Origin of the sequence: Pseudomonas sp. OG7 (assembly GCF_014192825.1) — a bacterium.
Classification (GTDB): domain Bacteria; phylum Pseudomonadota; class Gammaproteobacteria; order Pseudomonadales; family Pseudomonadaceae; genus Aquipseudomonas; species Aquipseudomonas monteilii.
Genome location: NZ_JACHYK010000009.1, coordinates 114,483 through 171,901 on the forward strand (window position 1 = coordinate 114,483; position 57,419 = coordinate 171,901).

At 59.9% G+C, this 57,419-nt stretch carries 48 protein-coding genes and 2 tRNA genes (2 of these 50 cut by a window edge); 20 read left to right on the forward strand and 30 right to left on the reverse strand.

Annotated elements, in window-relative coordinates:
* Both FHW75_RS21520 and fdhD read right to left on the reverse strand, forming a co-directional pair.
* Positions 1-391, reverse strand: partial view of an FdhF/YdeP family oxidoreductase gene (locus FHW75_RS21520; RefSeq protein ID WP_183674523.1) — the start only. It extends 1,955 nt beyond the left edge of the window; only the first 391 of its 2,346 coding nucleotides appear in the window; its start codon is at positions 389-391; its stop codon lies off the left edge, out of view.
* Between the two features lie 5 nt (positions 392-396).
* On the reverse strand, positions 397-1,227 hold the full coding sequence (gene fdhD / locus FHW75_RS21525; RefSeq protein ID WP_016714470.1) for a formate dehydrogenase accessory sulfurtransferase FdhD: 831 nt from the start codon (positions 1,225-1,227) through the stop codon (positions 397-399).
* 177 nt (positions 1,228-1,404) lie between these two features.
* Between fdhD and lysM the strand changes: the two genes are divergently transcribed.
* Positions 1,405-1,845 (forward strand): peptidoglycan-binding protein LysM, encoded by a 441-nt coding sequence (gene lysM, locus FHW75_RS21530; protein ID WP_019096889.1) that lies wholly within the window; start codon positions 1,405-1,407, stop codon positions 1,843-1,845.
* Between the two features lie 50 nt (positions 1,846-1,895).
* On the opposite strand, the gene yrfG is transcribed toward lysM, so the two are convergent.
* Entirely contained in the window at positions 1,896-2,558 is a 663-nt protein-coding gene (yrfG, locus tag FHW75_RS21535) for a GMP/IMP nucleotidase (protein ID WP_019096888.1), read from the reverse strand.
* 64 nt (positions 2,559-2,622) lie between these two features.
* On the opposite strand from yrfG, the gene nudE reads away from it, so the two are divergent.
* A complete protein-coding gene (nudE, locus tag FHW75_RS21540; protein WP_016714473.1) occupies positions 2,623-3,189 on the forward strand; it encodes an ADP compounds hydrolase NudE in 567 nt (188 codons plus the stop codon).
* Positions 3,186-4,004, forward strand: a complete 819-nt coding sequence (cysQ, locus tag FHW75_RS21545; protein WP_019096887.1) for a 3'(2'),5'-bisphosphate nucleotidase CysQ — start codon at positions 3,186-3,188, stop codon at positions 4,002-4,004. Before nudE ends, cysQ begins: the two co-directional genes overlap by 4 nt.
* A 112-nt stretch (positions 4,005-4,116) precedes the next feature.
* On the opposite strand, the gene FHW75_RS21550 is transcribed toward cysQ, so the two are convergent.
* From FHW75_RS21550 to rfbC, 4 genes are read right to left on the reverse strand one after another with little or no spacing between them, the layout of a single operon-like run.
* On the reverse strand, positions 4,117-4,572 hold the full coding sequence (locus FHW75_RS21550) for a YiiD C-terminal domain-containing protein (protein ID WP_019096886.1): 456 nt from the start codon (positions 4,570-4,572) through the stop codon (positions 4,117-4,119).
* Positions 4,572-5,978 (reverse strand): sigma-54 dependent transcriptional regulator, encoded by a 1,407-nt coding sequence (locus FHW75_RS21555; RefSeq protein WP_016714476.1) that lies wholly within the window; start codon positions 5,976-5,978, stop codon positions 4,572-4,574. The genes FHW75_RS21550 and FHW75_RS21555 overlap by 1 nt, the downstream gene beginning before the upstream one ends.
* Positions 5,975-7,789, reverse strand: a complete 1,815-nt coding sequence (locus tag FHW75_RS21560) for an ATP-binding protein (protein WP_019096885.1) — start codon at positions 7,787-7,789, stop codon at positions 5,975-5,977. The genes FHW75_RS21555 and FHW75_RS21560 overlap by 4 nt, the downstream gene beginning before the upstream one ends.
* A gap of 42 nt (positions 7,790-7,831) precedes the next feature.
* Positions 7,832-8,377, reverse strand: a complete 546-nt coding sequence (gene rfbC / locus FHW75_RS21565) for a dTDP-4-dehydrorhamnose 3,5-epimerase (protein ID WP_019096884.1) — start codon at positions 8,375-8,377, stop codon at positions 7,832-7,834.
* Between the two features lie 278 nt (positions 8,378-8,655).
* Between rfbC and aguA the strand changes: the two genes are divergently transcribed.
* Both aguA and FHW75_RS21575 read left to right on the forward strand, forming a co-directional pair.
* Entirely contained in the window at positions 8,656-9,762 is a 1,107-nt protein-coding gene (gene aguA, locus FHW75_RS21570; protein ID WP_019096883.1) for an agmatine deiminase, read from the forward strand.
* 205 nt (positions 9,763-9,967) lie between these two features.
* A complete protein-coding gene (locus tag FHW75_RS21575) occupies positions 9,968-10,165 on the forward strand; it encodes a hypothetical protein (protein ID WP_019096882.1) in 198 nt (65 codons plus the stop codon).
* A 68-nt stretch (positions 10,166-10,233) separates the two neighbouring features.
* Here FHW75_RS21575 and FHW75_RS21580 read toward each other — a convergent pair whose 3' ends face one another.
* Positions 10,234-12,309 (reverse strand): TonB-dependent siderophore receptor, encoded by a 2,076-nt coding sequence (locus FHW75_RS21580; protein ID WP_027610169.1) that lies wholly within the window; start codon positions 12,307-12,309, stop codon positions 10,234-10,236.
* Between the two features lie 476 nt (positions 12,310-12,785).
* On the opposite strand from FHW75_RS21580, the gene FHW75_RS21585 reads away from it, so the two are divergent.
* Positions 12,786-14,105 (forward strand): OprD family porin, encoded by a 1,320-nt coding sequence (locus tag FHW75_RS21585; RefSeq protein WP_016714482.1) that lies wholly within the window; start codon positions 12,786-12,788, stop codon positions 14,103-14,105.
* Positions 14,106-14,134: 29 nt separating this feature from the next.
* Here FHW75_RS21585 and FHW75_RS21590 read toward each other — a convergent pair whose 3' ends face one another.
* The 3 genes from FHW75_RS21590 to FHW75_RS21600 form a co-directional block, all read right to left on the reverse strand.
* On the reverse strand, positions 14,135-15,802 hold the full coding sequence (locus FHW75_RS21590; RefSeq protein WP_016714483.1) for an FMN-binding glutamate synthase family protein: 1,668 nt from the start codon (positions 15,800-15,802) through the stop codon (positions 14,135-14,137).
* A gap of 137 nt (positions 15,803-15,939) precedes the next feature.
* On the reverse strand, positions 15,940-17,307 hold the full coding sequence (locus tag FHW75_RS21595) for an ATP-binding protein (RefSeq protein WP_183674526.1): 1,368 nt from the start codon (positions 17,305-17,307) through the stop codon (positions 15,940-15,942).
* Between the two features lies 1 nt (position 17,308).
* A complete protein-coding gene (locus FHW75_RS21600; protein ID WP_019096879.1) occupies positions 17,309-18,031 on the reverse strand; it encodes a response regulator in 723 nt (240 codons plus the stop codon).
* A 140-nt stretch (positions 18,032-18,171) separates the two neighbouring features.
* Here FHW75_RS21600 and FHW75_RS21605 point away from each other — a divergent pair, with 140 nt between their 5' ends.
* From FHW75_RS21605 to FHW75_RS21615, 3 genes are all read left to right on the forward strand, one after another.
* On the forward strand, positions 18,172-20,469 hold the full coding sequence (locus FHW75_RS21605) for a TonB-dependent siderophore receptor (RefSeq protein ID WP_183674529.1): 2,298 nt from the start codon (positions 18,172-18,174) through the stop codon (positions 20,467-20,469).
* 381 nt (positions 20,470-20,850) lie between these two features.
* Positions 20,851-22,461, forward strand: a complete 1,611-nt coding sequence (locus tag FHW75_RS21610; protein ID WP_183674532.1) for a sensor domain-containing diguanylate cyclase — start codon at positions 20,851-20,853, stop codon at positions 22,459-22,461.
* A 393-nt stretch (positions 22,462-22,854) separates the two neighbouring features.
* A complete protein-coding gene (locus FHW75_RS21615; protein ID WP_183674535.1) occupies positions 22,855-26,085 on the forward strand; it encodes an RNA-directed DNA polymerase in 3,231 nt (1,076 codons plus the stop codon).
* A 186-nt stretch (positions 26,086-26,271) separates the two neighbouring features.
* On the opposite strand, the gene FHW75_RS21620 is transcribed toward FHW75_RS21615, so the two are convergent.
* The 4 genes from FHW75_RS21620 to FHW75_RS21635 form a co-directional block, all read right to left on the reverse strand.
* Entirely contained in the window at positions 26,272-27,897 is a 1,626-nt protein-coding gene (locus FHW75_RS21620; protein ID WP_183674539.1) for a TIGR04141 family sporadically distributed protein, read from the reverse strand.
* A gap of 1,418 nt (positions 27,898-29,315) precedes the next feature.
* Positions 29,316-30,635 (reverse strand): integrase arm-type DNA-binding domain-containing protein, encoded by a 1,320-nt coding sequence (locus FHW75_RS21625; protein ID WP_183674541.1) that lies wholly within the window; start codon positions 30,633-30,635, stop codon positions 29,316-29,318.
* Between the two features lie 163 nt (positions 30,636-30,798).
* Positions 30,799-30,874: transfer RNA gene (locus tag FHW75_RS21630), tRNA-Thr, on the reverse strand.
* Positions 30,875-30,972: 98 nt separating this feature from the next.
* Positions 30,973-31,221 carry a hypothetical protein gene (locus FHW75_RS21635; protein WP_027610143.1) on the reverse strand — a complete coding sequence of 83 codons (249 nt, stop codon included), beginning with the start codon at positions 31,219-31,221 and terminating at the stop codon, positions 30,973-30,975.
* Positions 31,222-31,745: 524 nt separating this feature from the next.
* On the opposite strand from FHW75_RS21635, the gene FHW75_RS21640 reads away from it, so the two are divergent.
* A complete protein-coding gene (locus FHW75_RS21640; RefSeq protein ID WP_016714489.1) occupies positions 31,746-32,036 on the forward strand; it encodes a DUF3077 domain-containing protein in 291 nt (96 codons plus the stop codon).
* Between the two features lie 292 nt (positions 32,037-32,328).
* Here FHW75_RS21640 and FHW75_RS21645 read toward each other — a convergent pair whose 3' ends face one another.
* The 5 genes from FHW75_RS21645 to FHW75_RS21665 all read right to left on the reverse strand — a co-directional run bounded on the left by FHW75_RS21645 (position 32,329) and on the right by FHW75_RS21665 (position 36,572).
* Positions 32,329-33,534 carry a methyltransferase gene (locus FHW75_RS21645; protein ID WP_026020323.1) on the reverse strand — a complete coding sequence of 402 codons (1,206 nt, stop codon included), beginning with the start codon at positions 33,532-33,534 and terminating at the stop codon, positions 32,329-32,331.
* A 64-nt stretch (positions 33,535-33,598) separates the two neighbouring features.
* Positions 33,599-34,288, reverse strand: coding sequence for an ABC transporter permease (locus tag FHW75_RS21650; protein ID WP_016497592.1), 690 nt, complete (start codon positions 34,286-34,288; stop codon positions 33,599-33,601).
* Positions 34,288-34,980: an ABC transporter permease gene (locus FHW75_RS21655; protein ID WP_016714491.1), complete on the reverse strand. Its 693-nt coding sequence runs from the start codon at positions 34,978-34,980 to the stop codon at positions 34,288-34,290. Before FHW75_RS21655 ends, FHW75_RS21650 begins: the two co-directional genes overlap by 1 nt.
* Positions 34,981-35,034: 54 nt before the next feature.
* Positions 35,035-35,787: an ABC transporter substrate-binding protein gene (locus tag FHW75_RS21660; RefSeq protein WP_011953233.1), complete on the reverse strand. Its 753-nt coding sequence runs from the start codon at positions 35,785-35,787 to the stop codon at positions 35,035-35,037.
* 11 nt (positions 35,788-35,798) lie between these two features.
* The gene (locus tag FHW75_RS21665) at positions 35,799-36,572 is read right to left on the reverse strand and encodes an ABC transporter ATP-binding protein (RefSeq protein ID WP_003255746.1); all 774 of its coding nucleotides are present in this window, start codon (positions 36,570-36,572) and stop codon (positions 35,799-35,801) included.
* 630 nt (positions 36,573-37,202) lie between these two features.
* Here FHW75_RS21665 and gabP point away from each other — a divergent pair.
* The gene (gene gabP / locus FHW75_RS21670; protein WP_019096869.1) at positions 37,203-38,588 is read left to right on the forward strand and encodes a GABA permease; all 1,386 of its coding nucleotides are present in this window, start codon (positions 37,203-37,205) and stop codon (positions 38,586-38,588) included.
* A 97-nt stretch (positions 38,589-38,685) separates the two neighbouring features.
* On the opposite strand, the gene FHW75_RS21675 is transcribed toward gabP, so the two are convergent.
* The 6 genes from FHW75_RS21675 to FHW75_RS21700 all read right to left on the reverse strand — a co-directional run bounded on the left by FHW75_RS21675 (position 38,686) and on the right by FHW75_RS21700 (position 44,096).
* Positions 38,686-39,129, reverse strand: coding sequence for a hypothetical protein (locus FHW75_RS21675; protein ID WP_019096868.1), 444 nt, complete (start codon positions 39,127-39,129; stop codon positions 38,686-38,688).
* 58 nt (positions 39,130-39,187) lie between these two features.
* Positions 39,188-40,168 carry a polyphosphate kinase 2 gene (ppk2, locus tag FHW75_RS21680; protein ID WP_019096867.1) on the reverse strand — a complete coding sequence of 327 codons (981 nt, stop codon included), beginning with the start codon at positions 40,166-40,168 and terminating at the stop codon, positions 39,188-39,190.
* 170 nt (positions 40,169-40,338) lie between these two features.
* Positions 40,339-40,414: transfer RNA gene (locus tag FHW75_RS21685), tRNA-Phe, on the reverse strand.
* Positions 40,415-40,504: 90 nt separating this feature from the next.
* Positions 40,505-40,777: an oxidative damage protection protein gene (locus tag FHW75_RS21690; RefSeq protein ID WP_003255742.1), complete on the reverse strand. Its 273-nt coding sequence runs from the start codon at positions 40,775-40,777 to the stop codon at positions 40,505-40,507.
* On the reverse strand, positions 40,774-41,841 hold the full coding sequence (mutY, locus tag FHW75_RS21695; RefSeq protein ID WP_019096866.1) for an A/G-specific adenine glycosylase: 1,068 nt from the start codon (positions 41,839-41,841) through the stop codon (positions 40,774-40,776). The genes FHW75_RS21690 and mutY overlap by 4 nt, the downstream gene beginning before the upstream one ends.
* Positions 41,838-44,096 (reverse strand): AsmA family protein, encoded by a 2,259-nt coding sequence (locus FHW75_RS21700; RefSeq protein ID WP_019096865.1) that lies wholly within the window; start codon positions 44,094-44,096, stop codon positions 41,838-41,840. The genes mutY and FHW75_RS21700 overlap by 4 nt, the downstream gene beginning before the upstream one ends.
* Positions 44,097-44,347: 251 nt before the next feature.
* On the opposite strand from FHW75_RS21700, the gene FHW75_RS21705 reads away from it, so the two are divergent.
* From FHW75_RS21705 to hisF, 6 genes are all read left to right on the forward strand, one after another.
* Positions 44,348-46,009 carry an OFA family MFS transporter gene (locus FHW75_RS21705; RefSeq protein ID WP_183674545.1) on the forward strand — a complete coding sequence of 554 codons (1,662 nt, stop codon included), beginning with the start codon at positions 44,348-44,350 and terminating at the stop codon, positions 46,007-46,009.
* 170 nt (positions 46,010-46,179) lie between these two features.
* Positions 46,180-46,773: an imidazoleglycerol-phosphate dehydratase HisB gene (gene hisB / locus FHW75_RS21710; protein ID WP_009682881.1), complete on the forward strand. Its 594-nt coding sequence runs from the start codon at positions 46,180-46,182 to the stop codon at positions 46,771-46,773.
* Positions 46,774-47,412, forward strand: a complete 639-nt coding sequence (hisH, locus tag FHW75_RS21715) for an imidazole glycerol phosphate synthase subunit HisH (RefSeq protein WP_016714499.1) — start codon at positions 46,774-46,776, stop codon at positions 47,410-47,412.
* Entirely contained in the window at positions 47,413-47,673 is a 261-nt protein-coding gene (locus tag FHW75_RS21720) for a DUF2164 domain-containing protein (RefSeq protein ID WP_019096863.1), read from the forward strand.
* Between the two features lie 27 nt (positions 47,674-47,700).
* A complete protein-coding gene (hisA, locus tag FHW75_RS21725) occupies positions 47,701-48,438 on the forward strand; it encodes a 1-(5-phosphoribosyl)-5-[(5-phosphoribosylamino)methylideneamino]imidazole-4-carboxamide isomerase (RefSeq protein ID WP_016714501.1) in 738 nt (245 codons plus the stop codon).
* Between the two features lie 10 nt (positions 48,439-48,448).
* Positions 48,449-49,219, forward strand: coding sequence for an imidazole glycerol phosphate synthase subunit HisF (gene hisF, locus FHW75_RS21730; protein ID WP_003255729.1), 771 nt, complete (start codon positions 48,449-48,451; stop codon positions 49,217-49,219).
* A 36-nt stretch (positions 49,220-49,255) separates the two neighbouring features.
* On the opposite strand, the gene choV is transcribed toward hisF, so the two are convergent.
* The 3 genes from choV to FHW75_RS21745 form a co-directional block, all read right to left on the reverse strand.
* The gene (gene choV, locus FHW75_RS21735; RefSeq protein WP_019096862.1) at positions 49,256-50,434 is read right to left on the reverse strand and encodes a choline ABC transporter ATP-binding protein; all 1,179 of its coding nucleotides are present in this window, start codon (positions 50,432-50,434) and stop codon (positions 49,256-49,258) included.
* Positions 50,431-51,279 (reverse strand): choline ABC transporter permease subunit, encoded by an 849-nt coding sequence (choW, locus tag FHW75_RS21740; RefSeq protein WP_174244689.1) that lies wholly within the window; start codon positions 51,277-51,279, stop codon positions 50,431-50,433. The genes choV and choW overlap by 4 nt, the downstream gene beginning before the upstream one ends.
* Before the next feature lie 81 nt (positions 51,280-51,360).
* Complete coding sequence (locus FHW75_RS21745; RefSeq protein WP_016714504.1) at positions 51,361-52,308, reverse strand: choline ABC transporter substrate-binding protein; 948 nt, start codon at positions 52,306-52,308, stop codon at positions 51,361-51,363.
* A gap of 453 nt (positions 52,309-52,761) precedes the next feature.
* Between FHW75_RS21745 and FHW75_RS21750 the strand changes: the two genes are divergently transcribed.
* Both FHW75_RS21750 and FHW75_RS21755 read left to right on the forward strand, forming a co-directional pair.
* Positions 52,762-54,138 (forward strand): L-serine ammonia-lyase, encoded by a 1,377-nt coding sequence (locus FHW75_RS21750; protein WP_016714505.1) that lies wholly within the window; start codon positions 52,762-52,764, stop codon positions 54,136-54,138.
* A gap of 493 nt (positions 54,139-54,631) precedes the next feature.
* Entirely contained in the window at positions 54,632-55,738 is a 1,107-nt protein-coding gene (locus FHW75_RS21755; protein ID WP_019096860.1) for a GlxA family transcriptional regulator, read from the forward strand.
* Positions 55,739-55,858: 120 nt separating this feature from the next.
* Here the strand turns inward: FHW75_RS21755 and FHW75_RS21760 are convergent, their stop codons facing one another.
* Positions 55,859-56,116: a hypothetical protein gene (locus tag FHW75_RS21760; RefSeq protein ID WP_012270100.1), complete on the reverse strand. Its 258-nt coding sequence runs from the start codon at positions 56,114-56,116 to the stop codon at positions 55,859-55,861.
* Between the two features lie 356 nt (positions 56,117-56,472).
* Here FHW75_RS21760 and FHW75_RS21765 point away from each other — a divergent pair, with 356 nt between their 5' ends.
* On the forward strand, positions 56,473-57,419 hold the 5' portion of the coding sequence (locus FHW75_RS21765; RefSeq protein WP_183674548.1) for a hypothetical protein. Its footprint extends 40 nt past the window's final position; 947 of the gene's 987 nt are visible here — the first part of the coding sequence; its start codon is at positions 56,473-56,475; the stop codon falls past the right edge of the window.

Here is a 57,419-nt window from a genome sequence, read left to right on the forward strand (position 1 = left end):
GGGCGTCGTAGACCATTGGCTCGGTCAAACGGCCTTGGTATTCCAGCCAGTAGTCGCTCTGTTGTAGCAGCGACGTGACGCTATAGCGGGCAAAGAAGGCCGCATCCACGCGGCGCTTGGTCGCCTCCCAGTTCACTGCCTTGGCGCCGTTTTCGCAGAACTTGACCATGCCGCTTTCCGGCGAGTCGCCCCAGGCGCAGCCGGGGCAGTCGAAGCCGCCATTTTGGTTGGTTTTGAGCAGGGCGCGAATGTTCTTTAGCGCGTTGTCGCTGCCGACCCAGGCCTTGGCCACGCTACGCAGTGCACCCCAGCCACCGGCGGGGCCGTGGTAGGGCTTGTAGCGAGGGTTGGAGGCTGGGGCGTTGTCCGGAAGGGGCTGGTACGAGGTCACGGCTGTTACGACTCCGCCGCTGGGCTGTAGACCCGCGGTGCGCTGTGCTTGGGCAAATGGATGAGGTTGAGGTTGTGCTTGCGCGCCCATTGCAGGGCAAGGCCGGTGGGCGCCGACAGGCTGACCAGGGTCTGGATGCCGGCACGCAGCACCTTCTGGATCAGCTCCAGGCTGCAGCGGCTGGTGACGATGGCCAGGCCGCCCTGGCTGTCGATGCCTTGGCGCAGCAGTGCGCCGATCAGCTTGTCGAGGGCGTTGTGCCGGCCGATGTCTTCGCGGCCGAGCAGCAATTCGCCATGGCGGTCCATGAACAGCGCTGCATGTACGGCGCCGCAATGCTGGCCCAACGGCTGGAAGGCATCGATACGCTCACGCAGGCCGGCCAGCCACTGGGCCGGGGGCAAGGGCGCACCGGGCAGTACGGCCAGGTCCGGCAGGGCCTGCTCCAGCGCTTCGACCCCACACAGGCCGCAACCACTGGTGCCGGCCAGTTGGCGGCGCTGGTTTTTCAGGTTCCAGAAGGCCCGGCTGGAGATTTCCAGGTCGGCATACATCGCCGAACCGCTGCCAGAGAGCTTCAGGTCGTAGATTTCTGCCGTGCCTTCGACAATGCCGCTGCCAACGCTGAAACCGACGGCAAAGTCTTCCAGGTCGGTGGGGCTGACCAGCATCACTGCCTGGTTGAGGCCGTTGTAGACGATGGCCAAGGCTACTTCTTCGGCCAGCGGCGTGCTGTCACGTTTGGCGTCACTGAGCTGAACGTAATCGTAGGTGTTGCTGGCGGCGGGCATGGACAAGGGCGATGAGGCCGCGCAGACCGGAGGTTTGCTGTTCATCGGGGGTGTTGAATACCGGCGGCTTTCTGATAGCACAAGCCTAGGCTTGCGGGCCGGCGGCGTCTAATCGCTAGGGTCTATGCCGTGATAGACCGCGTCGATTGGTCGCACAGGGGCGGGAGTGGAAAAGCTGGCCTAGACTCGTGTGTCCGAGGTTTCGTCAACAAGGAGAACGCAATGAGCCTGTTCAGTTTCGTGAAGGAAGCCGGCGAGAAGTTGATCGACCTGCTGACCCCCGGTAATGCCAATGCCGAGGATCAGCTCAAAGAGCACGTGGCCAAGGTTGGCCTGGGCAACCCGAACATCAGTGCCACTGTAGAGGGTGACAAGATTATCCTCAAGGGTGAGGTGGCCAGCCAGGAGGAGAAGGAGAAGATCATTCTGGCGGCGGGCAATATCAATGGAGTAGCCAGTGTGGAGGACCAGATTACCGTGACCGGGCCGGTGGTGGCGGCGGCCAGGTTCGTTACGGTGAAGAAGGGCGACACGCTGTCGGCCATCTCGGTGGTGGTTTACGGCAATGCCAACCAGTACAACAAGATTTTCGAGGCCAATAAGCCGATGCTCAAGCACCCGGACAAAATCTATCCGGGGCAGGTGCTGCGTATTCCTGAGTGATTTCTACTGCCTGTGAGGGCCTGTTCGCGGGCTTGCCCCCCAAGAGGCCCTCACAGGCCGACCAACAATTCCCGGTAATCCTCGACCGCTGCAAATTCCTCGGTATCCCGCGGCCCAGCCTGGCTATCCGGCTGGCGTACCGCCAACAAATGCCCCACACCAAACCGCCGCGCACTGCGCAAAATCGCCAGCGTGTCATCGATGAAAAGGCTGCGCGCCGGCTCAAAACCGATATCCGCCTGCAACGCATCCCAGAACTGCGGGCTCTCTTTCGGGTAGCCATAATCGTGCGAGCTGATCAGCCGCTCGAAATACGGCGCCAGCTCTACCCGCTCCAGTTTCAGCGACAAAGAATCACGATGCGCATTGGTAATCATCACCACCCGCTTGCCGGCTTGGCGAATCGCCGCCAGGAAAGTGTCGGCATCCGGCCGCAGGGCAATCAGGTCGGCGATTTCCTGCTTCAGCTCGCGAATCGGCAGGCGCAACTCGCGGCTCCAGAAGTCCAGGCAATACCAGTTCAGCGTGCCGGCATTGCGTTCGAACAGCGGCTGCAGCTCCATTTCCGCCATGGCCCGGCTTACTCCGTGCAGCTCGGCATAGCGTTGGGGCAGGTGCTCCAGCCAGAAGCGGTTGTCGTAGTGCAGGTCGAGCAGGGTGCCGTCCATGTCCAGCAGGACGGTATCGATGGCAGACCAGGGAAGAACAGGCATGGGAAACTCTCGTTCAGTCGGCAAGCCACGGTATAGTAACCCGTTCACGCCAAGGAGCCGCCCCATGCGCCAGAAACCCACCGTCCTCAGCCGCGAAATCGTCGCCAGCAGCCGCCTGTTCCGCGTCGAAGCCGTGCAATTGCGCTTCAGCAATGGCAATGAGCGTACCTACGAGCGTTTGGTAGGCCGGGGCAACGGCTACGGGGCGGTGATGATTGTGGCCATGCTCGACGCCGAACACGCCGTGCTGGTGGAGGAGTACTGTGGCGGCACCGATGAATACGAGCTGTCGTTGCCCAAAGGCCTGATCGAACCGGGCGAAGACGTGCTGGCGGCCGCCGACCGGGAGCTCAAGGAAGAAGCCGGTTTTGGCGCACGTCAGCTGGAGCATCTGACCGAGCTGTCGCTGTCGCCGGGCTACATGAGCCAGAAGATCCAGGTGGTGTTGGCCAGCGACCTGTACGAAGAACGCCTGGAAGGCGACGAGCCAGAGCCGATGCGGGTCGACAAGGTCAACCTGCGCGAGCTGTCGGCATTCGCCATGCACCCGCAGTTCACCGAAGGACGCGCCTTGGCGGCGCTGTACCTGGCGCGTGACCTGCTGATTCAGCGGGGGCTGCTGGAGCTATGAACGACCTGCAACTGATGCATGAAGTGGTCAAGCTGGCGCTGATGGCGGGCGAGGCGATCCTGCCGTTCTGGCGTGCCGATGTTGCGGTTACCAACAAGGCTGATGACTCGCCGGTAACCGCCGCCGATCTGGCAGCGCACCGGGTAATTGCCGATGGCCTGTTGGCGCTGGCCCCGCACATTCCGGTGTTGTCCGAAGAAGACTGCAACATTCCGCTGGCCGAGCGCCAGGGCTGGAGCCGCTGGTGGCTGGTCGACCCGCTGGACGGCACCAAGGAATTCATCGCGGGCAGTGAGGAGTTCACGGTCAACATCGCCTTGGTTGAAAACAGCGAGGTGGTGTTTGGCGTGGTGTCGATGCCGACCAATGGGCGCTGCTACTTTGGTGGGCGCGGTTTGGGGGCTTGGCGTGCGGAGGCCGGTGAGGTTGCCCAGCCTATTCAGGTGCGCAACGCACCGGCACAGGGCGAGCGCTTTACCGTGGTGGCCAGCCGTCGGCATTCCAGCCCGGAGCAGGAGGCGCTGTTGGCCGGGCTGGGTGCCGCTGTGGGTGAACTCGAGTTGGCCAATATTGGCAGCTCGTTGAAATTCTGCCTGTTGGCTGAGGGCAGCGCCGATTGTTATCCGCGCCTGGCGCCGACGTCGCAGTGGGATACTGCTGCGGCGCAGGGGGTGGTGGAAGGGGCTGGCGGCGAAGTGATCGGGTTGGATGGCTTGCCGTTCCGCTACCCGGCGCGGGATTCGCTGCTGAATCCGTATTTCCTGGCATTGCCGGCCAATGCTACGTGGCGCCAGGCCTTCCTGAAGCTGATCTGACGCGTATCACCCTACCCTGTAGGAGCGGGTTCACCCGCGAAGAATCCAGCGCAGTGCACGGCACCGGCTTCGCCGGTGTTCGCGGGTAAACCCGCTCCCAAAGGGATCCGCGTTAGCGGTGCAACACGTACTGGCCGCTGAATTTCACGGCAGGCTCGTCACTGCCGACATTGCTCACCGTGGTCTCCAGCGTCAACCGCGCCCGCCCGCGACGCTGGTACATGTTCACGAACCGCTCCCAGGTTTTCTCATCCGGCGCCGTGCAGCGCGCCACCGCTGCGCCGGTAACCGGCAGCGGGTAACTGATCTGCCCCTCCTGGATGACGATATGCCCGTCATCGATCCCCAGCTCACGTAGGCGCAGGTGCAGCCAGCCCCAACCCGCCAGCACCGCGGCGCAGTACAAGCTGCCGCCGAACATGGTGCTCTTGTGGTTGACGTTGGCCGCCAGTGGCAATTGCAGGCGCAGGGTGTGCTGCTGCCAGTCGAGTACTTCCAGCCCCATTTCGCGGGTCAGGGGGATGTCGCCGTGCAGGACGGACTGCAGGTATTGGCTATCGGTGTTCATCAACGGTTATCCTCATGGTCGTCATGCCCGCCGCTGCCGCCGTCAAAGCTCAAACCGTGCTTGCGCAGCTTGTCGTGCAGGGTCTTGCGGGGGATGCCCAGCGCCTCGGCCAGGCTGCGCATGGAGCTGTGTGGCTGGGCCAGTTCGGCAGCGATCAGCGAGCGTTCGAACTGCTCGACCTGTTCGCTCAGGTTGCCAATCAGCGCTGGTGCTGCGGGTACTGCTGCCGGTGGCGCCTGACCGTCCAGGGCCAGTTCCAGGCCAAGGGCGAAGCGTTCGGCCGCGTTCTGCAGCTCGCGTACATTGCCTGGCCAGTCGTGGCGCAGCAGCACGGCGCGCTGGGCTGGTTGCAGGGTGTGCGGTGGCAGGCCATGACGCTGGCTGGCAGCGTCGGCGAAGTGCTGGAACAGCACCAGAATGTCGTCGCCGCGTTCGCGCAGCGGTGGAATACGCAGCGGTGCCACGTTCAGGCGGTAGTACAGGTCAGCGCGGAAGCGGCCTTGGTCGGCAGACTGGCGCAGGTCTTCCTTGGTCGCGGCGATGATGCGGATGTCCAGCGGGATCAACTGGTTGCCGCCCAGGCGTTCGACTACCCGCTCTTGCAGCATGCGCAGCAGCTTTACCTGCACATCCAGGCTCATGCTCTCGATTTCGTCGAGGAACAGCGTGCCGCCGTTGGCAAACTCGAACTTGCCGATGCGGCGTTTCTGCGCGCCGGTGAATGCGCCCGGCTCATGGCCGAACAGTTCGCTCTCGACCACCGACTCGGCCAGCGCGCCGGCATTGATTGCCACGAACGGCCCCTCGCGGCGGCTGGACAGATCGTGCAGGGCGCGGGCCACTACTTCCTTGCCTGCGCCGGTTTCACCCAAAATCAGCACATCGGCGCGGGTACCGGCCAAGGCGCCGATTTGTTCGCGCAGGCGCAGCATGGATGGCGAATGGCCTACCAGCCGGGTGGCCAGTTGCTGGCGGTCGCTCAGCGCCAGGCGCAGGCTGCGGTTGTCCAGCACCAGGCGGCGCAGCGCCAGGGCGCGGCGTACGCTGTCGAGCAGGGCGTCTGTGGCAAAGGGTTTTTCCAGAAAGTCATAAGCCCCGGCGCGCATCGCCTGCACCGCCAGCGGTACATCGCCGTGGCCGGTAATCAGCAGCACCGGTAGCTCACTGTCGCGGCCATGCAATTGCTCCAGCAGTTGCAAGCCATCGATGCCGGGCATGCGAATGTCGCTGACCACCACGCCGGGCCAATCGGCCTCGATACGGTCGGCCAGGCCTTGGGCATCGGCCAGGGCGACCACCTTGAGGCCGGCCAGGTCCAGGGTCTGGCTCAGTGCCTGGCGCAGGTGCGGGTCATCGTCGACCAGGATGACCTGGGCTCGGTTGTCGATCAGTGTCTCGGTGGTCATGCCGAGGTGTCCTCCGAATTGGGCAAAGTAGCGCCAGGCGCGGCCACGCGCAGCTGCAAGGTCAGCAGCGCGCCCCCTTCCGGGTGGTTGGCCAGCAGCAGTTCACCGCCCAGGGCACGCATCAGGCTTTCACAGATGGCCAGGCCCAGGCCCAGGCCCTGGGTGCGGGTCTTGGTGGTGAAGAATGGCTCCTTGGCGTGCTCCAGGGCCTGGCGGCTGAAGCCAGGGCCGTTGTCGCGGATGTACAGGTAGACGCAGTCATCGCGTTGCTCGGCACTTAGCCACAAGCGGCGCGGGTTGGCTTTTTCGGTCAGGGCGTCGAGGGCGTTGGCCAGCAGGTTGCCCAATACCTGACGCAGGCGGGTTTCGCCGGCTTGTACCCACAAGGTGGCCTCGGGCAGGTCGCGGATCAGTTCCACGGCCATGGCCCGGCGGCGCTTGGCCAGCAGCGCCAGGGCATCGTCCAGAGCAGGCTGCAGGGCTACGCTCTCCGGGGCGTGCCGGTCGCGGCGGGCGAAGGCACGCAGGTGGGCGATGATCGAGGCCATACGCCCAGTCAGTTCGCCAATCAGCTTGAGGTTGTCGCGGGCGTCTTCGGTGCGTTGGTGGTCGAGCAGGATCTCGGCGTTTTCCGCGTAGCTGCGAATGGCCGCCAATGGCTGGTTCAGCTCATGGCTGATGCTGGCCGACATGGTGCCGAGAACCGACAGCTTGCCGGCCTGCACCAGTTCGTCCTGGGCACGCACCGCTTCCTGCTGGGCGTTCTCGCGCTCCAGCACGGCGCTTTTGAGGCGGGAGTTGAGGCCTTCGAGGTCGGCCGTACGTTCGGCCACACGCTTTTCCAGCTGCTGGCGGCCACGGGCCTCGAAGTCGATACGGTCGATGTAGTGGCGGCGCCGCTGCATCACCAGCCCGGCCAACAGCATCACCACCAGCAGGGTGCCTGCGCCGATGGCCATTACCGTCTGTACCGAACGGTCGACCAGTAGGCGAGGGGCGAGAATGCTCACTTGCCAGCCGGTTTCCTTGATATCGCGGGTCTGGGTGATCCAGGCGTCCGGGTTGAGCACCAGCGGTTGCGGTGCCTGGGTCGGGTAGGGCTGGATGGCGATGATGGCCTGGCGTTCGGCTTCGGTCAGCACACGGGTAGCGCGGAAGCGCCAGTCAGGCCGCGAGGTGAGGATGACCACGCCATTGTGGTCGGTCAGCAACAGCTGCTCGGGGGTGCGGCCCCAGAGGGTCTCGGTGTGGTCGAGGTCAACCTTCACCACCAGTACGCCAACGACACGCTCACGGTCCCGCACGGCGGCGGCAAAGAAGTAGCCGCGTTTGGCCGAGGTGGTGCCCTGGCCGAAAAAACGACCCAAGTGGCCGGCCATGGCTTCGTTGAAGTAGGGGCGGAAGGCGAAATTGCGGCCGACGAAGCTGTCGTGCTTGTCCCAGTTGGAGGCGGCCAGGGTGTTGCCGCTGATGTCCATCAGGTACATCACCTCGGCGCCGGTCTGCTGCACGATGTCCTTGAGCAGGCGGTTGGCGTTGGTTACTGCTTCCAGGCGGAACGGGTCGGCCAGTACACCCCGCAGCGCCGGCAGGTCGCCAAGGATTTGTGGCAGGGTCTCATAACGGTGCAGGGTACCGAGCAGGTTGGCGACGTACAGGTCGAGGGTCTGGCGGTTCTGCGAGGCCAGTTCATCCTGGTAGTAACGCTCGGCCAGGTGATGCAGGGGCCACAGGAGCGGGGTCAGACACAGGGCCAACAAGGCCAGGCTGCGCCAGCGGGGACGGCGTGGGGGCGTGGGTTTTGCAATCATCACGTAAATGCGCCAGAAAAGTCTGGCGCAATTATGCGCTAGTTAAGGCAGCAGTTCCGCCTCTGCCAGTGGCAGGCCGACCTTGTCCTTGTCTGATAACACCGGCGGTTGCTGCAGCCCCCAGTTGATTGCCAATTGTGGGTCGTCCCAGCGGATGCAGCGGTCGGCGTCCGGGTTGTAGTAGTCGGTGGTCTTGTAGAGAAACTCGGCCGACTCGCTCATTACTGCAAAGCCATGGGCGAAGCCGGGTGGAATCCACAGTTGACGGTGATTGTCGGCCGACAGATGCACGGCGACCCATTGGCCGAACGTTGGCGAGCTTTTGCGCACGTCCACGGCGATATCACGGATTTCCCCCTGCACTACGCGCACCAGTTTGCCTTGGGTGTTTTTTACCTGGTAATGCAGCCCGCGCAGTACGCCCTTGATGGAGCGTGAGTGGTTGTCCTGGACGAATTCGGCATTCACTCCGGTTTGCCGTGCGAACTCACGCGCGTTGAATGCTTCGAAGAAAAAACCACGGCTGTCACCGAAAACCTTCGGCTCGATGATCAGTACTTCAGGGATTGCAGTAGGAATGATGTTCATAGCGGCTCGCTGGCCCGTTGCCCAAGTATTGACCCTAGTCGGCCCCGCCGGATTTTTCCGCCGGGAGCTGTAACAGGATGCATAAGGTGTGGCTATGGTAGACGTCAGGCTGTTATCGGCACCAGACAAGGGCAAATTAGGTTCGATTGTTATCGATACAAATTTGTCATTTCAGCGGAAATGTCCCGACTGCCGGGCTTTAAATGTCGATATATATCGGTTATAAATTCACAAACGCCCCAGCACAGTCCGGCTCAGGGCCATTACAGAGGTCACCCATGAAAACCCTCAACACCACGCCCCGTGCCGATGGTTTCCACATGCCCGCCGAATGGGCCCCGCAAACCCAGGTGTGGATGGTCTGGCCGGAGCGCCCGGACAACTGGCGCTTGGGCGGTAAGCCTGCCCAGGCAGCCCACGTCACCTTGGCCAAGGCCATTGCCCGCTTCGAGCCTGTGACCGTGGCAGCCTCTGCCGGCCAGTACGAAAATGCCCGCCGCCAGCTCGACCAGCCGAACATTCGTGTGGTTGAAATCAGCAACGATGACGCCTGGGTGCGTGATACCGGCCCGACCTTCGTCATCAACGACCAGGGTGAGGTGCGTGGTGTGGACTGGGGCTTCAATGCCTGGGGCGGCTTCGATGGCGGCCTGTATGCACCCTGGAACCGTGACGAGGAACTGGCCGCCAAAGTGCTGGAGATGGAGCGCTGCCAGCGCTACCACACCGAAGGCTTCGTGCTTGAGGGCGGCTCGATTCACGTGGACGGCGAAGGCACCGTGATCACCACCGAGGAATGCCTGCTCAACCGTAACCGCAACCCGCACCTGAACCGCGAGCAGATCGAAGCGGTGCTGCGCGACCAGCTGGCGGTCGACACTGTGGTGTGGCTGCCGGATGGCCTGTACAACGATGAAACCGACGGCCACGTCGACAACTTCTGCTGTTACGTGCGCCCAGGTGAAGTGTTACTGGCCTGGACCGATGATTCCAACGACCCCAACTATGCGCGCTGCCACGCGGCCATGGAGGTGTTGAAGAACACCCGTGACGCCAAGGGCCGTGAGTTCATCGTGCATAAAATGCCGATTCCAGGCCCGCTGTTCGCCACGGCTGAAGAATGTGCCGGTGTCGATCACGTGGCTGGCAGCCAGGAGCGTGACCCGTCGGTGCGCCTGGCCGGTTCGTATGTGAACTTCCTGATCGTCAACGGGGGCATCATCGCGCCAAGCTTCGATGACCCGGCAGATGCCGAAGCCAGGGCGATCCTGGCGAAGATCTTCCCCGACCACGAGGTGGTGATGATCCCGGGTCGTGAGCTGTTGTTGGGCGGTGGCAACATTCACTGCCTGACCCAGCAGCAGCCGGCGCCGGTCAAGCGCTGAGCGCGGCGCGAATGAAGAGGCCCGTCATGTACGGGCCTTTTTTTCGGGCGACGTTCGGAGGTCCGTGCTGGCATAGGTTTTGTATTGTTTTCAAATGGATAGCCAAATGGATAGCCAAACGGATAGCCCGGCCAGGCCGCGCTCTCGGAGCTGTAACAATACTTACGTAAATTTGCCGTTCACGGGCCAGGGAGTACGTGTAGAAATGAACGCAGCAAGTGAGTCGGCATTGCGCCCATCGGCAGTGAATCACCAATCGCTCAAGCGGGTTGCGAAGTGGTTGAAGCACCATGGAAGCAACAAGGTCAGGACGACCGACCCACAACGGCTGCTTGCAGGGCGCTACCCCCAGGGGCTGATCAGCGATGCAGAAATGCAGGCGTTGATGGGGGTGTGGCACTGATCGATCGCTTAAACCTGTGCCGGCCTCTTCGCGGGCGCGCCCGCGAAGAGGCCGGCACAGGTTTAAGATCAGAAGCTGTAACTACCCGTCACCACCAGGCTGCGTGGATCCCCCACCATGATCTGCGCAGCACTGGTCGCCGAGCTGTAGTAGGTCTTGTCGGCAATGTTGCTCAACGCCGCCCGCACATCCCAGTCATGGGTGCGGTACCCCGCCAGCGCATCCCAGCGGCCATACCCCGGCAGCACCGTGGTGTTCTGGTTGTCCGCGTAACGTTCACCCACCAACGTCAGCCCGGTTTCGGCATACCAGCCCAGTTCCGGTTTCCAGGTGATGAACAGGCTGCCATTGCGCTTGGCCACATCGTTGATGCGGTTTCCTTCCTGGCCGTTGTTGTCCTTGACGATGATGGCGTCCTGCAGGCCGATGCCGCCGCGTACATACCAGTTGCCGGCGATGTTGCCGGTGGCGGTCAACTCGATGCCGCGTGAACGCTGCAAGCCGCTGAGCAGGATGTTGTTAGGGTTTTCCGGATCGCGGGTGCGGCGGTTGTACAGTTCCAGCTCGTAGACGGCCAGGGTGGTGGTCAGGCGTTGGTCGAGCCAGTCGCTTTTCACCCCGATTTCTTTCTGGCGAGTCTCTTCCGGCTTGGCGTCGTTGCCGTTGCCCGGTGCATTCGGGGTGATGCCGATCAGGCCGCCGCCCACCGGCGAGAAGGTCTTGCTCCACGAGGCGTAGAACGAATGGTCACGCCATGGCGTGTAGACCACGCCCAGGCGCGGGCTGGTGCCGTTGCTGTCCTGCGGTTCGCTTATGCCATCCTTGTTGGTGGTTTTCACGTCGAACCGGTCGAAGCGCACGCCAGCCAGGATTTGCCATTGATCGTTCAGACGGATCTGGTCTTGCAGGTAAAGGCCACGGCTATCGACCACGGTGTGGTTGTCACTCGACAGCACCAGCTTGCCATTGTGCTGCTGGTTGCTGCCGGGTTTGCCCAAGCCCGGAAGTGGCTGACTACCGGCGGTATACAGCACCGGGTCACGCTTCTGGTTACCGATCTCCAGGCCCAGCAGCAACTTGTGCTCCAGCCCCAAGGTATCGAAGTCGCCCTCAGCCTCCAGGTTGTTGAACAGGTTGCGGGTATTCAGGTCCTGCTGCCAGCGCTGGCGGGTCAGGATATGGGTGCCGGGGTTGTAGCCCGTGACATAGGTGTTGTCGAACTCACTGTCGAGCTTGAACAGACCCAGGGTGTGGCGCAGCTGCCAGGTTTCGTTCAGCTGGTAGTTCAGGCGTGAGCGCAGGGACTGGGCGCGGTCATCGATGTAGTCGCGCTGGTCGCCGTACGTGGTACCGCGGCTGACGTCGGCCGGGCGACCGTTGACCCCGGGGATGCCACGGTCGGGCGTGCGGTTGTACCGGCTGTATTCGTACTGCACCAGCCAGTTCAGGTCGGGGTTGATCTGCCAGCTGATCGACGGGGCGAACAGCTGGCGGCTGCCGTCGATCCCGTCGCGGAAGCTGTTGTTGTCCTGGTTGCCCATGTTCAGGCGCAGGCTGACGGTGTCGCTGGGGTCGGTGCTGAGGTCGGCATACAGGCTGCGCAGGTCTTCGCTGCCGGCCTGTGCTTCGATGGTCGAGCGGCGGCCAGGTTCTGGCGCCTTGCTGACCCGGTTGACGATACCGCCCTGGCTGCCACGGCCATACAGCACTGCCGCTGGCCCTTTCAGTACCTCGACCCGCTCGATGTTGTGCAGGTCGCGGATGTACTGGCTGTCGTCGCGAATGCCGTCCAGGTAGAAGTCGTTGCTGGCCTCGAAGCCACGAATGCGCACGCTGTCGAAACGGGTGTCGGCGCCACTGCTGACGTTGGGGATGCCTTCCAGCGCCTTGCCCAGGGTGTTACTGCCGTAGTCCAGCACGTTGGCGGTTTTCACCGTGTCGATTGCCTGAGGCACGTAACGCACTGGCGTTGAGGTTCGGGTGGCGGTGCTTACCTCTTTGACACGCGGGTTGTCCTTCTCGCGCTCGCTGTCGGCGGTAACCGACGACTCCGGCAGCGTGGTGGTGGCGGCACTGGCCAGGCTGGCGCTGAACAGCAGCGACAGGCCAAGCGTGAGGGAGGAAAGGCGGCAGGGTACAAGCATGGGCACATCCGGACCGGGCAGGTGAAAAAAGAGGTGCGAATGGTAATGCTTGCTATTTGCTCTTGCTTGGGTATTTGTAAAGGCTTGTCTTTACATATGTGTCTTTTTGTAACGGGTTCCTCTGCTGCGAAATCACCCTTCGCAGGGAATTTGTCCGTTCGATCAAAAGGCCTTTTCCGGCACAAGATAAATTGCCCACTGATAGCGCAAAGAGGCGTGAAAATGCACCAGACCTACCGGTCATTTTGGTTATATCAACCTGCATTTCACGAGTTTTTGACATTTGTAATCGCACACGGCTAGGATTCGGCCAACGCCTGCTGGCCATGATCTTGGCCAAGCTGCTGCCAAGGGCCGCCGTGTACTTACCGGCAGGCCCGCCAGGCTGGATCCGCATAGCGTCGAACCTACGAAGGGGCGTTGGTTCCTGGCGTCATAGTGCAGAGCGTTTTTGATTAAGAAATAAGGAAAACAACATGTTGAAAACCAGGATCAGCCTGGTCGCCCTGGCGATGATCGCCGCGACCCAGGCACAGGCCAATGACCAGGCCGACAGCAAGGGCTTCATCGAGGACAGCCACGCCAACGTCCTTCTGCGCAACGCCTACATCAACCGCGACAAGAAGCACGGCACCGACGACCAGATCGAATGGGGCCAGGCGTTCATCGGCACCTTCAACTCCGGTTTCACCCAGGGCACCGTTGGCGTCGGCGTCGATGCATTCGGCCTGTACGCTGTTCGCCTTGATGGCGGCAAAGGCCACAACGGTGGCGGCGGCGTCGACTTCTTCAAGCCGCACGAAACCACCAACGCCGAAGGCAACGCCAGCTCGCCGCACAACCTGGCCCGCGCCGGTGCAGCAGTGAAATTCCGCATCTCCAACACCGTGCTGAAGTACGGTGACCAGATGCCGGCCCTGCCAGTGCTGCAATACGACGACGCGCGTCTGCTGCCAGAAAGCTTCACCGGTACCCTGATCACCTCCAAAGAGATCCAGGGCCTGGAACTGAACGCCGGTCGCTTCACCCAGGAAGCGCGCAAAAGTGCCGAGCGCCGTGACGGTGGTGGCCTGAAGTCGATCAACGTCTTCGGTGGTAGCTACAAGTTCACCGACAACTTCACCGCTTCGCTGTACACCGCCGACAACGAAGACGTGATGAAGAAGCACTACCTGGGCTTGAACTACGTCTTCCCGATTGCCAGCGACCAGTCCCTGACCCTGGACTTCAACGGCTACAAGTCGGACATCGACAAGCAGTACGTCCAGGCTGCCGGCCTGAACGGCGACTCCAACACCATCTGGAGCCTGGCTGCCACTTACGCGTACGGTGCACACTCGTTCACCCTCGCCCACCAGCGCAGCACCGGCAGCACTGGCTACAACTACGGCTTCTACCAGAACGCCGGTGGCGTGGGTGACGGTGGTTCGACCATCTACCTGGCCAACTCGTACTGGTCTGACTTCAACGCCGAAGACGAGCGCTCCTGGCAGCTGGGCTATGGCCTGGACTTCGGTGCCTACGGCATCCCGGGTCTGACCTACAAGCTGGCCTACGTCGTGGGTGACAACATCAACACCCGCAACGTCGCCAACCCGCAGGGCTTCGGCGAAGGTAAAGAGCGCGAGATCTTCAACCAGATCCGTTACGTGGTGCAGGACGGCCCGGCCAAGGACCTGTCCATCAAGCTGCGTAGCTCGTTCGTGCGTACCAACAACGCCGTGCAGCAGAACGGTTACAACGACGACGGCAACGAAGTCCGCGTATTCGTTGAATACCCGATCAGCATCTTCTGATCCTGTTCTGATGTATCAACAGCCCTGGCTTATGCCGGGGCTGTTTCTTTCCGCCGCACGGGTTTTGCCACTGCGGACATCACGTCTGCACTTTCTGGTGCAAAACTGTCACTGCGTGCCATCTGCCACATCCGCGCATAGAACTCGCTTTCAATCGAGCCACTGAGCAATTCGCCCGGCTTGAGGAAGGTGTGCAGGTCCGAGAAAAGCCCGATTTCGCTGGAGCTGATGCGCCGTGCCAGGTGCTTGGGCTTGAGCTCCGAGGGGTGTTCCAGCCCTGCCGCAGCCAGCATTTCGGCCAGTGCATGCAGTGTGTTGCGGTGGAAGCTGGCTACCCGTTCGGCCTTGTCTGGCACCACCAGGGCGCGCTGGCGCAGCGGGTCTTGCGTGGCCACGCCGGTCGGGCATTTGTTGGTGTGGCAGCTCTGCGACTGGATGCAACCAATGGCGAACATGAAGCCACGTGCTGAATTGACCCAGTCCGCACCGATGGCCAGTACGCTGGCGATGTCGAAGGCACTGACGATCTTGCCCGCCGCACCAATGCGAATGCTGGAGCGCAGGTTCAGGCCGACCAGGGTGTTGTGCACGAACATCAGGCCTTCACGCATGGGCACGCCCATATTGTCGCTGAACTCGCGAGGTGCCGCGCCGGTACCGCCTTCCTTGCCATCCACGACGATGAAGTCCGGGGTGATGCCGGTGGCCAGCATGGCCTTGGCGATGCCCATGAATTCCCACGGGTGGCCCAGGCAAAACTTGAAGCCAACGGGTTTGCCACCCGACAGCTCACGCAGGCTGGCAACGAACTGCAGCAATTCCACTGGTGTGCGGAAGGCGCTGTGCGCTGCCGGCGAGATGCAGTCCTCGCCTACGCGCACACCACGGGTTTCGGCAATTTCGGGGCTGACCTTGTGCCCTGGCAAGATGCCGCCGTGGCCTGGTTTGGCACCTTGGCTGAGCTTGATCTCGATCATCTTCACTTGCGGCGAGCGGGCTTGTTCGGCGAAGCGTCGAGGGTCGAAGCGGCCGTCCTCGGTGCGGCAACCGAAGTAGCCGCTGCCGATCTCCCAGATCAGATCACCGCCATGTTCGCGGTGGTACGGGCTGATGCTGCCTTCGCCGGTGTCATGGGCAAAACGGCCCATGCGCGCACCCCGGTTAAGGGCGGCGATGGCGTTGGCGCTGAGTGCGCCGAAGCTCATGGCCGAGATGTTGAAGATCGAGGCCGAGTAAGGCAGGCGGCATTGCGGCCCGCCAATGGCGATGCGGAACGATGCCGGGTCTGGCGTAGCCACTGGCAGCATGGAATGGCTGATGAACTCGAAGCCGGGCTTGTAGGCGTCGTTGAGCGTGCCGAAGGCTTTCTCGGCGCTTTCGTTCTTGGCGCGGGCGTACACCAGCGAGCGCTGCGAGCGGGAGAACGGCAGTTTGTCGTCGTCACCCTCGATCAGGTACTGGCGGATTTCCGGGCGGATGGTTTCGATCAGGTAGCGGATGTTGCCCAGAATCGGGTAGTTGCGGCGCACGGCGTGGTGGCTCTGGCGCAGGTCGTTCAGCCCGACCAGGCTGAGCAGTGCGGTGATCAGCGTTAGTGGCCAGAGCCAGGCATGCTGGGGCAGCAGTGGCAGGCTGGCGAAGGTGAACAACAGGCAGATGGCGAGGCAGGCGTAGCGGCTGGGCAGAGAGTGTTTCATGGGTCCATCGCAGTCAGGATGACCGGGCATAGGATAGGCAAAGGCGGGCAGGGGAAAACCTGGGTAATCGGTAAAAGACTGTTACCTGATTGCGTATTCCAGAGCGTTCGCGGTCCCCTGTAAGACCGCGTCTGCCTTTAGATGGGCAGCAGTATGCTGACCCGCAACCCACCGCCTTCACGATTTGCCAGCATCAGCTCCCCCCCATGGCTGTTGGCAATCCGTTGGGCAATGCTCAACCCCAACCCATACCCACCGGATGCCTGGTTACGCGACCCTTCACCGCGCACGAACGGGTCGGTGATGGTCGCTAGCAGCGCTGGCGCAATCCCTGGCCCACGGTCATCGATATGGATGAACACCCCCGTGGTAGCCCGTTCCAGTGTGACCGAAACGTCCTTGGCGTATCGCAGTGCATTCACCAACAAGTTCTGCAGGCAGCGCTGCAGCAGCAGGGCATCGAGTTGTGAATGACCCGCTTGGCCATGCACCGGTAGCGGTTCTTCAGGGGTAGCCAGTTCGGCGCACTGGCGTGCCACCAGCCGGTCCAGGTCCACTTGCTGCAGGTTCAACTGCTCCCCTGCGCGCAGGTAGTCGAGTACCTGGCCGATCATGTCGTCCATCTGCGTTATGTTCTGCCGCAGACGCTGTCGGTGCTCATCGTCGGGCAGGCGCTCCAGGCGCAGGCGCATGCGGGTCAGCGGGGTACGCAGGTCGTGAGACACGGCGGCCAGGAAATAGGCCTTGTCGTTGACCATGGCAATCAGGCGTTGCTGCATGGCATTGAAGGCCTGTGCAGCCTGGCGCACTTCCTCCGGGCCATCCAGTGCCAAAGGCGCTTGCTCAAGGTTGCTACCCAGGCCACGTGCGGCATCGGCCAAGCGCCGCAAGGGGCGCAAGCACAGGCGTACGGCTATCAGGCACACCAGCAACACCGCGACGATGCGCAGTGCATACACCCGCAACAGGTAATCGCTGATCAGCACCCAGGCCGACTCGCCGCTCCAGCCTTGCAGTTCCTGGCCATCGATGGTCAGCCAATGGCCGTCTGCCAACGGCACCGCGAACTGGATATGCGCCTGGGCCGTGCGCAGCCCGAACAGGCTGCGCCAGACGATTGGCTGGCCCAGCTCATCGGTAAGCTGCACCTTCATCAGGCGCACGTCCTGAGCATGCCCCAGTTCGTATTTGAGGGCCTGATGCAGCAACAGCTCCACACGCCTGCGCCCGCGGCGCTCGTCATGCGCTGGTGTGGGCAAGGTTTCGCTGCAACGCAGGTGGTAGTGGGGGGGGACCTGCAACGTGCCAGCGGGGCAGTCGGCCTGGGCAATGAGCGGTGCACTGCGTGCGGCGATCAACCGAATGGGGGCTTCGAGTACCTGGGCGAAACGCACATCGAACCAGATACTGCTCGACATCAGCTGGATCACCAACGTACCGCTGACCATGATCAGCAGCAGTTGGCCAAACAAGGTACGTGGCCACAGGCGGCGAAGCCAGCGCATGTCAGGCATCCGCCACGTTACTGGCGATACTCAGCAGGTAGCCTTCATTGCGGATGGTGAGTATTTGCGCGGCACCTGTCGGTGCACGGCGCAGGTGTTGGCGCAGGCGGCTGACGCACATGTCCACCGAGCGGTCATCGGGCAGGTGGTCGCGGCCGAACGCACTGCGGGTCAGCTGGTCGCGCGAAACCACCCGGTTGTTGGCTTCCAGCAGTTCGCGCAGCACGCGGTAGTCGGAGCGTGGCAGGGTCAGGGTTTCGCCGTCGGGGCGGGTGAGCAGGCGCTTCACATGTTCCAGCCGGAAGCCCGCGAACAGTTGGGCATCGACCACGGCAGGCGCTTCGACAGAGGGCTCCAGCCGTTGCGGGCGCCGCAGCACGGCCTTGATCCGGGCGATCAGCTCACGCGGCTCGAAAGGCTTGGCCAGGTAGTCGTCGGCGCCTACTTCCAGGCCGATGATGCGGTCCAGGGTGCTGCCCTTGGCCGACAGCATGATCACCGCCAGCCCCGGGGTGGCTTGCAACTGGCGGCACAAGCTAAGGCCGTCTTCGCCCGGCAGCATCAGGTCGAGCACCACCAGCTCCACTTTGTGCCGGGCCAGCTGGTCGCGCATTTGCTCGCCGTCGACAGCCGCCAGCACGTTGTAGCCGGCATCGGTCAGGTAATCACAAAGAAGTTCGCGGATCTCGTCGTCATCGTCGACAACCAGCAGGGTCGTGCTCATGCGGAAAAACACCTGTTTGGTGAGGGCCTGTGGCGCTCGTTACCTTCAATTACATCCCCGTACATGTCGGGTCTGGAGCCCGGAGGGCCGATCCCTAGAATCCTAACAAAAAATCATCTGCAAATACGAAGCCTTCCCAAATGAATCCCATGAGCATCCCGCAAGCTTTCACCCCCATCAGCCGAAGCGGCAGCCGCATCAAGCCGCTGGCCTTCTTCGTCGCCGTCGCCATTAGCGGTGGTGCCATGGCGGCCGACAGTAAACCCTTGGAGCTGGACGCCACACAAATCGAAGACAGCGCCCTACTGCCCGCCGACGATGCCGGCCAGCTGGGCTATACGGTCGAAAGCACCCGCAGCTCCACCGGCCTGGCGCTGACGCCGCGACAAACGCCACAGTCGGTCACCACCATCACCCGCCAGCAGATGGATGACCGCGACATCCACACCATCGAGCAAGCGCTGGAAACCACGCCGGGTGTAACGGCCAACAAGTCCGAAGTGGGTGGGCGTACCGACTACCGTGCCCGTGGTTACTCGATCAGCAACTGGAAGGTCGATGGCCTGCAGACCCAGGGCGGCTCCGACTTCAGCGGCAGCGGCAACGCGCTGAACATGGACCTGTACGAGCGCATCGACATCGTGCGCGGCGCCAACGGCCTGCTGGGCGGCACCGGCGACCCCTCGGCCACCGTCAACCTGATCCGCAAGGCCCCCACCAAAACCTTCGGCGGCAGCGCCTACGCCACCTACGGCAGTTGGGACAAACGCCGCCTGGGCGCCGACCTCAACCTGCCGCTGTCCGAAGACGGTCGCCTGCGTTCGCGCTTCGTGATGACCCAGCAGGACGCCAACTCGTTCCGCGACAACCAGTCCGAGCGTTCCCGCGCCGCACTGGCCAACTTCGAATTCGACCTGGACGACGCCACCACCCTCGGTGCCGGCTACCAGTACGAGTACAACAAGGTGGTAGGCGGCGGCTGGGGCGCAAACATCCCGATCTGGTACCGCGACGGCAGCAAGACCGACCTGCCACGCAGCACCAACGTGGTACCCAGCTGGAGCTTTGGCGAGTACACCACCCGCACCGCGTTCGGTTCGCTGGAACACCGCTTCGACAACGACTGGACACTGGACCTGAAAGCCGCCCAGGCCACTACCGAAGCCCTGAACCACCGTGGCCTGGCCAAGGTCAACTCGGCCGGACGCGGCACCTATGGCGGCTACTGGGACCAGGACGGCAGCGGCGCCGTGCTCAACGGCCTGCACAGCTCCAGCGACACCACCCAGCAGTCGGCCCAGATCGACCTGTCCGGCCCGTTCCAGCTGTTCGGCCGCACCCATCAGGCCATGGTCGGCTACAACGACACCCGCACCGTGGGCTGGTCGCCGGAGTACACCTGCACCATGGTTGGCGGCGGCACGGCCAGCGCGCCTGCATTGGGCTGCCAGTTCCGCGCCAACAATGGCTTCCCGCTGACCGACTGGCGCAATGGCGTGGATGACGACTACGACATCATCGCCTCACGCACTGGCCGCCACAGCAAGACCACCACGCGCTTGCAGGGCATGTACGCTGCCACCCGCCTGAGCATCACCGACCCGCTGTCGGTGATCGTCGGCGTGCGCACCAGCAACTACTCCTCTGTCACCCGCAGCGTGGCCGGTGCACGTAGCAGCCAGGAAGAAAACGGCATCGTCACCCCCTACCTGGGTGCGGTGTACGACCTCAACGACAACTACTCGCTGTACGCCAGCTATACCGACATCTTCACCCCGCAAACGTCTGAAACCAGCAGCGGCAGCAAGGTGGAGCCGATTCGTGGTCAAAGCTACGAAACCGGTATCAAGGGCGAGTGGTTCGACGGCCGCCTGAACGCCTCGGCGGCGTACTTCCGCACCAAGCAGGAAAACAAGGCGGTGCTGGACGGCGACCTGACCACCCCGACCGGTGGCAACGCCTACAAGGCCGGTTCCGGCCAGGAAACCGACGGTATCGACCTGGAAGTCGCGGGCGCCCTGACCCCCAACTGGAACGTGTATGCCGGCTACACCTACCTGCACTTGCGCCGCGTCGACAGCGACGGTCGCAGTGATCCATCGCACCTGTTCAAGGCCTCGACCACCTACCGCCTCAGCGGCCCGCTCGACCGCCTGACCCTGGGTGCCGGTGTGACCGCGCAAACCAACATCCGCGCCATCTCCAGCCCGGCTGGCCAGCCCACCAATGGTGTGAGCAACGGTGCTACCGACGTGAACTGGTCCGGTTATGCCATCTGGAATGCCATGGCCAAGTACCAGCTGACCGACGACACCAGCGTCAGCGTTAACGCCAACAACCTGTTCGACAAGCACTACTACACCCAGTACGGGTTCTATGCCGGGGCGATTTATGGTGACCCGCGTAACCTGTCGTTGACCGTTAGTACGGCGTTCTGATCAATACTGCCTAGGGCTGCTTCGCAGTCCATCGCCGGCAAGCCGAATGCATGGGAGCAGCTTTCTTGTGCTGCTTGTGCCGGCTTCTTCGCGGGTAAACCCGCTTCCACAGGGTCAGTGCTTACCTCAAGGCATGCGCAATCCCTGTGGGAGCAACTGTCTTGCACAAAATCTGAAAGCTGGCGCGATCACTGTGGGCGGGCTTGTCCCGCGAACACCGGCAAAGCCCTGTATCCGGGCAACCTCTTTTAGCCACCCTGCTGGTAAGTAGACGTTCTGCCAATACACTGAGGTGAATGTTTTACAATCTTGCGAGCCCCGCCTTGGTGGGGGTATCGCAGGGTCGATGATGCACCTTGCTGTATCGCAAAAGGAGTTGCCTTGGAGCACCATTCAACCGGCAGGCACGGCGTGAGCTACGCGTCGGCGCAGCGGCGGCAACGCAGGGACATCCCTTCCATCATGCGCCGGGTGACGCTGGGCGTAGTGCTCGTCTGGTTGGCATTTGTGGCAAGCCTGGGCGTGTGGATAGCGCAGCACCTTACGGCAGAAGAGCTTAAAAACCTGGCGGCAGGCGCCGAATACGAAGCCCAGATAACGGGGCGTGTCGTAGACCGTCTGTTCACCGAGATGGCCAGTGTGGCCAATATGGTGGCCCGCCAGAGCGAGGTCATCCAGCTCGCTGCCCGGTATCGCGATGATCCACCCGGTTTCGCGGCACTCACGCGTGAAGAGCGCGCTTCGAATTTCACCCGTGACCCTTTGGTTCGAAGCGTAGGTGATTTCATGGACCGATTGTCCAGCGATCTCCACTATGCCCGCATCTACATGAACAACCTTTCAGACGATACGGTGACGGCCAGTAACTGGGCGGAGTCGTTCAGCATTGTTGGCCAGATCTATACGGGCAGGGCTTACCTCATCGATGCACTGCGCACTGGCAGTGGTGCCATGTTCGGCATCGCCCGCCTGAACAAGACACCCTCCTATTTCGTAGCCAGCCGCATTGACGGTGCCGATGGCAAGCCACTTGGCTCTGTCACGGTCAAGTTCGATGCCCCGGACATTGCCCTTTATCTCACGGGGCGTCACACAGCCTTGATTGTAAACCGCCAGGGGCGTGTGACTACCGCGTCCAGCGAGCGGTTCATGCTGCGCAACGTGGCGGCGCTGCTGCCGCCTGATATGCCCAAGGCTGTGGATGGCGACGAAGAGCCGGGCGAGCCTATGGATATCCGCCCAATGACCGGAGCGGCTCAGGCCGATCAATGGCTCATTGACGGGCAGCCTTACCTGGTGAGGCGCCAGCCCCTGAACGACGCGCACTATCAGTTGCTGACGTTGGCAACGCTTGACCACCTTCAGCCGATGCGCCAGCAGTACTACTGGACCGCGGCATCTGTGGCAGCGCTGGGGTTAATTCTGATCTTGCTCTCCAGCCGTGTGACCGCGCAGATGTTGATGCGCCGCCAGGAAGAACGCTATGCGGCAAACTATGACGCGCTGACCGGCTTGAAGAACCGGCGTGCAATTCTGGCGGCCTTGCATCGGTATTTCGCGCTGGCGAAACGAACGGGGCAGGGGGTGTTGGTGGCATTTATCGACCTCGACGAATTCAAGGCGATCAACGACACCTACGGGCATGAGGTGGGGGACCAGTTCCTGATCGAAGGCAGCCGACGACTTCAGGGCGGGTTGCGGGCGACGGATGAGCTTGGGCGCTGGGGTGGTGACGAATTCGTTGTGATCGGGTTGACGGCTTCCGTGCATCCAGGCGAGATGGCGCAAACTGTCTCAGCCATGCGTCGACGGCTGGCGCCGCTGCTGATTGGTAGCTACGAATTTGATGAATGCCGTTTCGATTATTCCGGCGCGAGCATTGGTATTACGAGTGTCGACCCTTCTGCGACATCGCTGCAAGCAGCGCTCAAAGCGGCGGATCAGTTGATGTATGCCGATAAAGAGGTGCGGCGGGGGTTGCGGGGGGCTTGAGAGTAGAGCGGGGTTCCTTAGCTTTTGAAAGCTAACATGGAACCTGGAAGGTGCGGCACCAGGAATCGAAACATGAGACAACTTATTGATTTTTATAAGTATTATTAGGTTCGATTCAAAAATCTATCGCTAAAAATACCCTTACGAATCAGTAATCTCGCGAAGGGGGCAGGTCTCGCCTGCGTTGGGGGGGTGAGATTTATTAGCTGCTGCGGCTCAGCTTCAACTGTCCATGCGGAATTGCCGAAATAAGTTGGCCATCTCTGAATGGCTGCTGATTTTTTACTTATTAATTTTGGGATCTATTAGGCGATAGCTTGTGAGCTTGTTTAGAGAGGATGCTCTGCATTAAACTCACAGCTATCACAATAGTCTTGTTGCAAGGAAGAACGTATGGGGTATACGGCGGTTTTTAACGGTTGGGGCAAGCTAACGATTGAAGATTTACTAGTTGCCTATAGAAAAGCAAAGGCTGACTGTTTTTTTGAGAATACATTTCCGGCTGCCATTAAATTTGCAGAGTATGAGCAAGACTTACTTGGTAATCTCAATTTATTGTTGGAAAGATTGAGATCAAAGTCTGGCTTTTTTGATGACGATAGAATGCTAGGTGAATATCGAATTCTCCCCAAAAAACTTAGCATTGATCCTAAGCGAAATGGCTCTAAGGGGCATATTCATTTTTCTTGCCCAGTGAGAGCGTTTGAACATATAAAAAGCAATAGTGATGTCATTCCGGAGTTTCGGATCGTTGGAGATTTTCCAGTAGATGCGCATGTGGTCTCTGCACTTTGGATAAACATGGTGGGCCACAAGTTTGATGCTTGTCTAGGTCAAGATTGCTATGGGGCCCGTCTGAAACGCGTTAGGGATGACGAAAGTTTAGATAAAAATTCCCATAAACCATTTCATGTGCGAGCAGTTGGTTCATTTACTCCATACTTCCAACCTTACCAAAAATGGCGTAATGATGGCTTGAGAGCAATTCGATACGAGCTTGAGAAAGATCGAGATGTGATTGCTGTGTCCTTGGACCTGAAAAGTTACTATCATTTTGTAGATCCACTTGCAATTGCTGCTCCGGAGCTACAGAAAAAATTAGGGATCGAACTTTCAAGGGATGAACAACAGTTTACCAAGGTGTTGGCGCAGTTTCTGTCGAACTGGTCAAAGGGTGCGCAGGATTTTAGCGAAAAACTGGTTAAAGAAGCTGTTGAGATCCCAGGTGGACTGGTGATTGGTTTGACGGCAACTCGAATAATATCTAATGTATTGTTGAGCCACTGGGATAGATTGATAAGAGAAGAAATTGCTCCTATCCATTATGGTAGGTATGTAGATGATATGTTTATCGTGCTACATGATACAGGGAATATTACCAGTGCTAAAGAGTTCATGTTCTTTTTGCAGAGCCGATTAGGTAAGGATTGCATTTTTCAAGAATCGGACGACGAGGGAAGGCAACGAAATAAAGACGAAAAATTGTGGGAAATTCAGCAAGGGGAGGAGTTGCAAAAGAAAACTAAGATCAAGCTGCAGGCAGAGAAACAGAAGCTATTTGTCCTGCATGGTCGAGCTGGACTTGATTTGCTAGATAGCATAGAGAAAGAGATTTACGAGCTGTCTAGCGAGCATCGCTTGATGCCTTCTCCAGATCAGCTGGAGGATTCTACAGCAGCTCGAGTGCTTTCAGCGGCAGGGAGTGTAGGTGATCAGGCAGACACTCTGCGAAGAGCAGATGGGCTGACAATTCGGAGGCTGAGCTGGTCTTTGCAATTGCGCCATGTAGAGACGCTGGCGAGAGATTTACCTCCAAATGAGTGGGTGAAGCAGCGTGAGGAATTTTATCAGTTCGCACACAACCATATTGTACGGCCTGAGAATATTTTTGCTCACTTTGTCTACTTGCCTAGGCTCCTTGGTTTTGCAATCAGTTTGAATGAGTGGGAGCACGCAGAGCAGATTGTAGTACGCGCATTTTCCGCGATTGACCAGTTGGCGGCACATGTTAAACCGGGTAAGTTAATTGGTTTAAATGGCACTGAAGCAAAAGCAGGTAATGAGCTTTGGCGTTATGTAAAAGGAACGCTCGCTTGGATGTTTGTCGACGCGGCTGCTCGTTACTACGATCCCAAGAAGCTGTTAAATCAAAATCGTCCAAAGAAGGAGGCACGTTTAGCTGAATTGTTTTTACAAGTGATTATTGAGGCGTTGACTGATTTCGGAGATATATTGGATTTTCGAATAGGTTCAGAAGATTTTTATAAAAAGGCGCCTCTAATTGCTATGGCAGATCTCGCTAAAGAGCCTTATAAGCGTATTCTAAATATTCGGTCAGTCCAAGATTTAGTTGTTGAGAATTCAGGGAATGATGAAAAATTCATTTCTAGTTTACTGGCAAGTTCTGAACTAATTGATGTTGATGCTTTGAAGCTGTTTTTGAAGTCAACCAGACGATCTCGGCTCCACAAGGTAACGGCGGCGGCACGCAAACAAGAGAGCTTAATGCCTTATCTATTTCCAACAAGGCCACTTACGCCAGCTGAAATTGCAGAACTTGCCCCTGAATGTGTAGGACTCCCGGGGAATAGTCGTGAGGTGTTCACAGAAAGTCCGGCGGCTATTTGGGCGAAATACGTGCAGGCTCTAAGAGGAGTTTGGATACAGCCTACATTGCTAGCGTTAGAGCAGGAGGGGAAGAGCGAAGCAACAGATGTAGGAAATTATTTGCATATAGGGACTAAGCGAAAGTCAAAAGTTGTAGTGGCTTTAACTAATATTAAAACAGATGATAGTTCCTGGGCGGCTACGGCTTGTGATAAGCCAAATCTCTCGTTGGAAAGATACAGCAGAATTGCCGAACTTGTTAATCAAGCTATTCAGCTTAGCCCAAAGCCAGACTACGTGCTTTTTCCAGAACTTTCTGTACCGTTGAGGTGGGTTGATAGTATAGCAGGGAGACTTAGCGCTGTAGGAATTAGTTTGGTAGCTGGTACTGAGTATCGGCATTATCCAAAGAACAAAGTGATTAGTGAGGCATATCTTGTCCTAGCTGACAATCGCCTTGGCTTCCCTGCCTCCGTTATAATTAGGCAGCCTAAGCTTCAACCTGCCGTAGGTGAGGATCAGCAGCTTACTGCAATTTATGGTAAGTACTGGGCTTACGGAAAACTGAAAAAAAATTCGAGCAAGCCAGTTTATATTCACAATGGCGCTTGTTTTGGGGTTATGGTTTGTTCGGAGCTGCAAAATAGTAAGGCGAGAGTAGACTTTCAAGGCAAGATTGATGCTCTTATGGTGTTGAGCTGGAATAAGGATCTTGAGACTTTTTCGGCACTTATAGAGTCGGCTGCTCTAGATGTCCATGCATATACTATTTTGGCTAACAACAGGAAGTATGGGGATAGTCGGGTGAGGGCGCCTTCTAAAGAGCCCCATATGCGAGAGTTGGCTCGCGTACGTGGTGGCGATAATGATTTTATCATTGCGGCAACTTTGGATATAGACGCGCTTCGAGCGTTCCAAAGCCGGGCAAAAAGATGGCCTCAAAGCGATGATTTATTCAAGCCACTACCTGAGGGCTTCAAGCTGAGCCATCGCCGAAGGAGACTTCCTCCAAAGTAATAGTGTAGGGGCGCCAGCATCAATTGCTCTTATTAGTATGGTTGCTGGCCTGCCTGCCTGCGATTTATTTTCAGCCCTTATCACGCCTCATCATTAGCGTCGTAGCCCTCATAGGCAAGCAACCGTATACAGTGTTTACGCGGGCAGCCACGCTGGCTTGATGAGGTGTAAGGCTCTACTTATAAATCATGGGTTGGCCTGAGGTCTTTCTATTTTTGATGCGGCTGAAATGGATACAGTATAACCGCGCTGGGAAAGATTGTCGTAGGCGCGCACTAAATTTACCTTGCTAAAAAAAGGTAAGTTATCTTTTACCGTGGTTGGCTCATCTCCAAGTATTAAAAATACTACCTCGTAATCCGAGCTCTTAAAATTATCAATTGGTACGAGGTCTCGAGCGGCATTACCGAACGTGCCAAGAACTTTTCTGGCTGATTTTCTAAAGTCACGGTCTCCGAGCAATATTTCTGCAGCGACACTGCCTTGAGCAAAAAGATGACTCAGTCCGGCTGAACCACCTTTTCGATGCTTTACATGGATAAACTGTTTTGCTGATGTGAGCAGGTCGCATAGCTCAACGGAGCTTGTTGATTTGTTACTTTTAATAAGTCTTTTATCTAGTAAGTAATAGCTATGCGCTTGAGCCGCTCTGATGTTATAGTCGCCCTCTGCTTCGATTTTGGATTTATTGCTTTCTTCCCATGTATGAATTTGCGGGAATCGAAGAGGTGAAACGGCGATCTGCGTCAAGCTTGCATTCGTTCTTCCCATGAACGAGTTGTCAATTTCATACCACGTTCCACCAAAAATTATGGTGGTTTTGTTTGCTTCAGAAACTTCGTAGTATATGCATTTGTAAATCGAGTGGCTAAACTCATTGTCGTGTATGTCAAAAACGTGTAGCTGGTCCCGTTTAATTGATTCGATTGAGACCTTAGAGGCGTCGATATTAGCCAAGTATAGGTCGGTGGAAATTGTGGGCGTTTGATTTGATTTTGTGCGTGTAAAGCTGAACCCCGCGATTGAATCCCACTTTTCAATTTCAGGCAAAGTTAAAACTAAATTTGAGTCGCGAGCTTTAATGGCTGCCAATAGAATAGTATCAAAATGATCTATTTGAGACTTTTCCTTGACTTTTCTGACGTTGTCAACCCATAGAAAATTAGCTTTGTAGTCGTTTTTTTGATATTGAGATTTCAGCGTCCTGGCTATATCGGTTAGATCGCCTATCTCCATTTCTATCCCGAAAGAAAACATAGCGTCACCACCCGATATATTCTTAAATTCGACGCCGGTTTTTGGAGTGCCTGTGACCGCTCGCAAAATGTCTTTAGAAATATCGATGCCAAAAACACTTATTTCAGAATCTCGCGTGGCTTGTGACTTTTTCTGCACAGGCTGATCGTCAAGGGTATGTATATCAACACTTCGAAGGCTTTCATGATCAAGAGTATTTAATGCTGTTTTAAGCCCAAAATCTTGGACAAAAAATGATAGATCTATTAAGTGCCTGCCATAACCGAAGGCTATTGCAAATACATCATTATCAACCCTTATGAATAGAACCGCGGAACTGGATTTGTTGCCGATATCCGCAACGGTTTGTCCAGCAATTTCGTCAGCTATGTCTGACCAATTTGGCTTTTTTTCAGTTGCACGCTTTACGTATAACACGCCATTAAGATCAAGGTTTGAGGCGGTCTCATATCCCACTACGTCTTTGTCCGCAGCGAGAAGATCAGCAAAGCCATTGTAGGTGACTTCGGGTTTTTTCAAGAAAATATTCAGATGGCGATATTTTTTCCCTGGCATCGCGTCTTCCCTAAACTTAGTGTAGTGGCTATCAGCCTTTATTCATTGATATTGCTTCAATCTGCTAGCTTTGACAACCCCTGTTTAGTCGGCACACAGGCCAATGGTAGCGGTAGCCTGTGACGGTAATGACTAATTGGTAACTCGGCCTATCGACTTAAAAGCTATGGTGGTGTCTTCGCGTGCTGTTTTTATGAGGTTGTGGATGAAAGTAGTTTTCTTGCACTCAAGGTGTCGAGTGTCATCTAAAAAGTCAATAATGTAATTAACTAATTGAAATATAAGGATTTCTATGTTGGGTTGGCGGGCCTTCGTATCAGGATCAGGGTTGACCATTGGCCGGCCAGCTTGGCCGGGCCTGATATCCATTTTCCAGCCTGCAGTGGGTCCGACTGAATCGATTACGAAAATTAACAGTACGGGGCAGTGTTCTCGGGACGGCACAGCTGCCCGTCACAAATTCACCGTGACGTACAATCAACGCTATTAGAAATAGCCTTTCGCAGCTAGTTCTAGAGTAGTCCCCACGTCATCCCGCCAAGAATGCTGAGTGTTATCAGGGATCAAGGCCCCTGCGACCTGTGGGGATGTCCTCTAACGCGGGACTGGCGGCTCCTTACGACCGGGAGCAAGGGCATCTCATGATCTGGCCTCCTGAGCACCGTTACCGGTGGGCGGGTGGAGGCTGCATTGGCTGACGAGACCAGTGCCGTGAGATCCTGAGCCGGGTGAGCGCAGCAATGCGATGACCGGGGCATGCCTGACTGTCAGTCAGGTGCAGTCCATTCCTTGGTCTGCGGCACCATCATCTACAGCGCTGTTGCTGGTGACATCGGCGTTTGTCACGCCGATTGTCACGAGTGAAGTTGCCGCAAAGCCAAATGCGATGGGGGCTGCAGCAGTGTTAGACGCGCCCGTCTCTTTCCAGGAGAAAGAGACGGGCGCAGGTTGGCGCACGTGAAATGGCCAAGCGGATAGGTTGCTGCTGAGCAGATGGGTAGGGTGGTTGCCGCAGGGGCAACGATATTGAGTTGGCATCCATCACATGGGTAGTGACCGTACGAGCTGCCGGACGCGAATCGTACTTGCGGGTGAACCACCGCGGGAGCGGCGTGACCTTCAAGGTTCGGGTCACCTGGGTGCTGTCATCGACAGCTCATGCGACTCCTGGTCTACGCTTGTGGACAATATTCGTCAAGCCGTGCGATATCAGGGATTTAGCGCCTGTGGATAAAACTATCCCCCGGTGGACATCGGTGGTTTTCCACAGACGTAAGCTGTGCCAGCAGTTTTTTTATTAGGTATGGTCCTTTCAAACGGGGCGGCTTTGCAGCCCCGTTTGAAAGGACCCGCGCGGAGGAGCTTCATGCGGTGCTGTGGGTAACTTCACAGCGAGTTTGATGCGGTGGTGCGGCGGGTTACTCGGTCCTCTTGGCACTGCAAAGCCGCGTGACGTTCTCGCCCGTTTGCTTGGCAAACTCATGCGGCGTCACATGGTCCTCGCGGTTCGCCTCCAGAAACCGGCTCCACCAGGTCATGATCATCCGGCGCTCTTCGAGGAACTCGGCCTTGTGGGTATAGGCGGCGCGCACGTTGTTGCGTTCCTTGTGGCTCATCTGTCGCTCGATGGCCGTCTCTGACCACAGCCCGGACTCGACCAGCGCACTGCACGCCATGGCTCGGAACCCGTGGCCGCAGATATCCACCTTGGTGTCGTAGCCCATCGTCCTGAGCGCGGCATTCACCGTGTTCTCGGACATCGGTTTCCACGGCTTGGCATCCCCCGCGAACACCAGCTCGAATCTGCCGGTGATCGCGTGGATCTGCTCGAGCAAGGCCACGGCTTGCAGCGATAAGGGTACAACGTGAATGTCCCCGGCCATCTTCGTACCCCTTGTGGAAAAGGGCACTCCGTCCAGCGCCGGGCGGGTGTCGGGGATCTCCCAGATTCCGCGCTTGAGGTCGAACTCATTCCAACGGGCGAAGCGCAGTTCGCTGGAGCGTACGAATACATGCAACGACAGCATCACCGTGAGGCGCGTGAGCGGGCGACCTCTGTAGTCCTCAATGCATGCCAATAGCTCTGGGAGTCGCGATAGGGGTAATGCGGGTCGGTGAGTGACCCGTGGTGTCTTGATCGAGCCATCGAGGTCGTGAGCCGGGTTCGCCGTGATCAGTCGCAGCCGTTTGGCTTCACGCATGATGCTTTGCAGGTAGTTCTTGATCCTGAGCGCCACGTCGATGGTGCCGCGTTTCGTCACGGCTTCTAGAGGCTGCATGAGGTCGTGGGTATCGAGCTCGACGATTGCCCTGGCACCGAGCAAAGGGAATACGTGAGTCTTCAACCGGCTGAGCACAGTCTTGGCGTGGCCGGGCGCCCACTTCGGCACCATGCTCGTATACCAGTCGAGCGCAACGCTTTCGAAGGTGCGGCCGTTGATCACGGCTTGGGTCTTGGTTTGTTGCTTGTACTGGATGGGGTCTATGCCGTTGGCGAGCTGCTGCTTGATCTCGAAGCGCTTGCGGCGTGCGTCGCCCAGCCCGACCACCGGGTAGCTGCCGAGGGCGGTCAGGCCTTCGCGGCCATCGGGTTTCACGTACCTGAGCCGCCAGCCTTTGCGGCCGTTGGGTTGCACAAGCAGGTAAAGACCGTCGCCGTCGAAGAGCTTGTACTCGCGCTCTCTGGGCTTTGCCGTGCGACAGGCGGTGTCGGTAAGCGGGGCAGTGGTGCGGGCCATAAGGGTAGTCTCCGATATCGAAACGGACCTCTATCCTTAAAACTACCCTTATTAGCGCTGGCTACCCTCGGAATCCGACGGAACGCCAAAACGAAAAAACCCGCCAGAAGGCGGGTTTTTCGGGGGTTCCAGAGATTTTGAAAGCTTTCTATGGAACCTTGAATGGTGCCGGCACCAGGAATCGAACCCGGGACCTACTGATTACAAGTCAGTTGCTCTACCATCTGAGCTATACCGGCAATGGGGCGTCATTATAACGATCGTTTGGCGCCTGTAAACCACTTCGTTGCGAATGTTCGCAAAAGACCTAAGTCACCGGCCCAAAAGGAGAATTTTCCTACCAGCCGCGGTGGATCGTGGTAACGCTCGGCTCGCTTTTGCCCGGGTTGAAGAACAGCTTGTCGTTGTCACAGCCACGCTTGCGGCAGGGGCTTTCGGTGCGCAGGGGCAGGCCGTTGTCGCCGCCCAGTTGCATGCCGGGGTGGTTCCAGCCCAGGTTGCTGTTGGCGTGGGGCGCGTTGCCGCTGGCGCAGCCGGTCAGGGCCAGGGCGAGGGTTAGCAAGGCGAGGGGTTTGGCTTGGGTCACGATGGTCAGGTCCGTTGGTCCACTGTCGGTTCTGGCGCAACGCCAGAAGGTCGCGGGGCTGGCGGGCAGCGCGCGACGTCACTTTTTAAGGATTTGGGGGAGGGATCATACACGGTTGCGAGGGCGGGGTATTAGCCTTGTGTTGCCTGTCAGGGCCTTTTCGCGGGTGAGCCCGTTCCCGCAAGGGCCGCGTAAGCGGCTGCAATCTGTGTAAGGTAATTCTGAACCATGGGGCCAGGCGCTTCAGGGTTTGGCTGCTTAGGAAGTATCCTACGCGCGCCGCCGAAGTATCGCTGTTGTCGGGGAAGTGGCTCACGGATACCGTTTTCGGGTCGCTCTGGCGACCGGGTGTGAGAACCCGACTTTGAACGTATCGGCTGCGTAATGGCGACCGTGCGCGGGCAGACCTTGGTCTGGCCGGGCTTCCTATGTTCACTCGGTTTCTCACCTCGTGCACGGTTGCCGCCTTTGTTCCGTGAGAAAGAATGAACACGGCAACTCCTCTGAACTAGGGAGTTTGAAAATTGAAAACGATCGATACTGATCCCAGCAGCCCAAAGCCAATCACCACTGCAGGCGTGGAAACCTTCCTCGCAGCCGGTAACCCCTCCCTCAACCTGCTACGCGTACAGCCCGGCATCCCGGTCGATGCGGCCTATGAGCATGTTTCGATCCTGATGGGCTACATCAAGCACCTGGTGCGCGAGGGGGATATGGAGGATGACCATAAATTGCTGGGGGCGGCTGATTACTTGTGCGATATGGCCAAGGCGCTGATGAACGATATCGAGATTGCCAAGAATAAATCGCATTGAAAATGTGAGATTGATGGGGCCGACTTGCGGCCCTTTCGCGGCGCAAGGCCGCTCCTACAAAAGACCGTGCATGCAGCTCTAGTCGCAACCACAAGAAATGTTTATGCACAAGTGGCATTAGCGCCTTGCGCGAAAGGCATGCCGGATTGCTGCGCCGCTGGTCTTTGCGCAAACGCCTGTTTTTACTGGGCTGGACGCGCAAGCAGGAATAAGCCAAGCGCTTGAAATAGCGTTGGGATCCAACAGGTAATCACAAGCTTGTTCACAGAGTTATCCACAGGTTGTGCTGTGGCTAACGGTCGCGCTCTGCGAGGATGAGCAGGTTGCGTGGGGTCAGCGGATAGTCGCAGAACAGGCCCAGGCGCACGTTGTAGCCTTGTTCTTCGAGGAACAGGGCGCGATCGAGCACCAGCCACACCTCCAATGGCCGACGGAACAGGTTGCGCACGCGCTCCAGGTTGCGTACTTCGGCCAGGCGTTGCCAGCCGGCGGCTTCCAGAGCGGCCCAGTCCGGGTTGCCGTTCAAGGGCAGTTGCTTGAGTTCGGCCAGGTCGCGGCAGTACTGCTCGAAGGGCTTTTCCAGCCAGGCTACCGGCAGCGACGGTGTAGGCAGGTATTCGTCGCGCTGGCGTTGCTGGCGTTGTAGCAGGTCGAAGCCCAGGCGCCGGGCCATCGAGATGTCACGTTGGCGCCGCACGCGAGCCCCGGCGGTAACGGTTTCACTCAGGGGCAGGCCCAGATCGTCCAGCGACAGCTGAAGGCCGGACGCTTGCGCGGCTGTGGATAACGGCTGGTAGTGCTGCACTGCAATGCGGTTGTAGCAGCAAGGGGCTATCGCCAATTGCCGGCAACCTTGCTGGCTGGCCAGTTGCATCAGGCGTACATGCAGGTCGCCGCAGGCGTGCAGGGCCACCACGCTTTTTTCACCCGCCAGGTGGCGTGCGCTGTCGCTGGCCATTACATCCTGATGCACATGCTGCGCCGGTAAGTGGTGGTGCGCGCTCAGGGCCTGGCCGGCGGCGACCAGTTCGGCATCGTACTCCAGGCAGGTCAGCTGCTGGCCGGGTTGCAACAGGCGGCGGCCGAGGTGGCCTTTGCCGGAGCACCAGTCCAGCCAGTGGCGGGGTTGGTGGTGGAAGGCCAGGTGGCTGGCGAAGGCTTCGATCTGCTGCCATTTGCGGCCGGGGACTGCGACGTCCAGGCGGTGGGCGGCGGGGGGCAGGTCGGTTGCCGGGAGGTGGCCGAGGGTGGCTAGCTGTTGGGCTTGCTGGGCCAGTTGTGGGAAAGGGGCGGGCAAGGCATCAGCCGCGCTATCGGTTTCGGCGTCGGCCAGTGAGCAGTGGCGCAGGTGGGTGGCCAGCTCGGGGTGGGTGGTTTCCCAGTCCAGCTGTAAGTTGGTGAAGGGGCGGGGTTTCCACAGCTGTTGGTGCTCGATCAGGAACTGGTCGAGGGCCTGGAAGCGGGTGCTTAGGTGCTGGCTGTGGAGGTGGCTGGGCATGGGGGAATGTGTGTTGGTTTTTAGGGCCTCTTCGCGGGCACGCCCGCGAAGAGGCCAGGAGATGTCAGCGCCCTTGGCAGGCATCCACGCGCAACCAGCGCTCCAGCAGCTTGAAACCTTGCACCAGCAAGAACGAGATCACCAAGTAGAACACGCCTGCGGCAAAGAAGATCTCCACCGGCAGGTAGGTGCGGGCGATGATGGTACGGGCCATGCCGGTCAGTTCCAGCAGGGTTACGGTACTGGCCAGGGCACTGGCCTTGAGCATCAGGATCACTTCGTTGCTGTACGCCGGCAGGCCGATGCGCGCAGCACGCGGCAGCATGATGTAGAACAGTGCCTTGCCACGCGACATGCCCAGCGCCCGTGCCGCTTCGATCTCACCTTTGGGGATCGATTGCAGCGCGCCGCGCAGGATCTCGGCGATGTAGGCGGCAGTGTGCAGGGTCATGGTCAACACCGTGCACCAGAACGGATCGCGCAGGTACGGCCACAGCGAACTCGAACGCACGGCATCGAACTGCGCCAGGCCGTAGTAGACCAGGAACAACTGCACCAGCAGCGGCGTGCCGCGGAAGAAGAAGATGTAGCTGAACGGCACAGCGCGCACGTACCAGTGGCGCGAGGAGCGGGCGATGCCCAGCGGGATGGCCAGGATCAACCCGGCAACCACCGCAATGGCCACCAGCTCCAGGGTCAGGACCGCGCCCTCGGCCAGGCGTGGCAGCCATTTGAAGATGACTTCCCAATTCATTATTCGGCCCTCGCAAAGCCGCGAGCGGCACGTTTTTCCATGAAGTGCATGCCGGTCATGGCGATGACGGTCAGGCTCAGATAGATGCAGGCCGCCACCATGTAGAAGGTGAACGGCTCTTTGGTTACGGTCACGCCGATTTGCGCGTGGCGCATGATTTCTTCCAGGCCGATCACCGACACCAGCGCGGTGTCCTTCATCAGGATCATGAACAGGTTGCCAAGGCCGGGCAGGGCGATCCGCCACATCTGCGGCAAAATGATCCGCGAGAGGATGCGGCCCTTGGACAGGCCCAGCGCCAGGCCGGCTTCACGGTGGCCCTTGGGGATTGCCAGGATGGCGCCACGGAACACTTCGGTGGCGTAGGCGCCGAAACACAGGCCGAGGGCGATCACGCCCGCCGCGAAGGCACTCAGCTCAAGGCCCGGCAGGTTCAAGGCCTCGCCGAGGGCGTTCATCAACCCGACGGTGCCGAAATAGATAAGCAGAACCCACAGCAGTTCGGGCACGCCACGAACCAGGGTCGAGTAGAAACCGCCAAGCCATTGCAGTGGCTTGACCGAGGAGGTTTTGGCCAGGGCGCCGAGCAGGCCCAGCACCAGCCCCAGCAGCAAGGCGCAAAGCGCCAGTTTTACGGTCATCAGGGTGCCGGCCATCATGGCCGGACCGAATCCGTGCAGGTCGATATTCATGGGCAGGTCATATTAGGGACTGGCGCGCCACGGGGGCGCGCCGGTCAGGGCGGGTCATTCGATGCTGAACGGGAAGTACTTGTCGTTGATCTTCTTGTACGTGCCGTCGGCCTTGATTTCGGCCAGGGCTTTGTTCAGGTCGTCGCGCAGCTTGGTGTCACCTTTGCGCACGGCAATGCCGATCTTGTCGCTGTCCATCACCGGCTCACCCTTGAACTCGAAGTTCGAGCCGTCTTTGCTCTTCAGCCACTCGTATTGCACGTACTTGTCGGCCAGGATGCCGTCGATGCGGCCGGACACCAGGTCCAGGTAGGCGTTTTCCTGGGTGTCGTACAGCTTGATGTCGACGCCTTTGAAGTTGTCTTCCAGGTAGGTACCGGCCAGGGTGGCGCGCTGGGTGCCGATGACCTTGCCCTTCAGCGACTCTTTGTCAGTCTTGAAGTCGACGTTTTTTGGCGCAATGAACTGCAGCTTGTTGGAGTAGTACGGCTCGGTGAAGTCCACGGCCTGCTTGCGCTCGTCGGTGATCGACAGCGACGACACCAGGAAGTCGAATTTCTTGGCGTTCAGGGCCGGGATGATGCCGTCCCAGTCGGAGGTGACGACCGAGCACTCGACTTTCATCTTGGCGCACAGGGCGTCGCCGATGTCTTTGTCGAAGCCGACCACGTTACCGCTGGCATCCTTGTTGTTGAACGGTGGGTAGGCGGCTTCGATGCCCATGCGCAGTTTTTCTGCGGCCATGGCGTTTGCCGACATCACCAGCGTGGCAGCAGCTGCCAGGAGGAACTTCTTGTAAGTGTGCATGTATTGCTCCGTTAGCGGTGGCTGGACATGAATTGCTTGCAACGCGCCGAGGTCGGGTTTTCGAAGACCTGTTGCGGCGATCCCTGCTCTTCTACCAGGCCCTGGTGCAGGAAGACGACTTCACTGGACACATGGCGGGCAAAGCTCATCTCGTGCGTTACCAGCAGCATGGTACGGCCTTCTTCGGCCAGTGCGCGGATAACGTTAAGCACTTCCTGGACCATTTCCGGATCGAGTGCCGAGGTTGGCTCGTCGAACAGGATGACCTTGGGCTTCATGGCCAGGGTACGGGCAATGGCGGCGCGCTGTTGCTGGCCACCGGAAAGCTGGGCGGGGTAGCTGTGGCGTTTGTCGTAGATGCCAACCTTGTTCAGCAGCGCTTCGGCGGCCTCGATGGCCTCGGCCTTGCTCTGGCCGAGCACGCGGCGTGGCGCCTCGATGATGTTGTCGAGGATCGACATGTGCGGCCACAGGTTGAAGTTCTGGAAGACAAAGCCGATTTCGCTACGCAGGCGGTTGATCTGGCGATTGTCGGCTGCGATCAGGTCGCCGTTCTTGGCGGCCTTGAGCTTGAGGGCTTCGCCGGCAACCAGGATTTCGCCCTGGTGTGGGTTCTCGAGCAGGTTGATGCAGCGCAGCAAGGTGGACTTGCCGGAGCCGGACGACCCCAGGATGGAGATCACGTCACCGTCGCGTGCGGTCAGCGAAATGCCCTTGAGAATTTCCTGCTCGCCGTAGCGTTTGTGCAGATTGCGGATTTCCAGCGCGGGCGTGGCCTGAGCCATGTGCGGTCCTCATGTGTTCGGGTGCGTTCCCAGCTGTTGGCGGCCTTCCTGGCGTGCGCCAAGCTAGCATAGCGGCATTATGACGGCCAACAGGGTCGCCGGGGACTGTGGGCACTGGTGGGGCAGTTTGTCGCATCGCTACAGCGTAACGTCGCGCAGATGTCCGCGAAGGTGTCGCCCAGCACCAGAGCCTTGATGAAAAAAGGCGCGATGGTGCCAGCTTTGGCCCGCTCATGGAAGCGGTTTTGGTCCATTCAAGGGGTAAACCCTACCTTCAGCTAGCATGCGCGGGTTTACCCGCGAAGGCGTCATGCGTTCGTCAGGTTGTACCCGTGGGTTGCACTTTTTTGCATTGCGGCGGTGCACAGGTGTTACCGTGGAGCACCTTTGGTGCGTTTGTAAGTGGGTATTTCAGTAATCCGATGATTTGGCGGCCTTTCGGTCAGCCCCTGGCCGAAAGCCCTCCAAACCTTGTCCTAAAAGGCCTCCAGAATTTTCTGACGAATGCATTCAGCACATGGCGTGCTTATTGCCAGTAGGAAACCGCCGATTGCAGCGACGCCTAGGTCAACCCTTGGCGCGCTCCGTACCCGCAGTCGGAGTGGTCCACTCCTTACAAAGGTAGTTTCAATGAGCGGTAACAATTCCAATGACCTCGCTCAGGGGCTCAAACAACGGCATGTCACCATGCTGTCCATCGCTGGCGTCATCGGTGCCGGCCTGTTCGTCGGCTCCGGCCACGCCATCGCAGCGGCCGGCCCGGCCGTGCTGCTGGCTTATGCCGCTGCCGGTACGCTGGTTGTGCTGGTGATGCGCATGCTGGGTGAAATGGCGGTCGCTTCGCCAGACACCGGTTCGTTCTCTACATACGCCGACCGCGCCATCGGGCGTTGGGCTGGTTTCACCATTGGCTGGCTGTACTGGTGGTTCTGGGTGCTGGTGATTCCGCTGGAGGCCAACGCCGCCGCTGCCATCCTGCACGCCTGGTTCCCTGCGGTCGACCTGTGGGCGTTTTCCCTCATCATTACCCTGGCGCTGACCCTGACCAACCTGTGCAGCGTGAAGAACTACGGCGAGTTCGAGTTCTGGTTCGCCCTGCTCAAAGTGCTGGCGATCATCGGCTTCATCGCCGTAGGTTGTGCAGCCATGTTCGGCTTCGTGCCAAGCAGCCAGGTGAGCGGTGCCAGCCACCTGTTCGATACCCAAGGCTTCATGCCCAACGGCTTGGGCGCGGTGCTGGCAGCCATGCTGACCACCATGTTCTCGTTCATGGGTACTGAAATTGTCACCATCGCCGCTGCCGAGTCGAAGGACCCGGGCAAGCAGATCAGCCGCGCCACCAACTCGGTGATCTGGCGTATCTGCCTGTTCTACCTGGTGTCTATTTTCCTGGTGGTGGCCCTGGTGCCGTGGAACGACCCGGCCTTGGCTGAAACGGGCTCCTATCAGACCGTGCTGAGCCGCATTGGCGTGCCGAATGCCAAGCTGATCGTCGACATCGTCGTGCTGATTGCCGTTACCAGCTGCCTGAACTCGGCGCTGTACACGTCTTCGCGCATGCTGTTCTCGCTGAGCAAGCGTGGCGACGCCCCGGCCATTGCCCAGCGCACCACCAAGTCGGCGACCCCGCATGTGGCGGTATTGCTGTCCACTGCAGCGGCGTTCCTCTGTGTGTTCGCCAACTTCGTGGCACCGGCCCAGGTGTTCGAGTTCCTGCTGGCCAGCTCAGGTGCCATTGCGCTGCTGGTGTACCTGGTGATTGCCGTGTCGCAACTGCGCATGCGTGCCCAGCGTGAAGCCCGCGGCGAGAAAATTACCTTCAAGATGTGGCTGTTCCCGGGCCTGACCTGGGCGACCATTGCCTTCATCGTTGCCATTCTGGTGGTGATGGCGCTGCGTGAAGACCACCGTGCGGAGATCATCGCGACTGCGCTGCTGAGCATTGGTGTGGTAGCGGCTGGCTTGCTGGTGCACCGCAAGCGTGAAGCTGCCGGGCGGGTGGCGCTGGATAACTGATTTGCGCTGGCTGTAACGAAAAGGCCGCGCCCTGTGAAGGGCGCGGCCTTTTTTGTTGCCTGTGCCGGCCCTTTCGCGGGCAGGTTACATGGCTCTGTCAGCCAAACTGTTTCTGCTGTTGCTGCTGCTTGGCCACCAGCTCGGAAGCGGCGATATAAGCCTCCTGGAACTCATCGCTCTCCAGCCAGGCCATGGTGGCCTCCTCATCAGCGCCGTCCAGCCATTTGCGGTAGGCGTTGAACACCAGCACGATGTAGTCGGTGGCGTGTTCTTCCTTGTGTCCTTTGAGCACCAGGGCCAGCAGCGGGTCTACCAGGAACACCGAAATCATCGGTACCAGGCCGCCCTCCTGGGCTTCCTTCATCTTGTTGAACATGGCGTCGTAGCTGCCCGATTCCATGGCCTTCTTGTACACCTGCTCGACGCTGGCGCTGTCACCGGCACTGGCCTTGACCGCCTGGCCGCTGCGTACCATGCGGTTCTGCTTGGCCTTGCTGGCGGCGCGCTTGGCGCGTTTCTGTTGCTTGGTAGGGGTGGCCATGGGGTGAATCCTTGGGGGGCGGAAATTGCGCGTATTGAAGCGCAGCTGCCTCGGCGTTTCAACTCGCCAGTGGAGCCGGCTCATCCTCTTCGAACCCGCGCGATGCCTTGCCGACCAGCAGCGCATCCGGGGCGTGGGCCACGCTGTGGTCCTTGCCCGGGTAGTCCAGCGAATGCAGGAAGTGGCGGATGCAGTTGATCCGCGCGCGCTTCTTGTCATCGGACTTGATCACCGTCCACGGCGCATCGGCGGTGTCGGTGTGGAAGAACATCGCTTCCTTGGCCGCGGTGTAGTCTTCCCACTTGTCCAGCGACTTGATGTCGATGGGCGACAGCTTCCAGTGCTTGAGCGGGTCGTCACGGCGCGAAATGAAGCGGCGCAGTTGCTCTTCACGGTTTACCGAGAACCAGTACTTGAACAGCAAGATGCCGCTGTTGCACAGCATACGCTCCAGGTCCGGGGCTTGGCGCATGAACTCCAGGTACTGCAGCGGCGTGCAGAACTCCATCACCTTCTCGACCCCGGCGCGGTTGTACCAGGAGCGATCGAAGAACACCATTTCACCTGCGGTGGGCAGGTGCTGGATGTAACGCTGGAAATACCACTGGCCCTGTTCCTGTTCGGAGGGTTTCTCCAGGGCAACGATGCGTGCGCCGCGTGGGTTGAGGTGTTCCATGAAGCGCTTGATCGTGCCGCCCTTGCCTGCGGCATCGCGCCCTTCGAACAGGATCACCACGCGCTGGCCGGTTTCCTTCACCCAGCTTTGCACCTTCAGCAACTCGATCTGCAGCGCATGCTTGGCTTTTTCGTAGTCCTGGCGTCGCAGGCGGGTGCGGTAGGGGTAGCTCGCCGGCAGGCGCGCCGAGGTGCTGTCTTCGTTGCTGCCTTTGGGGGCGGTGGCCACTTCCAGTGCGGCGGGTTGCTGGCTGATGGTGGTGATCGTCGGTTCCGGCTTGCGCTGGCGTGGGCGCCGGGTGCGGACTGGATTGGTGGCGGGTTCGCTAGGGGCGGGGAGCAGGAGGGGAGATTCTTCGCTCATGGAGGTCCTTGCTGATCGATTCGGATGTCCGTCTCTGATTCTGAAGGTGGGCGAATGCTGGCTATTTGATGCTGGTCAATGAGCAGAAATTGTAGACAACAAAAAACCCGCACTGGGCGGGTTTCTTGTTGTCGCTTCGGGTAACTTTGCAACCACCAGAAGCTTGAAGGTGGTGCCCAGAGACGGAGTCGAACCGCCGACACGAGGATTTTCAATCCTCTGCTCTACCGACTGAGCTATCTGGGCGACGAGGTGAATTAAATAGATTTCCGGACCGCTCGTCAACGACTTTTTGAAAAAATTTTAAATTAATTCCGTCGCTTACGATTTTTGGGGTCATTCAGCCGGTGGAACGTAGCCTTCCGCCTGCGCGTATTCTTCGCCGGCGAAAAACTTGTCCATCTCGGCCTGGAGGAATTTGCGGTCCTCGGCGTTCATCATGTTCAGGCGCTTTTCGTTGATCAGCATGGTCTGGTGCTTCTGCCAGTCGGCCCAGGCCTTCTGCGAGATGTGTTCGAAGATGTCCTGGCCCTTGGCGCCTGGGTAGGGCGGGCGTTCCAGGCCTGGCAGTTCTTCTTGGTACTTGCGGCACATCACGGTGCGGGTCATCGGGCGTCTCCTGCAATCAGTTCGTCGGCCGCGCGTTTAAGCAGCTTTTTCACCGGGGCGGCAAGGCCAAGGCGCGGCGGGGTGGCGAGGTTATACCAGAGCCAGTCGGCCTCGGCCATGTGCTGGCCGACCGAGTCGACGCGCACCAGCCAGGGCTCGATGGCCAGCTGAAAGTGGCTGAAGGTGTGGGTCAGGCCGTCCATGGCGCGGCTGTCAGCCAGGCGCAGGCCATGCTGGTAGGCCAGGTCATCGAGCTGGGTGATGTCGTCCAGTTCCGGCAGGCTCCACAACCCCCCCCACAGCCCGCTGGAGGGGCGGCGGTACAGCAGGATGGCGCCTTCGTGGTTGGCCAGCAGTGGCATGAGCGTGCGCCGCTGCGGCAGTGCCTTGCGCGGCTTGGGCTCGGGGTAGCGGGTTTCTTCACCGTGCAGGTGCGCTTCGCAGCCGCGCTGCAGCGGGCAGATCAGGCAGCTGGGCTTGCTGCGCGTGCACAGCGTGGCGCCCATGTCCATCATTGCCTGGGTGTAGTGGTTGGCGCGCTGGTGTGGGGTAAAGCGCTCGGCCGTGGCCCACAGCTGGTTGGCCACCTTGGGTTCGCCGGGGTAGCCCGCCTGGGCGGTGTAGCGGGCCAGTACGCGCTTGACGTTGCCGTCGAGGATCGGTGCGCGGATGCCCATGCTGATGCTGGCGATGGCGCCTGCGGTGGAACGACCGATGCCGGGCAGTTCGGTGAGCTGCTCGACACTGCGTGGGAATTCCCCGCCGTGTTGCTCGACGACGATCCTGGCGGCCTTTTGCAGGTTGCGTGCACGGGTGTAATAGCCCAGCCCCGTCCACAGGTGCAGCACTTCGTCCTCCGGCGCTTCGGCCAGGGCCTGCACGGTCGGCAGGGCCTGCATGAAGCGGTCGAAGTAGTTGAGCACGGTGCTGACCTGGGTCTGCTGCAACATGATTTCCGACACCCACACCCGGTACGGGGTGATGCCCTGTTGCCAGGGCAGATCGTGCCGGCCATGCTCGTCATACCAATCCAGCACAGCGCTGGAGAACTGCTCGGGGCTCATCGCTTGAACAGCCCCTTGAGCGCGTCTTTCACTTCCGGGCTCACTTTGTCTCCGAGTTTTTCATCAAGCTTTTCGTCAATCTTGTCTTTCAGGCGGTTGCCGGCCAGCTTGGCCGCGACCTTGCCCAAGCCGTTCTGATCCAGGCGACAGGCCTTGGCGCCAAGTTCCAGCGGGCCACGGCAGCGCAGCGGCACTTCAACGCCAACGTAGCGTTCGTTGACCTGGCAGGCTGGGTCCGGCATGGCGCGCTGGTCGCCTTCGACGATCACACCCACGTTGTAGTCCATGCCCAGCACCCGCAGGTCGAGGTCGCCGTTACCGTTCACGGTCAGGCCCGGGATGCGTGCCTTGAGGTCGGGGTTGCTGGCGACGCCATTGCGCACCACCAGGCTGCCGCGCAGCTCCTGGAACGGGGTGTCCTTGCCCCGTGGCTCGCCGCTCAGGGTCTTGCGGTTGAGCGTGGCGATGGCCTGGCACAGCTGCTGCTCCAGGTTGGCGTTGACCAGCACGCCATCGTTGATGGTGAAGTTTGCGCTGCCGTTAAGGGTGTCGACCAGTGCCTTCTGGCTGTTGCCGGTGGCGGTCAGATCACTGGTCAGGGTCAGCAGGCCCTTCACAGGGGGGGCCTGCTCCTTGCCTTCGGTCTTGATGAAGTGTTCCACCGGCACCCGCTGGATGTTGGTGTTCACACCCAGTTGCGGGACGGCAGGGCGTACGTCGACCGTGCCCTTGGCTTCGAAGGTGCCGTTGTACAGCTCGCCGCGCAGGGTTTGCAGGGTCAGCAGGCCGCCCTGACCGATGGCTTTGAGCTGGGCGTCTTCGATCGGCAGTTTGTCCAGGGTCAGCGAACCGAAGGCCAGGTCGGCCTGCAGGTCCAGGGCCCGCAGGCGGTCGACGGGCAGCAACTTGTCGTCGCTCCAGGCCACCTGGGTCGGGGCATTTGGCAGTGGCGTGGTACCCGCACCGGCTACGGCGCTGGCCTCTTGCTGCTTTACCTCGGCCTGGCGTGCAGCGGTGGCGCCCTTGGCTTCTTCGCTCTTGGCGGGGAAGTAGCGGTCGGCGTCAAAGGCATCGCCCTTGAGCTGCAGGCGCAGGGCCTGCTTGGCGAAGTCTTCCACGGCCACGCGGCCGCTGAAGGTGCTGTCGTCCAGCTTCACGGCCAGGTCTTCCAGCGCCAGGCTGTTGGGCGTGCCCTGCAGGCGGGTGACCAGCTCCAGCTTGGCGAAGGCCGCCGGGTCGTTGGTAGCCGGCAGCGGGCGGCCAATGCTGTCGAGGAAGGTGCGCAGGTTGAACTGGGCGATGGAAAGGCCGCCGCTCAGTTGTGGCGCCTTGTCCAGGTCACGCAGGTTCAGCTCGCCCAGGGCGCGTAGCTGGTTGGCCGAGACTTTCAGGCCGTTCCAGGAGGCGACATTGGCAGCCAGGTCGACCAGCAGCTGGCCTTGGGCGGCGAATGTCACGGTCTTGCCGCCGGTGGGTTCACCCGAGGTTTCGCCCGAAAGGCGCATGTCTTCGAAGTTGTAGCGCTTGAGCTTGCGGTCGAAGCGCAGCTCGCCGGCCAGTTCGGTGCGGGCTTTGATGTTCGGCTCGCTGGCGCTGATGAAGGCGCTGGCCTTGAGCGGAATGTTGGCGCCTTCGTGGACCGGGCCCGTGCTTAGCTGGATGCTTTCGGCGCTATAGCTTTGGCCGGTCTTGGCATCGGTGTACTGCACGCGGGCGTTGTTCACGGTCAGGCTGTCGATGTCCAGCTTGACGGCACGCTCGTTGCCTTCGGCAGGTGCCGGCTTCTGATCAGCGGGTGCCTGAACGGTGGCATTGGCCTGTGCATCGGCTGGGGTGCCGTTTTGCGCAGGCAGCGGTTTGCCGATGTCTTCCCAGTTGCCGTGGCCGTGTTCGTCACGGGCCAGGGTCAGGTTCAGGCCCTCGACGCGTACGTCGCTCATCTGCACTTCGCGGCGCAGCAGCGGCAGCACACGCACGGACAGGCCGAGCATTTGCAGGTCGGCGAACGGTTCCTTGGGTTTGGCCAGGGTGGCAATGCTGGCCTCATGCAGCTCCAGGCCTAGCCACGGGAACAGGCTCCAGCCGATATCCCCGTCGAGTGTCAGTTCGACGTTAGCCTTGTCGCGTGCCAGCTGGCGAATCTCGTCTTTGTAGTCGTTGGGATCAAAGAGGTGGGTCAGGGCGAAGCCCAGCGCCACGATGATCAGCAGCAACCCGAGAAGCCCCAGTCCCAGGATTTTGCCGAACGCTTTCATGGGCGAGTCCTTGTAGTCCGTTAGTGAAATTCAGGCGGCAGAGTATAACGCCGCAGTGGTTGTCCCTGCGTATTCGACCAGAGATACAGGGCATTTCTTACGGTTACAGCAGATGGTACGGCTTTCCACAAGCAAAACATGACCGTTTCAGCCGGGCAAAAATTAACGATATCAGACTGCTTTCACGCTACTTGGCTCTGCTACCCTTGCGCCGCTTTGCGAGCACCCTCCCTATAAAAAGGATCAGATCCATGACCAGTACCGTCGCAACCGGCTCTGTAGCCAGTGCGCCTGGCTTCCTGTCGAAGGAACGCATCATCGCCCGCCCGGGCTTCAACCGCTGGCTGGTCCCGCCAGCCGCCTTGGCCATTCACCTGTGCATCGGCATGGCTTATGGTTTCTCGGTGTTCTGGTTGCCCCTTTCGCAAGCCCTCGGCATCACCGCTCCCGTCGCCTGTGCAGCGGACATGGGCTTCATGGCCCGTATGTTCAGCGCCGAATGCGACTGGCCGATCTCGATGCTGAGCTGGATCTACACCCTGTTCTTTGTTTTCCTGGGTTGCTCGGCGGCCGTGCTGGGCGGCTGGCTGGAGCACGCCGGCCCGCGCAAGGCCGGCCTGGTCTCGGCGCTGTGCTGGTGCGGCGGCATGCTGATCTCGGCCATTGGCGTGAAAACCCACCAGCTGTGGCTGATGTGGCTGGGCTCCGGTGTAATCGGCGGTATCGGCCTGGGGCTGGGCTATATCTCCCCCGTGTCGACGCTGATCAAATGGTTCCCTGACAAACGCGGCATGGCCACCGGCATGGCGATCATGGGCTTTGGCGGCGGAGCCATGGTGGGTGCGCCACTGGCCACTGCGCTGATGGGGCACTTTGGCAATGAGCACGAAGTGGGCGTATGGCAGAGCTTCGTCGCCATGGCGGCGATCTACTTTGTGTTCATGACCGCTGGCGCCCTGGCGTACCGCGTGCCGCCGACTGGCTGGAAGCCCGAAGGCTGGGTCGCTCCGGCCAAAAAAGCCGGCAATGCCATGGTCACCGACCGCCATGTGCACGTCAGCGTGGCCTGGAAAACCCCACAATTCGCCTTGATCTGGCTGGTGCTGTGCCTGAACGTGTCGGCCGGCATCGGCATTCTCGGCATGGCATCGCCACTGCTGCAGGAAGTGTTCGCGGGCAAGTTGCTGGGCAACGAGCTGACGTTCAGTGAGCTGAATGCCGCTCAGTTGGCGCAGATCGCCGCGATTGCTGCCGGCTTTACCGGTCTGTTGAGCCTGTTCAACATCGGCGGGCGGTTCTTCTGGGCGTCGTTCTCCGACTACATCGGCCGCAAGAACACCTACTTCGCCTTTTTCGCCTTGGGTGTGGGTCTGTACAGCCTGGTGCCGAACATGGGGCACCTGGGTAACGTTGCGCTGTTCGTGGCGGCGTTCTGCATCATCCTTTCAATGTATGGCGGTGGTTTTGCCACGGTGCCGGCCTACCTGGCCGACCTGTTCGGTACGCAGATGGTCGGCGCCATTCATGGTCGCCTGCTGACCGCCTGGGCGGCGGCGGGGGTATTGGGGCCTGTATTGATCACCTACCTGCGCGAATACCAACTGGCGGCAGGGGTTGAGCGTGCGGCGGCCTACGACATGACCCTGTACATCCTCGCCGGCCTGCTGGTGCTGGGCTTTATCTGCAACATGCTGGTGCGGCCGGTCGCCGACAAGCACTTCATGAGCGATGCCGAACTGGCTGCCGAGCGAGCGTTGAGCCATGACAAAGGGGCCGACGGTGCGCGTTCGCTGGAGTGGAAAGCCGCACCGGGCAGCCTGCCGCTGGTGCTGCTGGCCTGGGCGGTGGTGGTTGTGCCGTTGGCCTGGGGGGTGTGGGTAACCTTGCAGAAAACTGCGGCGCTGTTTCACTGATCCCGGACATCGGGGTTGCAACGCAGCCCCGATTACTGGCTTGTATAGACTTGTAGCAGCATCCAGCCCTCGTAATTCCTCGTTTTGCCATATGTCATCCGCGTTTCAAGCTGGCGCGTTCTGGGCCTATAATAGAGCCCTTTTCGCCCAATGATTTTGCGGAGCTGGTGATGGTCGAACGTAAGGCTTCCGTCGAGCGCAATACCCTGGAAACCCAGGTCAAGTGCTCGATCAACCTCGATGGCAGTGGCAAGGCCCGATTCGATATCGGCGTGCCTTTCCTTGAACACATGCTGGACCAGATCGCCCGCCATGGGCTGATCGATCTGGATATCGAGTGCAAGGGTGACACGCATATCGACGATCACCATACCGTCGAAGACGTCGGTATTACCCTGGGCATGGCATTCGCACAGGCCATCGGTGACAAGAAAGGCATCTTCCGCTACGGCCACGCCTACGTGCCGCTGGACGAAGCACTGTCGCGCGTGGTCATCGACTTCTCCGGCCGCCCAGGCCTGCAGATGCACGTACCTTACACCCGCGCCAGCGTCGGCGGCTTCGATGTCGACCTGTTCCAGGAGTTCTTCCAGGGCTTCGTCAACCACGCCCTGGTCACCCTGCACATCGACAACCTGCGTGGCCACAACACCCACCACCAGATCGAAACCGTGTTCAAGGCTTTCGGCCGCGCGTTGCGCATGGCCGTGACCCTCGACGAGCGCATGGCCGGGCAAATGCCGTCGACCAAAGGGTGCCTGTAAATGCAGACGGTAGCCGTAATCGACTATGGCATGGGCAACCTGCACTCGGTGGCCAAGGCGCTTGAGCACGTCGGCGCCGGCAAGGTGCTGGTCACCAGCGACGCTGCGGTCATCCGTGAAGCTGACCGCGTGGTGTTCCCGGGTGTAGGCGCGATCCGCGACTGCATGGCCGAAATCCGCCGCCTGGGCTTCGACAGCCTGGTGCGTGAAGTGAGCCAGGACCGTCCGTTCCTCGGTATCTGCGTCGGTATGCAGGCATTGCTTGAGCACAGCGAAGAGAACGACGGTGTCGACTGCATCGGCCTGTTCCCTGGCCAGGTGCGCTTCTTCGGCAAAGACCTGAAAGAAGACGGCGAACACCTGAAGGTGCCGCACATGGGCTGGAACGAAGTGGGCCAGACCATCGATCACCCGCTGTGGCACGACATCCCCGACCGCGCGCGCTTCTACTTCGTGCACAGCTACTACATCAATGCCGGCAAGCCGGGCCAGGTGGTCGGTCGTGGCCATTACGGTGTCGATTTCGCCGCTGCGCTGGCCGATGGCTCGCGCTTTGCCGTGCAGTTCCACCCGGAGAAGAGCCATACCCATGGCCTGCAGTTGCTGCAGAACTTCGTCGCCTGGGACGGGCGCTGGTAAATGAGCAGGTCGAAGACCAAGGCCCCGGTCATTACCCTGGCCCCCGAGCAGGAGCGCGATGCGCTCGACGCCCTCAAGCGCTTCCTCGAAGACCGTTTCGAGCTGCAGCTGGGGTCGTTCGAGGTGGCCGAGGTCCTCGAGCTGTTCAGCAAAGAAATTGCACCCCATTACTACAACAGGGCGATTGCCGATGTTCAGCTGCACCTCAAGGAGCGGTTCGAGAGCATCGAAAGTGATCTGTGGGCGCTCGAAAAGCCCTGAAACCCCAAGAACAGACAGGTTCCCAAGATGCTGATTATCCCCGCTATCGATCTGAAGGACGGTGCCTGCGTGCGCCTGCGCCAGGGCCGCATGGAAGACTCCACGGTATTTTCCGACGACCCGGTGAGCATGGCCGCCAAGTGGGTCGAGGGTGGCTGCCGCCGCCTGCACCTGGTCGACCTCAACGGCGCCTTCGAAGGCCAGCCGGTCAACGGTGAAGTGGTCACGGCCATCGCCAAGCGCTACCCGACCCTGCCGATCCAGATCGGCGGCGGCATCCGCTCGCTGGAAACCATCGAGCACTACGTCAAGGCTGGCGTCAGCTACGTCATCATCGGCACCAAGGCGGTCAAAGAGCCTGAGTTCGTGGCCGAAGCGTGCAAGGCCTTCCCGGGCAAGGTCATTGTTGGCCTGGATGCCAAAGACGGCTTCGTTGCCACCGATGGCTGGGCCGAAGTCAGCGCGGTACAGGTTATCGACCTGGCCAAGCGTTTCGAGGCGGATGGCGTGTCGTCGATCGTCTACACCGACATCGCCAAGGACGGGATGATGCAGGGCTGCAACGTGCCGTTCACCAAGGCACTGGCCGAAGCCACCCGCATTCCGGTAATCGCCTCGGGCGGCATCCACAACCTGGGGGACATCAAGGCCCTGCTGGACGCCAAGGCCCCCGGCATTATCGGCGCCATCACCGGCCGTGCCATCTACGAAGGCACCCTCGATGTCGCCGAGGCTCAGGCCTTCTGCGACAACTACCAAGGCTGAGGACTGAACCATGGCACTGGCCAAGCGCATCATCCCTTGCCTGGACGTGGACAACGGCCGGGTGGTCAAGGGCGTCAAGTTCGAGAACATCCGTGATGCCGGCGACCCGGTGGAAATCGCCCGTCGCTACGACGAGCAGGGTGCCGACGAAATCACCTTCCTCGACATCACCGCCAGCGTCGATGGCCGCGACACCACCTTGCATACCGTCGAGCGCATGGCCAGCCAGGTGTTCATACCGCTGACCGTGGGCGGTGGCGTGCGCACCGTACAGGACATCCGCAACCTGCTCAATGCCGGTGCCGACAAGGTATCGATCAACACGGCGGCGGTGTTCAACCCGGAGTTCGTGGGCGAGGCGGCGGACCGTTTCGGTTCGCAGTGCATCGTTGTCGCGATCGACGCGAAGAAGGTGTCCGGGCCGGGTGAAGCACCGCGCTGGGAAATCTTCACCCACGGCGGGCGCAAGCCGACCGGGCTGGATGCAGTCGAGTGGGCGAAGAAGATGGAAGGCCTGGGGGCTGGCGAGATCCTGCTGACCAGCATGGACCAGGACGGCATGAAGAACGGCTTTGACCTGGGCGTTACCCGTGCCATCAGCGATGCGCTGGGTATTCCTGTGATTGCTTCGGGTGGTGTGGGTAACCTGCAGCACCTGGCGGACGGCATTCTGGAAGGGCATGCCAGTGCGGTGCTGGCGGCCAGTATCTTCCACTTTGGCGAGTACACGGTGCCTGAGGCCAAGGCTTATATGGCTTCGCGCGGCATCGTCGTTCGCTGATCCAGTGATTGGGGCCGCAACGCGGCCCCAATTGCATCACCCGTGATTCTTGCCGAGTAAAGCGTGGTAAAGCTCGGTATCCCCAAGAATCCCGACCACCCGGTCGTTATCCTGCAACACCAGCTTGTTGCCCGTCTGATAACGAATCTGCAGCGCCTCGCGCATGCCGATGTCGGCGTGCACCACGGTAGGCCTGCGCTGCAGTAGCTCCACATCCTGCCCCGGTGCCCAGTTCTGCATGTCCAGCCCGTTCTGGCCCTGGCGTGCACGCTTCAGCGCGCCACCTTCGCCCAGGTCCAGCCACGAATCGATACCCGGGTCCAGGCACACCGAGCCGTTCACCCGCTTGCAGTCGTCCAGGCTGCGCATCAGGCTGCGGCCACACAGCACGTTCAGCGGGTTGGTGTGGGCAACGAAGGTGCGCACGTACTCGTCGGCCGGATTGAGCACGATTTCTTCCGGCTTGCTGTACTGGATGATCCGCCCGTCTTTCATGATGGCGATGCGGGTGCCCAGCTTCAGCGCTTCGTCCAGGTCGTGGCTGACGAATACGATGGTCTTGTTCAGCTTGCTCTGCAGGGTCAGCAGTTCGTCCTGCAGGCCTTGGCGGATCAGCGGGTCGAGGGCCGAGAACGGTTCGTCCATCAGCAGGATGTCGGCATCCATCGCCAGCGCCCGGGCCAGGCCCACACGCTGCTGCATGCCGCCAGACAACTCGTCCGGCTTCTTGTTGCGCCATTGGGTCAGGCCCACCAGCTCCAGCTTCTCGTCGACCAGCTTGCGCCGTTCCTTTTCCGGGCGGCCCTGCATTTCCAGGCCAAAGCTGATGTTCTCGCGCACCGTCAGCCAGGGCATCAGGGCGAATTTCTGGAACACCATGGCAATGCGCTTGGTGCGCATCATCTTCAGTTCGGCCGGGGTGCAGTGGGCAATGTCGATGTGCTTGCCTTCGTGCTCGACAAACAGCTTGCCGCGGCTGACGGTGTTCAGGCCGTTGATGCAGCGCAGCAGGCTCGACTTGCCCGAACCGGACAGGCCCATCAGCACGCAGATCTCACCCTTGTTGATGTCCAGGTTGGCCTTTTCGACGCCCACCACCAGGCCGGTCTGCTTGAGGATCTGCTCGCGGGTCTTGCCCTGGTCCAGCAGCGACAGCGCTTCGCGTGGCTTGTTGGAAAAGATGACGTCGACGTCTTCGAAACGAATGATGCTCATGCCTCACCCCTTACCGGCAGTTCCGGTTGCTTGCAGATACGGTCGAGCATGATCGCCAGCAGCACGATCGCCAGGCCCGCTTCGAAGCCCAGGGAGATATCGGCGGTGTTCAGTGCGTTGACCACAGGTTTGCCCAAGCCGTCCGCGCCGACCAGGGCGGCAATCACCACCATCGACAGCGACAGCATGATGCACTGGGTGACGCCGGCAGCGATGCTTGGCATGGCGTGCGGCAGTTCGATACGGGTGAGCAACTGGCGGCGCGAGCAGCCGAACGCTTTACCCGCGTCCATCAGCTCTTGCGGCACGTCGCAGATGCCCAGGTAGGTCAGGCGAATAGGCGCGGCGATGGCGAACACCACGGTAGAGATCAGCCCCGGCACCACGCCCAGGCCGAACAGGGTCAGGGTAGGGATCAGGTAAACGAAGGTCGGCACCGTCTGCATCAGGTCCAGCACCGGGCGCATGGCGGTATAGAACATCGGTTTGTGCGCGGCAAGGATGCCCAGCGGCACGCCGATCACCACGCACACCACCGTGGCGAACGTGACTTGCGCCAAGGTTTCCATGGTTTCCTGCCAGTAACCCAGGTTGAGGATCAGCAGGAACGACAGGGCAACGAACACGGTCAGCGCCCATTTGCGCTGGATCAGGTGCGCCAGGGCGGCGAACAGGGCGATGAGTACGAATGGGTTGAACCAGGTCAGGGCACTGGTGACGCCATGGATCATGAATTCCAGGCCTTGGGCGATAGCATCGAAATAGTTGGCGCCGTTCTGGGTCAACCACTCGACAAATGAGGCGATGTACTGCCCCAGGGGTATTTTCTGATCGATAAGCATGATAGCGAGCTTCCACCTGCATAGATTGAAATCAACCCGGGGCAGGCACGGTCCTGCCCCGAGGTAGCGCTATTGCGAAGTACGTTATTGCGCGAGCTTGGCCTTGGCTGCCTCAAGGCCCGGTTTGCCATCCACGGTGGTTACGCCGGCCAGCCAGGCATCCAGCTTGCCCGGGTTGTCCTTGAGCCATTTCCTGGCGGCGGCATCGGGTTTCATCTTGTCGTCCAGGACATAGCCCATCATGGTGCTTTCATCCTTGAGCTCGAACGACAGGTTCTTCAACAGCTGGCCGACGTTGCTGCACTCCTGCGCATAGCCCTTGCGGGTGTTGGTCAACACGGTCGCCTTGCCGAAGTCGGGGCCGAAGAACTCGTCCCCGCCGGTCAGGTACTGCATCTTGAAGCGGGTGTTCATCGGGTGTGGTTCCCAGCCCAGGAACACCAGCGCCTCGCCGCGCTTCTGTGCGCGGTCGACCTGCGACAGCATGCCGGCCTCGCTCGACTGCACGATCTTGAAACCGGCGTCCTTCAGGCCGAAGGCGTTCTTGTCGATCATGCTCTGGATGGTGCGGTTGCCATCGTTGCCGGGCTCGATGCCGTAGATCTTGCCGTCCAGTTCCTTCTTGAACTTTGCAATGTCGCTGAAATCCTTCAGCCCCTTGTCGTACAGCGCCTGGGGTACCGCCAGGGTGTACTTGGCGTTTTCCAGGTTGGCGCGCACGGTTTCTACTGTGCCAGCGTCGCGGTACTGCTTGATGTCGTTCTCCATGGTCGGCATCCAGTTGCCGAGAAACACGTCCAGGTCCTTGCCGGTGGCCAGCGACTTGTAGGTCACCGGTACCGAGATCATGGTGGTGTGGGTCTTGTAACCCAGTGCTTCAAGCACAACGCTGGTGGTGGCGGTCGTGACCGTGATGTCGGTCCAGCCGACATCGGAGAAACGTACCGTCCGGCACTGTTCGGGCTCGGCGGCCTGGGCCAGCAACGGTGCGGACAGCAACGCAACCAGCAACAGCGAGGGTGAACCTTTCATGGATGGACTCCTGTGATTTTGTCTTCGGGTTCGCGTGGGTCGCCGGGCTTTCTCAGGGTCCGGTCGACCAGGCCTGCAGAGGGCAGGATGCGTGGCCGTGCTTTACGAGTCGCTTTCGATAATCCTCCAGCGCCGGGCAATCGCCTACTGGTGGGGTCGTAACCAGTACGGAACGGGTCGTATCCAGTATGGGCGATGTCGCTTATGGATTTTTCCACCCCCTCAGCCGCATTTTTACGTCACCAGGCCGCCGGAAAACGGCGAGGTGAGCGCTGCTCTCCCTGTAAAAAACGCGCGGCGCTGCTGGACAAAAGTACGTCGGTTGCAGACGGCGAGGGTGGCGGTAAAAGCCCGATGATGCTGGCATTCAAGGCGGCCCGCTGTTTGAGCCTAGCAGCTGCCCCGCCCTGCGCATGGCGCGCAGAGACAAGCCCATCAAGAGGTGATTCGACAATGGCCATCAGCGTGTTCGACCTGTTCAAGATCGGTGTCGGGCCTTCCAGCTCCCACACCGTCGGCCCCATGCGTGCTGGCGCCCTGTTCGTCCAGGGCCTGCGCGAGCGCGGCGAGCTGGAGCGTGTCAAGCGGATCGAAGTGCGCCTGTACGGCTCGCTGTCGGCCACCGGTATCGGGCATGGCACCGACAACGCCACCATCATGGGCCTGATGGGCGAATGGCCTGACGCCATCGACCCCACCCAGATCGTGCCGCGTATCGCCGACCTGCGTGAAACCAACACCCTGCAGCTTGATAGCCGCCTGCCCATCGAGTTTGTCTGGGCTCGCGACATGCTGCTGCTGGACGAGAACCTGCCGTACCACCCCAACGCCATGACCTTGATTGCCGAAGGCGAGCAGGGCGAGCTGCACCGCGATACCTATTACTCGGTGGGTGGCGGCTTCGTGGTCGATGCCGCTCAGGCCGCCAGTGGCGTGCTGGACGCCGACCAGACGGTGCTGCCGTACGATTTCAACAGCGCCGCCGAGCTGCTGCGCCTGTGCAAGCAAAACGACCTCAGCGTGTCGCAATTGATGATGGCCAACGAGAAGGTCTGGCGCAGTGAGGAAGAGATCCGTGCCGGCCTGCACAAGCTCTGGGAAGCCATGCAGGAATGTGTCAACAACGGCCTCAAATACGAAGGCACGCTGCCCGGCGGGCTGAACGTGCGCCGCCGCGCCGCCAAGCTGCACCGCAGCCTGCAGGAAGTCGGCAAGCCCAATGTGATCGGCTCGACCATGAGCGCCATGGAGTGGGTCAACCTGTTCGCTCTGGCGGTCAATGAAGAAAACGCCGCCGGCGGGCGCATGGTCACCGCACCTACCAATGGCGCGGCCGGCATTATCCCGGCAGTGTTGCATTACTACATGCGCTTCAGCGACGCGGTAAACGAGTCCAACGTGGTGGAGTACTTCCTCGCGGCGGCCGCTGTGGGCATCTTGTGCAAGAAGAACGCGTCGATTTCCGGTGCCGAAGTCGGTTGCCAGGGCGAGGTTGGCTCCGCTTGCGCCATGGCCGCTGCTGGCTTGGCCGAAGTGCTTGGCGCCACCCCGCCACAGGTGGAAAACGCCGCTGAAATCGCCCTGGAGCACAACCTTGGCCTGACCTGCGACCCGGTCGGCGGGTTGGTACAGGTGCCGTGCATCGAGCGCAACGCGATTGCGGCGGTAAAAGCCATCAACGCGGTGCAGATGGCCCTGCGCGGTGACGGCGAACACTTCATCTCCCTCGACCAGGTGATCCGCACCATGCGTGATACCGGGGCCGACATGCACGACAAGTACAAAGAGACCTCGCGCGGTGGCCTGGCGGTCAGCGCCATCGAATGCTGATTGCTTGATCCGCCCTCAGGGGGCTCTTCGCGGGCACGCCAGCTCCTACAGGAATTGCACAGTTCCTGAGGGAGCTGGCGTGCCCGCGAAGAGGCCCTTGAGGCTGATACAGGTGCAACTTGATCACCTATGCTCCCTAATGGTGCAAGCGGCGCATACCGATCGTCGGGTGTCGTTATCAGTGCCTGGATTGTCGGTGACACTCAAGAGTGTCGTTTCTGGGCAACTTACACTGCGCGTGTCACCAAACTGCTCAGCCGTTACACGCACGGCGCCTAGCACGCCCATTTGCGAACACCCAGCCAACTCGACCAAAGCACCTGATTTGCCGAACAAAGGCGTCGTTTTCAGGTTTTTTTGGACAGCCGTTCAATTTCAGGCACGGCGTTTGCGTTGAGATTGGCAACCAAGCCCCAGCACATGAACCGGGGCCATAACAAGAAATCAGTGCCCGCCTGAGGCACACCCTGCATTTGTGTGAGGAGAAATCGCGATGACGTCGTACACCTCCGGGAACCCAACCCAGAACCGCACAACACCCCAGTCCATCGGGTTTCTTCTATTGGACAATTTCACCCTGATTTCCCTGGCATCAGCCGTTGAGCCGCTGCGTATGGCCAACCAGCTGTCCGGCCGCGAGCTTTACCGCTGGCATACCCTGACCGTCGACGGCGGCCAGGTGTGGGCCAGCGATGGCTTGCAGATCACTCCGGATGCTGCAATCAACAATGCACCGCCCATCGACACCGTGATTGTCTGCGGGGGGGTTGGTATTCAGCGTTCGGTCACCCGTGAGCACGTTACCTGGCTGCAAGCTCAGGCTCGCCAGTCGCGCCGTCTTGGTGCGGTGTGCACCGGCAGCTGGGCCCTGGCCTGTGCCGGTCTGCTCGACGGCTTCGATTGCAGCGTGCACTGGGAGTGCCTGGCGGCAATGCAGGAAGCCTTCCCACGGGTGAACATGAGCACCCGCCTGTTCACCCTCGACCGCAACCGCTTCACCAGCTCTGGCGGTACCGCGCCGCTGGACATGATGTTGCACCTGATCAGCCGCGACCATGGCCGTGAACTGTCGGCGGCGATTTCCGAGATGTTCGTCTACGAGCGCATCCGCAACGAACAGGATCATCAGCGCGTGCCGCTCAAGCACATGCTCGGCACCAATCAGCCGAAGCTGCAGGAAATCGTCGCGCTCATGGAGGCCAACCTCGAAGAGCCGATCGACCTGGACGAACTGGCGGTATACGTATCGGTTTCGCGTCGGCAGCTTGAGCGTTTGTTCCAGAAGTACCTGCATTGCTCGCCATCGCGCTACTACCTGAAACTGCGCCTGATTCGTGCACGGCAGTTGCTCAAGCAAACGCCGATGTCGATCATCGAGGTGGCGTCGGTATGCGGGTTTGTGTCCACGCCACACTTCTCCAAGTGCTACCGCGAGTACTTCGGCATTCCGCCGCGTGACGAGCGTGTGGGCTCCAACACTGCGCAGCAGGTGGCGATGATGCCGATCCCGCAGGCCATGACCCTGTCGCCGCACAGTGGGCCTATGGCCGCTCTGAGCCAGGCGCGCAACGAGTCGACGTTTGCCAGTGTAAGGCTCTGAAACAGCGCGGGCCCCTTCGCGGGCAAGCCCGCTCCCACAGGTATCGCACCGCTTTTGAATCCGGTGCAGTACCTGTGGGAGCGGGCTTGACCGCGAAGAGGCCAGTACAGGAAAAATCAGTTAAGCGCGTTTGTTGAATTGCGCCAGCGCGGGTAACAGCTGTTTGTCGATCGCCTGGCGTACCGCCGGCAGGATGGTCGCGCTACCTGTATACATCTGCTCCACCATCCCCTTCAGCGCCCGCGCATTAGGCTCGGTCAGCCCTCGCACCACGGCTTCGCAAGCCTGTTCGGCACTGGCCCCGGCCGGAATCTCGAACCCGCGCGCGCGCAGGTGGCCGGCGAGGTCGTCCTGATCAATCAAATCCGCATGCATCATGGCTGTTGTCCCTTTTATCGCTAAGAGAGTGCTGCTGTGATTTACGACTGATTCTGTGTCTACAGCGACACGCCCGCAACACCAGATTGCCGCCATGACTGCTTTGGCTAAGAACAGGTCGTTTACGGCTAAATCCCCTAACTAGCAAGTCCGCACACTGCAGCCATTCACGGTACCAGAGGGTTTGGTCACCCTCACTCATGCACAGTGGATGTTGCTCGCTCTTGGCCCCGCTGGCTCACGGCTTTGCGGGGTTTTTTTATGCTCTACACCGAATAACTAGCATTTTTGATAGCTGACGTGATACGCGCGCTCTGTTCTTCTACGCCCTGTGGATTTCCATAGGAGCGATCAGTGTGAAAAAAATTAACTGGATGAATGTATTCGCGATTGTGGGCTTGACGCTGTTGTCAGCCTGCTCTTCCTCGACAGGGCCTGTCAGCACAACGGTCAGCACTGCCGCCCAACTCTTTAGCCTCCAACCAACCCAAGACCGCGCGACGCTTCAGCAGACGGCGCAGGGTTATCTCGCGACGCTGCTGGCTGATCCGGCCAACGCAGAAGTCACGTTTATTAAAATGGATCCCGCAGTGGTCAGTAAGCAGATGCAGGTCTTGGCGGTGACATTGCCCGATGGAAAAACGGCGCAGTTTCATCTTCGCGAATACAACACCATCACTCCGGGAATCGAAGGCTGGGTGGGTTACAAACCATCGGCCTGGAAACAGACCCATGCATCGTCCGCTTCGGAAATCGACAGTGACCCATTTTTCTATCTTTCGCTCGCGCGTAGCGGAGAAAATATTGTGGGCAGTGTGGTGGTCGAAGGGCAGACCTACCGGGTGCAGACCCTCAGCCCTGGGCAGTATGTTTTAATTAAAATCGACGAGTCTAAATTGCCCCCCGATGGGGCGCCTGTTCAGTCCGCTAAAGTAGTTGCGTCTGATCTTCCGACAGCGACGACGTCGCACGCAGCGAGTAGTGTTATTCGTTTGCTCTTCGTGACAACGAACCAGGTAAGGGCCCAGCGACCTCTTAATAGACTCGAACTGGCAATTGCATTGAATGACGCGAATAGTCTCATGGCCAGCAGTGGTGTCGCCATTAGGTTTGAATTGGCAGGTATTTATGATGCCGATTATAATCAGCCGAGTGATTACTGGCAGCAAGCTGTGGACCTGATGAGTAATCAGCAGGTCATGCAGCAGCGGGATGCCCTACGGGCGGATATGGTCTCAATCTACTCTACTAATCCGGGGCTTTGCGGGCAGGCTAGACTCACCGCGAAAAAGTCAGATGCTTT

Bases quoted from the DNA above. Each gene is read 5' to 3' on its own strand.
- FHW75_RS21625 (WP_183674541.1), bottom strand. From the start codon at position 30,635: ATGGCCCGCACCACTGCCCCGCTTACCGACACCGCCTGTCGCACGGCA.
- FHW75_RS21605 (WP_183674529.1), top strand. From the start codon at position 18,172: ATGAATCCCATGAGCATCCCGCAAGCTTTCACCCCCATCAGCCGAAGC.
- FHW75_RS21750 (WP_016714505.1), top strand. From the start codon at position 52,762: ATGGCCATCAGCGTGTTCGACCTGTTCAAGATCGGTGTCGGGCCTTCC.
- hisF (WP_003255729.1), top strand. From the start codon at position 48,449: ATGGCACTGGCCAAGCGCATCATCCCTTGCCTGGACGTGGACAACGGC.
- ppk2 (WP_019096867.1), bottom strand. From the start codon at position 40,168: ATGAGCGAAGAATCTCCCCTCCTGCTCCCCGCCCCTAGCGAACCCGCC.
- nudE (WP_016714473.1), top strand. From the start codon at position 2,623: ATGCGCCAGAAACCCACCGTCCTCAGCCGCGAAATCGTCGCCAGCAGC.
- fdhD (WP_016714470.1), bottom strand. From the start codon at position 1,227: ATGAACAGCAAACCTCCGGTCTGCGCGGCCTCATCGCCCTTGTCCATG.
- hisH (WP_016714499.1), top strand. From the start codon at position 46,774: ATGCAGACGGTAGCCGTAATCGACTATGGCATGGGCAACCTGCACTCG.
- FHW75_RS21665 (WP_003255746.1), bottom strand. From the start codon at position 36,572: ATGGCTCAGGCCACGCCCGCGCTGGAAATCCGCAATCTGCACAAACGC.
- FHW75_RS21550 (WP_019096886.1), bottom strand. From the start codon at position 4,572: ATGAACACCGATAGCCAATACCTGCAGTCCGTCCTGCACGGCGACATC.
- FHW75_RS21690 (WP_003255742.1), bottom strand. From the start codon at position 40,777: ATGACCCGCACCGTGATGTGCCGCAAGTACCAAGAAGAACTGCCAGGC.
- FHW75_RS21590 (WP_016714483.1), bottom strand. From the start codon at position 15,802: ATGAAACACTCTCTGCCCAGCCGCTACGCCTGCCTCGCCATCTGCCTG.
- FHW75_RS21585 (WP_016714482.1), top strand. From the start codon at position 12,786: ATGTTGAAAACCAGGATCAGCCTGGTCGCCCTGGCGATGATCGCCGCG.
- FHW75_RS21655 (WP_016714491.1), bottom strand. From the start codon at position 34,980: ATGAATATCGACCTGCACGGATTCGGTCCGGCCATGATGGCCGGCACC.
- FHW75_RS21660 (WP_011953233.1), bottom strand. From the start codon at position 35,787: ATGCACACTTACAAGAAGTTCCTCCTGGCAGCTGCTGCCACGCTGGTG.
- FHW75_RS21755 (WP_019096860.1), top strand. From the start codon at position 54,632: ATGACGTCGTACACCTCCGGGAACCCAACCCAGAACCGCACAACACCC.
- FHW75_RS21595 (WP_183674526.1), bottom strand. From the start codon at position 17,307: ATGCGCTGGCTTCGCCGCCTGTGGCCACGTACCTTGTTTGGCCAACTG.
- gabP (WP_019096869.1), top strand. From the start codon at position 37,203: ATGAGCGGTAACAATTCCAATGACCTCGCTCAGGGGCTCAAACAACGG.
- FHW75_RS21575 (WP_019096882.1), top strand. From the start codon at position 9,968: ATGAACGCAGCAAGTGAGTCGGCATTGCGCCCATCGGCAGTGAATCAC.
- FHW75_RS21615 (WP_183674535.1), top strand. From the start codon at position 22,855: ATGGGGTATACGGCGGTTTTTAACGGTTGGGGCAAGCTAACGATTGAA.
- cysQ (WP_019096887.1), top strand. From the start codon at position 3,186: ATGAACGACCTGCAACTGATGCATGAAGTGGTCAAGCTGGCGCTGATG.
- lysM (WP_019096889.1), top strand. From the start codon at position 1,405: ATGAGCCTGTTCAGTTTCGTGAAGGAAGCCGGCGAGAAGTTGATCGAC.
- FHW75_RS21675 (WP_019096868.1), bottom strand. From the start codon at position 39,129: ATGGCCACCCCTACCAAGCAACAGAAACGCGCCAAGCGCGCCGCCAGC.
- FHW75_RS21705 (WP_183674545.1), top strand. From the start codon at position 44,348: ATGACCAGTACCGTCGCAACCGGCTCTGTAGCCAGTGCGCCTGGCTTC.
- FHW75_RS21555 (WP_016714476.1), bottom strand. From the start codon at position 5,978: ATGACCACCGAGACACTGATCGACAACCGAGCCCAGGTCATCCTGGTC.
- mutY (WP_019096866.1), bottom strand. From the start codon at position 41,841: ATGAGCCCCGAGCAGTTCTCCAGCGCTGTGCTGGATTGGTATGACGAG.
- FHW75_RS21580 (WP_027610169.1), bottom strand. From the start codon at position 12,309: ATGCTTGTACCCTGCCGCCTTTCCTCCCTCACGCTTGGCCTGTCGCTG.
- FHW75_RS21600 (WP_019096879.1), bottom strand. From the start codon at position 18,031: ATGAGCACGACCCTGCTGGTTGTCGACGATGACGACGAGATCCGCGAA.
- FHW75_RS21700 (WP_019096865.1), bottom strand. From the start codon at position 44,096: ATGAAAGCGTTCGGCAAAATCCTGGGACTGGGGCTTCTCGGGTTGCTG.
- FHW75_RS21760 (WP_012270100.1), bottom strand. From the start codon at position 56,116: ATGATGCATGCGGATTTGATTGATCAGGACGACCTCGCCGGCCACCTG.
- hisB (WP_009682881.1), top strand. From the start codon at position 46,180: ATGGTCGAACGTAAGGCTTCCGTCGAGCGCAATACCCTGGAAACCCAG.
- FHW75_RS21620 (WP_183674539.1), bottom strand. From the start codon at position 27,897: ATGCCAGGGAAAAAATATCGCCATCTGAATATTTTCTTGAAAAAACCC.
- aguA (WP_019096883.1), top strand. From the start codon at position 8,656: ATGAAAACCCTCAACACCACGCCCCGTGCCGATGGTTTCCACATGCCC.
- FHW75_RS21560 (WP_019096885.1), bottom strand. From the start codon at position 7,789: ATGATTGCAAAACCCACGCCCCCACGCCGTCCCCGCTGGCGCAGCCTG.
- yrfG (WP_019096888.1), bottom strand. From the start codon at position 2,558: ATGCCTGTTCTTCCCTGGTCTGCCATCGATACCGTCCTGCTGGACATG.
- choV (WP_019096862.1), bottom strand. From the start codon at position 50,434: ATGAGCATCATTCGTTTCGAAGACGTCGACGTCATCTTTTCCAACAAG.
- FHW75_RS21720 (WP_019096863.1), top strand. From the start codon at position 47,413: ATGAGCAGGTCGAAGACCAAGGCCCCGGTCATTACCCTGGCCCCCGAG.
- FHW75_RS21645 (WP_026020323.1), bottom strand. From the start codon at position 33,534: ATGCCCAGCCACCTCCACAGCCAGCACCTAAGCACCCGCTTCCAGGCC.
- FHW75_RS21650 (WP_016497592.1), bottom strand. From the start codon at position 34,288: ATGAATTGGGAAGTCATCTTCAAATGGCTGCCACGCCTGGCCGAGGGC.
- hisA (WP_016714501.1), top strand. From the start codon at position 47,701: ATGCTGATTATCCCCGCTATCGATCTGAAGGACGGTGCCTGCGTGCGC.
- rfbC (WP_019096884.1), bottom strand. From the start codon at position 8,377: ATGAACATCATTCCTACTGCAATCCCTGAAGTACTGATCATCGAGCCG.
- FHW75_RS21745 (WP_016714504.1), bottom strand. From the start codon at position 52,308: ATGAAAGGTTCACCCTCGCTGTTGCTGGTTGCGTTGCTGTCCGCACCG.